At 66.3% G+C, this 56640-nt stretch carries 47 protein-coding genes and 5 tRNA genes (1 of these 52 only partly in view); 26 read left to right on the forward strand and 26 right to left on the reverse strand.

What is annotated here, in order from left to right; translation table 11 throughout:
- Nucleotides 1-282: 282 nt before the first annotated feature.
- Both ACYZGB_RS04810 and hemH read right to left on the reverse strand, forming a co-directional pair.
- A complete protein-coding gene (locus ACYZGB_RS04810) occupies nucleotides 283-2775 on the reverse strand; it encodes a Lon protease family protein (RefSeq protein ID WP_462387084.1) in 2493 nt (830 codons plus the stop codon).
- 162 nt (nucleotides 2776-2937) lie between these two features.
- A complete protein-coding gene (gene hemH / locus ACYZGB_RS04815) occupies nucleotides 2938-4053 on the reverse strand; it encodes a ferrochelatase (protein WP_462387085.1) in 1116 nt (371 codons plus the stop codon).
- A 90-nt stretch (nucleotides 4054-4143) separates the two neighbouring features.
- Here hemH and ACYZGB_RS04820 point away from each other — a divergent pair, with 90 nt between their 5' ends.
- The 4 genes from ACYZGB_RS04820 to ACYZGB_RS04835 all read left to right on the forward strand — a co-directional run bounded on the left by ACYZGB_RS04820 (nucleotide 4144) and on the right by ACYZGB_RS04835 (nucleotide 6740).
- The gene (locus ACYZGB_RS04820; RefSeq protein ID WP_462387086.1) at nucleotides 4144-4890 is read left to right on the forward strand and encodes an HAD-IA family hydrolase; all 747 of its coding nucleotides are present in this window, start codon (nucleotides 4144-4146) and stop codon (nucleotides 4888-4890) included.
- 110 nt (nucleotides 4891-5000) lie between these two features.
- Entirely contained in the window at nucleotides 5001-5855 is an 855-nt protein-coding gene (locus tag ACYZGB_RS04825; RefSeq protein WP_462387087.1) for a DUF2189 domain-containing protein, read from the forward strand.
- Nucleotides 5852-6064 (forward strand): DUF2788 domain-containing protein, encoded by a 213-nt coding sequence (locus tag ACYZGB_RS04830; protein ID WP_015014900.1) that lies wholly within the window; start codon nucleotides 5852-5854, stop codon nucleotides 6062-6064. The genes ACYZGB_RS04825 and ACYZGB_RS04830 overlap by 4 nt, the downstream gene beginning before the upstream one ends.
- A gap of 133 nt (nucleotides 6065-6197) precedes the next feature.
- Complete coding sequence (locus ACYZGB_RS04835; protein ID WP_462387322.1) at nucleotides 6198-6740, forward strand: nucleotidyltransferase family protein; 543 nt, start codon at nucleotides 6198-6200, stop codon at nucleotides 6738-6740.
- Between the two features lie 32 nt (nucleotides 6741-6772).
- Here ACYZGB_RS04835 and ACYZGB_RS04840 read toward each other — a convergent pair whose 3' ends face one another.
- The 10 genes from ACYZGB_RS04840 to hpnC form a co-directional block, all read right to left on the reverse strand.
- On the reverse strand, nucleotides 6773-7810 hold the full coding sequence (locus ACYZGB_RS04840) for a tripartite tricarboxylate transporter substrate binding protein (RefSeq protein ID WP_462387088.1): 1038 nt from the start codon (nucleotides 7808-7810) through the stop codon (nucleotides 6773-6775).
- 47 nt (nucleotides 7811-7857) lie between these two features.
- A complete protein-coding gene (locus ACYZGB_RS04845) occupies nucleotides 7858-9255 on the reverse strand; it encodes a sensor histidine kinase N-terminal domain-containing protein (RefSeq protein WP_462387089.1) in 1398 nt (465 codons plus the stop codon).
- 3 nt (nucleotides 9256-9258) lie between these two features.
- Nucleotides 9259-9927, reverse strand: a complete 669-nt coding sequence (locus ACYZGB_RS04850; protein ID WP_121506955.1) for a response regulator — start codon at nucleotides 9925-9927, stop codon at nucleotides 9259-9261.
- 158 nt (nucleotides 9928-10085) lie between these two features.
- Complete coding sequence (locus ACYZGB_RS04855; protein WP_462387091.1) at nucleotides 10086-11099, reverse strand: Bug family tripartite tricarboxylate transporter substrate binding protein; 1014 nt, start codon at nucleotides 11097-11099, stop codon at nucleotides 10086-10088.
- Nucleotides 11100-11219: 120 nt separating this feature from the next.
- Nucleotides 11220-12524, reverse strand: coding sequence for a hydroxysqualene dehydroxylase HpnE (gene hpnE, locus ACYZGB_RS04860; protein WP_462387093.1), 1305 nt, complete (start codon nucleotides 12522-12524; stop codon nucleotides 11220-11222).
- Nucleotides 12525-12540: 16 nt separating this feature from the next.
- Nucleotides 12541-13383: a presqualene diphosphate synthase HpnD gene (gene hpnD, locus ACYZGB_RS04865; RefSeq protein ID WP_462387094.1), complete on the reverse strand. Its 843-nt coding sequence runs from the start codon at nucleotides 13381-13383 to the stop codon at nucleotides 12541-12543.
- Between the two features lie 232 nt (nucleotides 13384-13615).
- On the reverse strand, nucleotides 13616-14512 hold the full coding sequence (locus ACYZGB_RS04870; RefSeq protein WP_462387096.1) for an amino acid ABC transporter substrate-binding protein: 897 nt from the start codon (nucleotides 14510-14512) through the stop codon (nucleotides 13616-13618).
- A gap of 151 nt (nucleotides 14513-14663) precedes the next feature.
- Nucleotides 14664-16073: an L-serine ammonia-lyase gene (locus tag ACYZGB_RS04875; protein WP_462387098.1), complete on the reverse strand. Its 1410-nt coding sequence runs from the start codon at nucleotides 16071-16073 to the stop codon at nucleotides 14664-14666.
- A 283-nt stretch (nucleotides 16074-16356) separates the two neighbouring features.
- Entirely contained in the window at nucleotides 16357-17109 is a 753-nt protein-coding gene (locus tag ACYZGB_RS04880) for a hypothetical protein (RefSeq protein WP_462387100.1), read from the reverse strand.
- A 321-nt stretch (nucleotides 17110-17430) separates the two neighbouring features.
- The gene (gene hpnC / locus ACYZGB_RS04885; RefSeq protein ID WP_462387323.1) at nucleotides 17431-18315 is read right to left on the reverse strand and encodes a squalene synthase HpnC; all 885 of its coding nucleotides are present in this window, start codon (nucleotides 18313-18315) and stop codon (nucleotides 17431-17433) included.
- 255 nt (nucleotides 18316-18570) lie between these two features.
- On the opposite strand from hpnC, the gene ACYZGB_RS04890 reads away from it, so the two are divergent.
- The 13 genes from ACYZGB_RS04890 to ACYZGB_RS04950 all read left to right on the forward strand — a co-directional run bounded on the left by ACYZGB_RS04890 (nucleotide 18571) and on the right by ACYZGB_RS04950 (nucleotide 31253).
- A complete protein-coding gene (locus ACYZGB_RS04890; protein WP_462387102.1) occupies nucleotides 18571-19746 on the forward strand; it encodes an efflux RND transporter periplasmic adaptor subunit in 1176 nt (391 codons plus the stop codon).
- A gap of 9 nt (nucleotides 19747-19755) precedes the next feature.
- Entirely contained in the window at nucleotides 19756-22938 is a 3183-nt protein-coding gene (locus tag ACYZGB_RS04895; RefSeq protein ID WP_462387103.1) for an efflux RND transporter permease subunit, read from the forward strand.
- 94 nt (nucleotides 22939-23032) lie between these two features.
- A tRNA-Leu gene (locus ACYZGB_RS04900) sits at nucleotides 23033-23119 on the forward strand.
- 75 nt (nucleotides 23120-23194) lie between these two features.
- A complete protein-coding gene (tig, locus tag ACYZGB_RS04905; RefSeq protein ID WP_063461791.1) occupies nucleotides 23195-24508 on the forward strand; it encodes a trigger factor in 1314 nt (437 codons plus the stop codon).
- 122 nt (nucleotides 24509-24630) lie between these two features.
- The gene (gene clpP / locus ACYZGB_RS04910; protein WP_063461792.1) at nucleotides 24631-25239 is read left to right on the forward strand and encodes an ATP-dependent Clp endopeptidase proteolytic subunit ClpP; all 609 of its coding nucleotides are present in this window, start codon (nucleotides 24631-24633) and stop codon (nucleotides 25237-25239) included.
- A gap of 102 nt (nucleotides 25240-25341) precedes the next feature.
- Nucleotides 25342-26607, forward strand: a complete 1266-nt coding sequence (gene clpX, locus ACYZGB_RS04915) for an ATP-dependent Clp protease ATP-binding subunit ClpX (protein ID WP_462387104.1) — start codon at nucleotides 25342-25344, stop codon at nucleotides 26605-26607.
- Nucleotides 26608-26733: 126 nt separating this feature from the next.
- A complete protein-coding gene (gene lon / locus ACYZGB_RS04920) occupies nucleotides 26734-29166 on the forward strand; it encodes an endopeptidase La (protein WP_462387105.1) in 2433 nt (810 codons plus the stop codon).
- An 86-nt stretch (nucleotides 29167-29252) separates the two neighbouring features.
- A tRNA-Gly gene (locus tag ACYZGB_RS04925) sits at nucleotides 29253-29328 on the forward strand.
- A 58-nt stretch (nucleotides 29329-29386) separates the two neighbouring features.
- A tRNA-Cys gene (locus tag ACYZGB_RS04930) sits at nucleotides 29387-29460 on the forward strand.
- A gap of 179 nt (nucleotides 29461-29639) precedes the next feature.
- Nucleotides 29640-29715 (forward strand) — tRNA-Gly (locus ACYZGB_RS04935).
- Between the two features lie 152 nt (nucleotides 29716-29867).
- Nucleotides 29868-29960: transfer RNA gene (locus tag ACYZGB_RS04940), tRNA-Leu, on the forward strand.
- 13 nt (nucleotides 29961-29973) lie between these two features.
- Entirely contained in the window at nucleotides 29974-30606 is a 633-nt protein-coding gene (locus ACYZGB_RS04945) for a DUF6806 family protein (RefSeq protein WP_462387106.1), read from the forward strand.
- Nucleotides 30607-30728: 122 nt separating this feature from the next.
- Nucleotides 30729-31253: a M48 metallopeptidase family protein gene (locus tag ACYZGB_RS04950; RefSeq protein WP_462387107.1), complete on the forward strand. Its 525-nt coding sequence runs from the start codon at nucleotides 30729-30731 to the stop codon at nucleotides 31251-31253.
- Nucleotides 31254-31341: 88 nt separating this feature from the next.
- Here the strand turns inward: ACYZGB_RS04950 and ACYZGB_RS04955 are convergent, their stop codons facing one another.
- Together ACYZGB_RS04955 and ACYZGB_RS04960 are read right to left on the reverse strand one after the other, a co-directional pair.
- Nucleotides 31342-32244 (reverse strand): glutamate racemase, encoded by a 903-nt coding sequence (locus ACYZGB_RS04955; RefSeq protein ID WP_462387109.1) that lies wholly within the window; start codon nucleotides 32242-32244, stop codon nucleotides 31342-31344.
- A gap of 162 nt (nucleotides 32245-32406) precedes the next feature.
- Entirely contained in the window at nucleotides 32407-33963 is a 1557-nt protein-coding gene (locus tag ACYZGB_RS04960; RefSeq protein ID WP_462387110.1) for a fumarate hydratase, read from the reverse strand.
- A 170-nt stretch (nucleotides 33964-34133) separates the two neighbouring features.
- Here ACYZGB_RS04960 and fumC point away from each other — a divergent pair, with 170 nt between their 5' ends.
- Entirely contained in the window at nucleotides 34134-35543 is a 1410-nt protein-coding gene (gene fumC / locus ACYZGB_RS04965) for a class II fumarate hydratase (protein ID WP_462387111.1), read from the forward strand.
- A 168-nt stretch (nucleotides 35544-35711) separates the two neighbouring features.
- Here the strand turns inward: fumC and ACYZGB_RS04970 are convergent, their stop codons facing one another.
- The 7 genes from ACYZGB_RS04970 to ACYZGB_RS05000 form a co-directional block, all read right to left on the reverse strand.
- On the reverse strand, nucleotides 35712-36530 hold the full coding sequence (locus tag ACYZGB_RS04970) for a Crp/Fnr family transcriptional regulator (RefSeq protein WP_462387112.1): 819 nt from the start codon (nucleotides 36528-36530) through the stop codon (nucleotides 35712-35714).
- 139 nt (nucleotides 36531-36669) lie between these two features.
- Nucleotides 36670-37368, reverse strand: coding sequence for a response regulator (locus tag ACYZGB_RS04975; protein WP_462387113.1), 699 nt, complete (start codon nucleotides 37366-37368; stop codon nucleotides 36670-36672).
- Nucleotides 37365-38921, reverse strand: coding sequence for an ATP-binding protein (locus ACYZGB_RS04980; protein WP_462387114.1), 1557 nt, complete (start codon nucleotides 38919-38921; stop codon nucleotides 37365-37367). Before ACYZGB_RS04980 ends, ACYZGB_RS04975 begins: the two co-directional genes overlap by 4 nt.
- A 23-nt stretch (nucleotides 38922-38944) precedes the next feature.
- Complete coding sequence (locus ACYZGB_RS04985; protein ID WP_462387115.1) at nucleotides 38945-39223, reverse strand: hypothetical protein; 279 nt, start codon at nucleotides 39221-39223, stop codon at nucleotides 38945-38947.
- Between the two features lie 56 nt (nucleotides 39224-39279).
- Nucleotides 39280-40164, reverse strand: coding sequence for a dioxygenase family protein (locus ACYZGB_RS04990; RefSeq protein ID WP_462387117.1), 885 nt, complete (start codon nucleotides 40162-40164; stop codon nucleotides 39280-39282).
- Nucleotides 40165-40377: 213 nt separating this feature from the next.
- On the reverse strand, nucleotides 40378-41526 hold the full coding sequence (locus ACYZGB_RS04995) for an RDD family protein (RefSeq protein WP_462387118.1): 1149 nt from the start codon (nucleotides 41524-41526) through the stop codon (nucleotides 40378-40380).
- A gap of 22 nt (nucleotides 41527-41548) precedes the next feature.
- Nucleotides 41549-42124, reverse strand: coding sequence for a TIGR00645 family protein (locus tag ACYZGB_RS05000; protein WP_462387325.1), 576 nt, complete (start codon nucleotides 42122-42124; stop codon nucleotides 41549-41551).
- Nucleotides 42125-42361: 237 nt separating this feature from the next.
- On the opposite strand from ACYZGB_RS05000, the gene acs reads away from it, so the two are divergent.
- On the forward strand, nucleotides 42362-44356 hold the full coding sequence (gene acs / locus ACYZGB_RS05005; protein ID WP_462387120.1) for an acetate--CoA ligase: 1995 nt from the start codon (nucleotides 42362-42364) through the stop codon (nucleotides 44354-44356).
- Nucleotides 44357-44499: 143 nt separating this feature from the next.
- Here acs and ACYZGB_RS05010 read toward each other — a convergent pair whose 3' ends face one another.
- Nucleotides 44500-44805 (reverse strand): c-type cytochrome, encoded by a 306-nt coding sequence (locus ACYZGB_RS05010; RefSeq protein ID WP_462387121.1) that lies wholly within the window; start codon nucleotides 44803-44805, stop codon nucleotides 44500-44502.
- 115 nt (nucleotides 44806-44920) lie between these two features.
- On the opposite strand from ACYZGB_RS05010, the gene ACYZGB_RS05015 reads away from it, so the two are divergent.
- Nucleotides 44921-45163, forward strand: coding sequence for a TIGR04438 family Trp-rich protein (locus tag ACYZGB_RS05015; RefSeq protein WP_063461808.1), 243 nt, complete (start codon nucleotides 44921-44923; stop codon nucleotides 45161-45163).
- A 156-nt stretch (nucleotides 45164-45319) separates the two neighbouring features.
- Here ACYZGB_RS05015 and ilvD (ACYZGB_RS05020) read toward each other — a convergent pair whose 3' ends face one another.
- Entirely contained in the window at nucleotides 45320-47023 is a 1704-nt protein-coding gene (gene ilvD / locus ACYZGB_RS05020) for a dihydroxy-acid dehydratase (RefSeq protein WP_462387122.1), read from the reverse strand.
- Between the two features lie 246 nt (nucleotides 47024-47269).
- On the opposite strand from ilvD (ACYZGB_RS05020), the gene ilvD (ACYZGB_RS05025) reads away from it, so the two are divergent.
- Complete coding sequence (ilvD, locus tag ACYZGB_RS05025; RefSeq protein WP_462387123.1) at nucleotides 47270-49129, forward strand: dihydroxy-acid dehydratase; 1860 nt, start codon at nucleotides 47270-47272, stop codon at nucleotides 49127-49129.
- A 156-nt stretch (nucleotides 49130-49285) separates the two neighbouring features.
- Here the strand turns inward: ilvD (ACYZGB_RS05025) and bfr are convergent, their stop codons facing one another.
- A complete protein-coding gene (bfr, locus tag ACYZGB_RS05030) occupies nucleotides 49286-49765 on the reverse strand; it encodes a bacterioferritin (RefSeq protein WP_094287520.1) in 480 nt (159 codons plus the stop codon).
- 183 nt (nucleotides 49766-49948) lie between these two features.
- On the opposite strand from bfr, the gene lgt reads away from it, so the two are divergent.
- Both lgt and ACYZGB_RS05040 read left to right on the forward strand, forming a co-directional pair.
- On the forward strand, nucleotides 49949-50788 hold the full coding sequence (gene lgt, locus ACYZGB_RS05035; protein ID WP_462387125.1) for a prolipoprotein diacylglyceryl transferase: 840 nt from the start codon (nucleotides 49949-49951) through the stop codon (nucleotides 50786-50788).
- A gap of 15 nt (nucleotides 50789-50803) precedes the next feature.
- Nucleotides 50804-51856 carry a serine hydrolase domain-containing protein gene (locus ACYZGB_RS05040; RefSeq protein ID WP_462387126.1) on the forward strand — a complete coding sequence of 351 codons (1053 nt, stop codon included), beginning with the start codon at nucleotides 50804-50806 and terminating at the stop codon, nucleotides 51854-51856.
- 11 nt (nucleotides 51857-51867) lie between these two features.
- On the opposite strand, the gene ACYZGB_RS05045 is transcribed toward ACYZGB_RS05040, so the two are convergent.
- Nucleotides 51868-52788, reverse strand: a complete 921-nt coding sequence (locus tag ACYZGB_RS05045) for a LysR family transcriptional regulator (RefSeq protein WP_462387127.1) — start codon at nucleotides 52786-52788, stop codon at nucleotides 51868-51870.
- A gap of 129 nt (nucleotides 52789-52917) precedes the next feature.
- Here ACYZGB_RS05045 and ACYZGB_RS05050 point away from each other — a divergent pair, with 129 nt between their 5' ends.
- Nucleotides 52918-54414: a M20 family peptidase gene (locus tag ACYZGB_RS05050; RefSeq protein WP_462387128.1), complete on the forward strand. Its 1497-nt coding sequence runs from the start codon at nucleotides 52918-52920 to the stop codon at nucleotides 54412-54414.
- Between the two features lie 15 nt (nucleotides 54415-54429).
- Here ACYZGB_RS05050 and ACYZGB_RS05055 read toward each other — a convergent pair whose 3' ends face one another.
- Nucleotides 54430-55347 (reverse strand): DMT family transporter, encoded by a 918-nt coding sequence (locus ACYZGB_RS05055; RefSeq protein WP_462387129.1) that lies wholly within the window; start codon nucleotides 55345-55347, stop codon nucleotides 54430-54432.
- Nucleotides 55348-55471: 124 nt separating this feature from the next.
- Between ACYZGB_RS05055 and ACYZGB_RS05060 the strand changes: the two genes are divergently transcribed.
- Together ACYZGB_RS05060 and ACYZGB_RS05065 are read left to right on the forward strand one after the other, a co-directional pair.
- Entirely contained in the window at nucleotides 55472-56389 is a 918-nt protein-coding gene (locus ACYZGB_RS05060; RefSeq protein WP_462387130.1) for a LysR family transcriptional regulator, read from the forward strand.
- 65 nt (nucleotides 56390-56454) lie between these two features.
- Nucleotides 56455-56640: the 5' end (the start) of an alpha/beta hydrolase family protein gene (locus tag ACYZGB_RS05065; RefSeq protein WP_462387131.1), read on the forward strand. 861 nt of this gene lie beyond the right edge of the window; 186 of the gene's 1047 nt are visible here — the first part of the coding sequence; the start codon lies at nucleotides 56455-56457; its stop codon lies beyond the right edge, outside the window.

Genomic DNA, 56640 nt, shown 5'->3' on the forward strand with positions numbered 1-56640 from the left:
GGCGCTGCTCGATTGCGGGCTTTGGTCGTCAAGCTGCTGCCCAAATCCCCATAGCGTTTGCGCCCTGAACACCAACGTTGGCGTTCTTCGCGGTTTCCTCCCCCGAGGCTTGTGCGACACCTGCCCTTAGGTCGGGGGCGATCGTCGCTCGGGGGTGTTCCGGGCAGGTATCTCACAACCCTAAACAATAGTACGTGTTCGATGGCAATCGTCGGATGATGGCAACCACTGCCAAGCAGCCAGAACCCCGAGCATTCAATTTCGTCGGCCACTGAGCTATATCTACCGACCCCGCGCCCCACGCCCCCTCCGCGCACCCCCCGCCACCTGACAAGCCCTCCGATACGCCCGCAGCGTCAACTCCGCCCGCTGCATCACCGTGTCTTCCACCGTGGTCGCCCCCCCGGCCAGCTCATCCGCTTGCGCCTGCAGCAGCTCCGCCGGGCTCATGCCCGATGCCTCGCCCGTCAGCAGCGCAATCCCCTCGCTCACGTGCCCCATGGTGTAGACATGGAACAGCCCGCGCTCCACCGCGTCCAGCACGCTGCGGTCCAGCATCAAGTGGCGCTGGTTGCGGGCGGGGATGAGCACGCCGTGGGTGCCGTCCAGCCCTGCCGTTGCGCAGGCGCGGAACCAGCCTTCGATCTTTTCGTTGATGCCGCCCACGGGCAGCACCTCGCCGTGCTGGTTGAGCGCGCCGGTCACGGCAATGCCCTGGCGCAGGGGCAGGCCTGACAGGCTGGACAGCAGCGCGTACAGCTCGGCACACGAGGCCGAATCGCCTTCCACGCCGCTGTATTCCTGCTCGAACACGATGGACGCATTCAGCGCCAGCGGCGCCACGTGGCTGAACAACGCGGTGAGGTAGCTGTGCAGGATGAGCACGCCCTTGTCGTGGATGGGGCCGGACATATCGACCTCACGCTCGATGTTGAGCAGGCCCTCTTGCCCGGCAAAGGTGCGCGCGGTGATGCGCACCGGAAAGCCGAAGCGGTAGTCGCCCAGGTCGATCTGCGTCATGGCGTTGATCTGGCCGGTGATGGAGCCTGCCAGCGTGATCAGGCGCTCGCCCTCGGTGATGGAGTCGTGCAGCTCTTCTTCGGGCTGGTTGTGGCGCTGGGTGCGGGCGGCCAGGGCGGCCTGCACATCGGCGGCTTGCACCAGGGTACCGCCGCGCGCCTTGCACAGGGCGGCGCTTTCAATGGCCAGCGCTTCGGTGTGGGCAAAGCGTGCGCTCTGGCGGCGCTGGTCGTCGGCCTCGCGGTGGGTTTGCTCCAGCAGCAGGGCCACGGCGTCGGGGCCGAAGTGGGGCAGGCCGCGCTTTTTGCAGACTTGCGCCACCAGGATGGCGGTGGCGTGGTGGGTGGCGGGGGTGGCGGCAAAGTGGTCTGAAAAATCGACCTTCACGCGGAAGCGGCGCGCGGCGTCGGGGTCGGCGTCCTGCAGGGCGTAGTACTCGTCCACCGATCCGATCAGCACGATCTTCACATCTACATCCACCGGCTCGGGCTGCAGCGCCACGGCGCCGCCGGGGCCATGGCCTGGGCCGCCGCCGCCTTCCTCGATCTGCAGGCGGCCGCAGCGCAAGAAGCGGCGCAGGCGCTGCCACAGGCCTTCTTCGGCGGCCAGGTCGTGCAGGTGCAGCAGGATGAAGCCGCCGTGCGCCTTGAGCAGGCTGCCTGCGTGGATGCCGGTGTGGTCGGCCTGCACGGTGTCGGCGTCCGATCCATGCTCGATGCTGCCAAACAGCGTGCGCTGGGTGGGGTTGTCTTCCACCACCACAGGGGCGGCGGTGCGGCCGTGGTTGTCCACCACCAGGTTCACCTGGCAGCGGGCCAGCAGGTCGTCGAGCGCGTCCTTGCGGTCGTCTTCGGCGTCAGTGCCCTGGTCGCTACCTCGTTCGGCATCGAGGGGCTCGAACAGGTCGATGTCGGCCAGCACCGCATGCTCCACCTGGTCAAGCCAGTGCGTGAGCTTGACGGTGTCCTTGATCTGCTTGCGCAGGCCCTGGCGGATGTCGTGCAGGGCGTGTTCCACCAAGGGCTTGATGGTCTGGCGGCGCAGGGCGGCCAGGGCGTCGTCGCGGGTGCGCTCCAGCGGGCGGACGGCTTCCAGAAAGCGGGAGATCTCGGTCCGCAGTTCTTGTTCGGCGGCGTCGATCTCTGCGCGGCGCTCGCGCGGCAGGGCGCGGGCCTCGGCTTCGGTCAGCGCCTGGCCCTTGGGGCCGGTGAGGGTGAATACCATTTGCCCGCCCTCGCGGGTCAGGCGGAACTGGCGGGCCTCGGCAAACGCGTCGAGCACGGCAAAGGCCTCGCCTTCTTGCGCCTGCCAAGTTTTCTCGATGCGCTCGGCCTCGGCCTTGAAGTCGGCGGCGGCCAGGCGTTTGGGGATGTCGGCCTGCAGGTTCTTGGCCATGTCGGCCAGGCCCTGGCGCAGCTGGCGGCCCTGGCCCGCTGGCAGGCGCAGGGCGCGGGGGCGGTCGGGCGTGTCGAAGTTGTGCAGGTAGCACAGGTCGGGCGGCACGGCGCGTTCTGCCGCAGCAGTCTGCATGGCCTGGCGCAGCAGCGATGCGCGCCCGCTGCCCACTTCGCCCAGCACGAACAGGTGGTAGTCAGGCTGGTGCAGGCCCAGGCCAAACTGCGCGGCGGCCTGCGCGCGCTCCTGGCCGATCCAGGGCAGGGGCAGGTCTTGCAGTTCGGCCGTGCTGGCAAAGCCCAGCGTTGCGGGGTCAATCGTCAGCCGCAGCTGGTGGGGGGCGAGGGCAAAGGCGGGCATCGGTGCGGAATGTGGTTGGGGGCAGGCCGCAGCGCCGGGCGGTGCACATGGCGCTGTGGTTGGGCGCGGTGGCGTGGCGCTGCAGCCTTCAAAATATGAATAAAAAAGGCCGTCTGCGCGCGGTGGGTATGCCTTTTAAGCTATCAAAATAATAGTAATCAATCAATGAGCCACGGGGCAGGCCCCGGCGGGGGCGCCCCCGGCTTGCGCGTGGCTGCGCGCATCGGCCAGTGCGGCGGCGGTGGGGGCCTCGGTGGGCCAGCCCGCCAGGTGCTGCTGGGCCACGCGGCTCAGGGCGGTGATCCAGTGGTTGTTGTCGTTCAGGCAGGGGATGTAGTGAAACTCCTGCCCGCCCGCGTGCAAAAAGGCCTCGCGCACTTCCATGTTGATTTCTTCCAGTGTCTCCAGGCAGTCGCTGGTGAAGCCGGGGCACACCACGTCCACCCGCCGCGTGCCCGCCTTGCCCAGTGCCTCGATGGTGGGCTGGGTATAGGGCTCCAGCCACTTGGCCTTGCCAAAGCGCGACTGGAAGGTGATGCGGTAGCGCTCCTCGCGCAGGCCCAGGCGCTCGGCCAGCAGGCGGCCGGTCTTGCGCGCCTCGCAGTGGTAGGGGTCGCCCAGGTGCAGGGTGCGCTCGGGCACGCCATGAAAGCTCATCACCAGCTGGTCGGGCTGGCCGTGGTGCTTCCAGTGGGTTTCGATGGTGCGGGCCAGGGCGTCGATGTAGCCGGGGGCATCGTGGTAGTGGTTGACGAAGCGCAGCTCAGGCACGTTGCGCGTGCGTGCGGCCCAGGTGTAGACGGCGTCAAACACACTGGCCGTGGTGGTGGCCGAGTATTGCGGGTACAGCGGCAGGATGAGGATGCGCGTGGCGCCCTCGGCCTTCAGCGCATCGAGCTGGCTGGCGATGGACGGGTTGCCGTAGCGCATGGCGTGGCGCACCAGCACCGCGTGGCCTGCCTCGCCCAGCCAGCCGCGCAGCAGCGTGGCCTGCTTGGCTGTCCAGTGCGCCAGGGGCGAGCCCTCGGGCGTCCAGATGCTCGCGTATTTGGCGGCAGATTTGGCGGGGCGCGTGCGCAGGATGATGCCGTGCAGGATGGGCATCCACAGCAGCCTGGGGATCTCCACCACGCGGTGGTCGCCCAAAAACTGCGCCAGATAGCGGCGCACGGCCGGGGCCGTGGGTTCGTCGGGCGTGCCCAGGTTGCACAGCAGCACGGCGGTGCGCTCGGCCTGGCCGTGGGTGTATGGGGGTTCGGGGGCAAAGGTGGAGGGCATGGCCCGATTGTGGCAAATGGGCCGGGCCTTGGCGGGCACGCGGGATCTGCGGCACATCCACTGGTTACCGTCGGGTATTCTTGCCGCACCATGACCGCCCCCCAGCCTCAACCCACCGCGCCTGCGCTGGCATCCGCCCCGCAGCTGGACATCGCCCGCATCCGCGCCATCTCCATCGACCTGGATGACACGCTCTGGCCCATCTGGCCCACCATCACCCGGGCTGAAAACGTGCTGCTGGACTGGCTCACGCACCATGCGCCCGCCACGGCGGCCCTGTTCTCCAGCACCGAATCGCTGCGTGCCATCCGCAACCAGATGGTGGCGCTGCGGCCCGACCTGCTGCACGACCTGAGCGCGCTGCGGCGCGAGTCCATCCGCCTGGCGCTGACCCAGGCGGGCGACGAGCCCGCGCTGGCCGAACCGGCGTTTGACCTGTTCTTTGCCGAGCGCATGCGGGTGGAGCTGTTTGACGACGCACACGACACGCTGGCCTTCTTGTCGGCACGCTACCCGGTGGTGGCGGTGTCCAACGGCAATGCCGACGTGCACCGCATCGGCATCGGCCACTACTTTCGCCACAGCATCAGCGCGTCGGAGTTTGGCGTGGCCAAGCCCGATGCGCGCATCTTCCACGCCGCCGCCACGGCCGTCGATGTGCTGCCCCACGAGGTTCTGCACGTGGGCGACGACGCCACGCTGGATGCGCAGGGCGCGCTGAACGCGGGCATGCAGGCTGTGTGGATCAACAGCGCCAACCACCCCTGGCCGCACGACGACACACCGCCCCATGCCACGGTGGACAGCCTCACTGCGCTGTGCAGGCTGCTCGCCTGACCGGCTGCGCTGGCTCGGTTTCTTGCCTCAGGTCAAGGTTTGGGCGTGCGGTGGTTGAAGCCGTTGCCCGATAAGGTCACACTCACCCGTCGCTCAGCGACCCCCTCACCATGCCCCGTAATCCCCCGCCATTGCCCGCCATCCGCACCATCGGCCTCATGCAACCCATGGCCTGGCTGGTGCTGGCCTGGCGCGACATGGCCCGGGCGGGCTGGATCAGCTTTGCACATGGCCTGGCGCTTACGTTGTTCGGTGCCGCGATCTTTGCGGTGGGGCACCACCGGTTCTGGCTGCTGGCGGGGGCGCTGTCGGGCTTTCTGGTGGTGGCGCCGGTGCTGGCCACCAGCCTGTATGCGTTGAGCCGCGCGCTGGAGCGCCGCGAAAGCGCCAACCTGGGCGTGGTGCTCAAGACATGGTTCAACTGGCAGAACAGCCACGTGAACAAATGGGGCAACGACTACTGGTGCATGGTGCAGTTTGGCGCGCTGCTGGCGCTGGCGGCCTCGGGCTGGGTCATGACATCGGCGGCGCTCATCACGTTGCTGGCGCCGGTGCCCATCGAGACGCCGCTCGACTTTCTGCGCCACGTGGTCATGGCCCGCGACGGCTGGCTGTTCGAGATCTGGCTGGCCCTGGGCAGCCTGATGGCCGCGCCGATTTTTGCGTCGAGCGTGGTGGCCATGCCGCTGCTGCTGGACCGCCGCGCCACGCTGCTGCAGGCGGTGCTGACCAGCTGGCAGGCCGTGGTGGTCAACCCGCTGCCCATGGCGTTCTGGGCGGCGATCATCCTGGGCTTTACCTTGCTGGGCCTGGGCTCGCTGTTGCTGGGCCTGATCGCCGTGATGCCCATGCTGGGCCACGCCAGCTGGCACGCCTACCGCGACCTGGTGGACGCCTCCAGCCTGCCCGAGCGCGACCTGGCTGCACCCGCTGCGCCAGCGCGCACGCCTGGAGGGGCATCGTGATTTTTGGCTTCACCGAGGCGCAGATCTCGGGCTTCTTCCTCACCTATGGCGTGGGGGCGTTCATTGCCTACATGCTGTTCATCATCGGCCAGCTGGCATGGGAGTCCAAGGCCGGGCGCTTTGGCACTTTTGTGCTCTTCCTGGGCCTGGGCGTGGGGTTTCTGGGGTTCCTGGCCAAGGTGGTGATCCAGTGGTGGCTGGAGAAGTGAGCGGGCCTGCCGGTGAAAAGGGCGAAGTCGCCCCGATCCCTGGTTCTGTGCCAGGCCACCGGATTGCAGGGCTTGCCTTGTGAGTCAGCCTCACAGCCCTTCCTGGTCGGAGTACCACCACCGGTTGGCCGGTCTGGTGCTCGCATCGCCGGTGTTGATGGAGGCGCTTCGTGCCGTGCGGGCACTGGGGCTGGGTTCGTGGTGCATCGGTGCCGGAGCCGTGCGATCGCTGGTGTGGGATGACTTGCACGGGTTTGCAGAACCCACGCCGCTGGACGACGTGGATGTTGTTTACTTCGACTCCACGGTGGAAGGTGTTGAGCACGACACCGCGCTGGAGACCTGGTTGCGCCACGCCATGCCTTCCATCGCGTGGGAGGTGACCAACCAGGCCACCGTGCACCAATGGTTTGCCCGTCACCTGGGGCTGCAGGTGCCGCCGTTAGCGTCGCTGGAAGACGGGGTAGGCACGTGGCCAGAGATTGCCACTTGTGTGGGGGTGTTTTTGCGCGCTGACGACTCCATCGGCGTGGTGGCACCCCATGGGCTGGACGACTTGTTTAACCTGGTCGTGCGCCACAACCCGGTGCGCGCCGATGCTCAAACCTACCGCGAGCGCGTCGCGTCCAAGCGATTTGCCGAGCGCTGGCCATTGCTGTCCATCTGCCCTGCTTGAGGGCGGCCTGTGGGCCTGAGCCGGTTGCAGCCTCAGCGCGGCCAGGACCGCAGGCCTAGCTCCTGCGCCAGTTGCCGGTAGTCGGCCAGACTGCGTTGCACGAACTCCTCCAGCGCCGCGCCGGTGCGCGCAAACGGGTACAGGCCGTACTGGCTGCACAGCGCTGCGTAACCGGGGGCGGCCAGCGCATCGGCAAAAGCCGTGACCCAGGCACGCACGGCGGCATCGGGGGCGCTGGCGGCCATGTACAGGCCGCGCACCGTGGGCCAGACCAGGTCCACGCCCTGTTCGCGTGCTGTGGGCAGGTCGGCCAGTGCGCCAGGCAGGCGGGCCTGCGCCAGCACGGCCAGAAAGCGCAGGGGCGCGCCTTTTTCCAGGGCCTGTCGGGCCTCGGCCGCATCGCCGGTAAAGACGCCGATATGGCCGCCGCGCAGGGCCTTGAGTGCCTCGCCGCCGCCTTCAAACGAGACAAACCGCATGCGCTTGGGGTCCTGCCCGGCGGCACGGGTCAGCAGCGCGGCCTTCATCCAGTCTTGGCTGCCCAGGGTGCCACCGGCGCCAAACACCACGCGGGCCGGGTCCTTGCGCAGCGCGGTCACCACGTCTTGCAGGCGCTGGTGGGGCGAATCGCGGTGCACGGCCACCACGCCGTAGTCGGTGCCCAGGGTGGCGATCCAGCGCACGGCGCTCACCGGGTGCGGGCCAAAGCGGCCCTGTGCGATGTTGAGCAGCGAGCCGCTGGAGAACGCCACCAGCGTGCCCGGCCCGCCCAGCCGCCCGGTAGCGATCTGGTCAAACGCCATGGCACCGATGCCCCCGGGTAGATAGCGTGTGTGCAGCGGTGGGCGTGCGGGGCGCACGGCTTGCACGGCCTGCGTGGCCAGGCCGCAGGTCAGGTCGAACCCGCCGCCGGGGCGGGAGGGGGCGATGCATTCGGCGGGCTCCAGCGATGCGTCGGCCGCCCACGCAGCTGGCGTGTGCGCAGCGCCTGCGGTGCCCGCCAGTGCTGCCAGCCACTGCAGGGCGCGGCGGCGGGGCAGGGTGGGGAGAGGGTGTGGTGCGGACGGCATGCGGGGCGAATTCTGGCGGAATCTGGGGTGCTGCGGGATGGGGGTTTTCAGCCCCGGGGCCACCACAGGATGGCCAGCAGGCCGGGCCCACCCGCGCGTTCTTCGAGCCGCAGGCCGCCCCGATGCCGCTCGGCGATGGAGCGCGCGATTGCCAGCCCCAGGCCTGAGCCGCCTGCCGCCGCCTGCGAGCCACGCCGGTAGCGCTGGCCAAGTGCATCGCGTTCGCTGGCGGGCAGGCCGGGGCCGTTGTCTTCCACGCTAAGGCTCCAGCCGAGGTCATCGCCTGCGGCTGACACGGTGACCGTGCCGTGTTCAGGTGTGTAGGCAATCGCGTTGGCCGCCAGGTTGGCAAGCGCCTCGCGCAGCAAGCCGCTGTCGCCCACGGCCATGAACTCGGGCGTGGGGGTGTGGATGCCAAAGTCGATCTGCCGAGCGCGGGCGCGGGGCAGCAGCTCCAGCGCCACGGCGCGCAGCAGCGCGGCCAGGTCGAATGGGGCCAGCTCCACCGCAGCCGTATCGCTGCGGCCCAGGGCCAGCAGCTGCTGGGTGCTGCGCGTGGCGCGTGCGACTTCGCCGCCGATGGCTTCCAGGGTGTGCTGCACCTGGGTGGCGTCGGCCTCGCGCCGGGCGTAGTCGATCTGCATCTGCAGCGTGGTGAGGTGGGTGCGCAGCTGGTGCGAGGCATCGTCCAGAAACTGCCGCTGCTGGGCCACCAGGTCTTGCGTGCGCGCCATCTGCTGGTTGGCGGCGGCCACCAGGGGGCGGATGTCGGCGGGCAGGTCGGTGTCGGCCATGGGGGTCATGTCGTCGGGGCTGCGCGCCTGCACCTCGCGCGCCAGGCGCGCCAGCGGCCGCAGCGCCACGGCCAGCGTGGCGGCTGTGCCCAGCACCATGAGCGCCAGCACCAGCGTGTCGCGCAGCGCTGCCCGGCGCACAAAGCGGCGCGTGAACTCCTGCCGCGAGCGGGTGCTTTCTGCCACCTGCACCAGCACGCTGCTGGCATCGGCTCCGGGCGCGGCGCCGTCTACCGCCCGGCGGTAGGCGGCCAGCCGCACGGATTCGCCGAAGTAGGTGGCGTCATAAAAAAGTGGCACGCCGGGCGTGAGTGGGCCGGGCGGCAGGGGCAGGTCGGCGTTGCCCAGCTCCACCAGCCCGTCGGACGACGCCACGCGGAAGTACACATTGCCGCTGGCCGTGAGTTCAAAAAATTCGAGCATGCTGTACGGCAGCTCGGCCGACAGGCCGCCCGACGCCGTGGAGATATTGGCGTCAATGGATTTGAGCGCCCCGAGCAGCGAGCGGTCGTAGGCCGCGTTGGCCGCCTCCAGCGCGTCGTGTCGCGTCATCCACAGCTCCACGCCCGTCACCACGGCCAGCAGCGGCAGCAGCAGCAGGGCCAGCAGCCGCCACAGGCTGGCGCGGCGCAGGCGCGCGATCAGTCTCATGGTTCAGCCTGTTTCGAGCGCATAGCCCAGGCCGCGCAGGGTGGTGATGCGCACACCGCTGCCATCGAGCCGCTTGCGCAGGCGGTGCACAAACACCTCCACGGCTTCGGGGTGCACGTCCTCGTCGTCAGAGAACACGCGGTCCAGGATCTGCTGCTTGGAAAACGGCTCGCCGCTGCGCTGCACCAGCACGCGCAGCACGGCATGCTCGCGCGGCGACAGGGCCAGGGGCTCTCCATGCAGCGTGAACTGCTTGCGCGGGTTGTCGTACACCAGCGCGCCACAGGCCAGCCGCGGGTGCTCGTTGCCGCGTGCGCGGCGCACCAGGGCATGCAGGCGGGCCTCCAGCTCGGCCAGCTCGAAAGGCTTGGCCAGAAAGTCGTCAGCCCCTGCGTTGAGCGAGCGCACGCGTTCATCGAGCGAATCGCGGGCCGTGAGGATCAGCGCGGGCAGCCGCTGGTCGCGGTCGCGCAGGCGCTGCAGCACGGCCTGGCCGTCCAGCCCGGGCAGGCCCAGGTCCAGCACCAGCGCATCGTAGTTGTCGTGCTGCTGCAGCGCACGGTCGGCCAAGCGCCCGTCGTTCACCCATTCCACCTGAATGCCCGCATGCTCCAGCGCGCGGCTGAGCCAGGTGCCCAGGTTGTGGTCGTCTTCGGCCAGGAGGATGCGCATGGGGGGAATGCTAATGCCGTTGTACCGTGGCCCGGTTCGCCAGCAGGCTGTTGAAACTGGCGCGCCCCCAAAGCCAGTGCCACCGTGGAGCGGGCTTTGCCCGGCCACGGGTGGCGTCCCCCTCGGGGGAAGACGCGAAGCGGCTCAGGGGGGCTTCTCTAGTCCGGCTTGATCTGCGCGCGCTTGATTACTTTCTGCCAGCGCGCCTGCTCCGCCGCAATGAACTGCGCAAACTGCGCGGGCGTGCCGCCGATGGCTTCGGCGGCGTCGCCGTTCAGGCGCTTGAGGGCTTCGGGTGCCTTCACGGCCTTCATGGTTTCGGCGGCCAGCTTGTCCAGGTGGTCCTTGGGCAGGCCCGCGGGGGCCAGCATGCCGTACCACTGCGTCATCTCGAAGCCGGGGAAGCCCTGTTCGGCCACGGTGGGCACGTCGGGCAGCTGCGGCAGGCGCTGGGTGGAGCCGGTGGCGATGCAGCGCACCTTGCCGGACTTGATGAACGGGAGCAGGGCCGCAGCGCCCACCGATGCGGCATCAAGGCGGCCCGAGAGCAGGTCGGTCATCATGGGGCCGGTGCCCCGGTAGGGCACGTGCAGCATGAAGATCTCGGCGGTCATCTTGAGGTATTCAAACGCGAGGTGGCCCGCGCTGCCATTGCCTGCCGAGCCGTAGCTGAGCTTGCCCGGGTTCTTCTTGGCGTAGGCGATGAACTCCTTGAGGTTCTTGGCGGGCACGTCGGGGTGCACCACGTACAGGCTGGGCACCTTGGCCAGCAGGCTCACGGGCTTGAAGTCCTTGTTGGCGACGTAGGGCAGCTTGTCGAAGATGTAGGGGTTGACGGCCAGCGTGCCGATGTGGCCCAGGATGAGGGTGTGCTGGTCTTCGGCACGGGCCACTTCCTGCATGGCGATGTTGCCTGCGGCGCCGGGCTTGTTGTCCACAAACACGCTCTGGCCCAGGGTCTTGCTCAACTCGGCCGCTGTGGAGCGTGCAACGATCTCGGAGCTGCCGCCCGGTGCAAAGGGCACCACAAAACGCACAGACTTGGCGGGCCATGCGGCCTGAGCCGACGCAGCGGCGGGCAGCAGGCCGCCCAGTGCCAGGGCGCTGCCTGCGCCCAGCAGGTGGCGGCGGGTGGGGTGGAAGGCGGGGGTGGTGTCGTTATCGAACAGCATGGGTGTCTCCGTGAAAGCCGTAGTGGCGTTGCCGGGCGTATGGTGTGCGCAGCGTGCTTTCGGAATGCTGTCAGTCGGCCTGGGGTTTACCCGAGGCACCCCGGGCCGTCAAAGCGGGGATCAGGCCTGTGACGCTACTGCCGTGCCGCTGAGCACGGCCCCTTCCAGCGTGGCCGGGTAGGGGCCTGCCACATAGTCGCCGCAGGCCGTCAGCCCCGGCAGCACCTGCATGCCGGGCCGCTGCAGGCCAGGGGTGCAGGCAAAGGTGGCGCGTTTTTCCACCACAGTCTGCACGGGCTGCAGGCCGGTCAGGCCCAGCTGGGCGGCGGCCTGCTGCAGCACCTGCTGCTCGATCAAGGCGCGGTCCCCATCACTGGCACTCACCACAAAGGCCAGCAGCCCGTGCTGGCCGTCGAGCTGGCCCCGGTCGAACACAAACTGCGCCGGGTGGGCAGCGGTGTTGCGCAGCGCCAGCATGGGCAGGGGCAGGTGGGCGCCTGGGGCGTGGGCATAGACGGTGGTGATGGCCTCAAACCGCAGGGCGCTGGTGGTGGCGCTCCAGCGGGCTGCACTGGCCAGGCCCGCCGTGCCTGCCAGGCCTTCGACCATGCGGCTGGCCTCCCAGGACGGGCAGGCCAGGGTGACGTGGTCGAACGCTCCGGGTTCTTCGGTGCCGTTGGCGGCCACTACCGGTTGCCAGCGCCCGCCAGGCAACGGCTGCAGGCGCTGAATGCGCTGGCCGGTGAGGACTTCCACGCCCCGCTGCCCCAGCCAGCGCCTGGCGGCCTCGGGGAAAAGGGTGCCCAGGTCCGCGCGCGGCAGCAGCAGGTTGGAGCCGCCGCGCCCGCTGAACAGGCTGTCCTGCAGCACGCGCAGAAACACCTGGCCGCTGGCCTGGTTGGCAGGGGTGTTGAGGGCCGACACACACAGCGGGTCGATGAACTCAGCCATGAGCCGGGGCGTGAGCGGCGCGCACAGCGCGGCCACCGATGTGGCGGGCGCGCAGCGAAAGCCGCGCAGCTGCCAGGCCGTGGCTGTGCGCAGCAGTGCCAGCTTGTCGCGCCAGCCCCAGCCCTTGGCGCGGGCAATGCCCAGCAGCGCATCGAGGGGTGGGGGCAGGTCGGGCAGTTGCAGGCCCTGGCCATCAGGGAATTGCAGCGTGAGTGGCAGGCGCAGCAGGGCGGTATCGATGTCCACGCCCACCAGCCGCATCAGGCGCAGGCTTTCGGCATAGGCGCCGATCAGGATGTGCTGGCCATTGTCGAGCGTGGCGGGTGTGCCATCACGCAGCGCTCCCGGCACGGCGCGCGCCCGGCCGCCCACGGTGCGCGCGGCCTCGAACACGGTGACCTGGCGCCCTGCCTGCACATGGGCAATGGCGGCGGCCATGCCCGCCCAGCCTGCGCCAATGACGGCGACCTTCATGGACGCGGGCCCACGGCTACGACATCCGGCCGAGCGCCTGCACCTTCCACGCCAGCCAGAACTTGCGCAAGGGCGTGAGGCGGATGCGCTGGTGCAGCACCTGGAAGTTCTCGTGCTCGATCTCACGCAGCAGGGTGCGGTAGATGTTGGCCATCATCAGGCCGGGCTTCTGGGCGCGGCGGTCGGCATCGGGCAGCAGGGCGAAGGCCTCGTCGTACAGCCGGTGCGCGCGCTCGGCCTGAAAGCGCATCAGTGCCGTGAAGCGGTCGGAGTAGGTGCGCTTCAAGATCTCGTGCGCCTTCACATCAAACTGCTGCAGCTCGTTCACCGGCAGGTAAATGCGGCCCAGCATCGCGTCTTCGCCCACGTCGCGGATGATGTTGGTGAGCTGGAAGGCCAGGCCCAGCTTGTGGGCGTATTCGGTGGTGCGCGGGTCGGTCTGGCCGAAGATGCGCGCCGCCACTTCGCCCACGATGCCCGCCACCAGGTGGCAGTAGCCCTTGAGGCCGGCAAAGTCGAGGTAGCGGGTCTGCTCCAGGTCCATCTGGCAGCCGTCGATCACGGCCTGCAGGTGTCGTTGTTCAATGCCATAGTCGGCGGCCAGCGGCATCAGTGCCTGCATCACGGGGTGGGTGGGCTGGCCCGCATAGGCCTTGGCCACCTCGGCCTGCCACCAGGCGAGCTTGGTGCGCGCCACGCCGGGGTCGGAGACTTCGTCCACCACATCATCCACTTCGCGGCAGAAGGCGTAAAACGCCGTGATCGCGGCGCGGCGCGGGGCCGGCAGGAACAGGAAGGCGTAGTAGAAGCTGCTGCCCGAGGCCACGGCTTTTTGCTGTACGTATTGCTGTGGGGTCATGGGGCGAGATTGTCCCATGGGCCAGCGCGGCAGCTGGCGAGCGATATTGCCGAAAGCCAGTGTCCCTGGGGGAAGGACCATGCCCAGTGAGCGGATGGGCACCGCTCCATGACTCAAGCGCGCGGCCCATGAAACCGCCACGGCCCGAGCCAGCGCACCCGTGGAACTGGCTTTGCCAGGCCACCGGGTGCGTCCCCCACAGGGGGAAGGCGCGTAGCGACTCAGGGGGAGTCTAGAACGCGATCTGCTCCACGCCAATGTCGCTCGGGCGGCGCAGGGCTTCCTTCATGAACACGCTCATGGGCAGCGTGCCCTGGTCGGAGCTGAACCATTTCTTGTAGAGAGTCGCCATCTCGCCGTTCTGGATCATGCGGCGCGTCACGCGGTCCACCAGTTCCTTGAACTTGGGGTCGTCCTTGCGCAGGCCAATGCTGTAAGGCTCCACCGAGAGGCGCTTTTCGAGGAACTGGTATTCGTCCATGGCCTTGCCCATGCGGGTCAGGGGGATCCAGATGCCGGCATCGTCGGCAAATGCTGCATCGGCCTCGCCCTTGGCCAGGGCGTTCACGGCGTCCAGCGTGCTGTCCACCGGCACGTAATTGAACTTGCGCACAAAGGTGCGTTCGTTGGCCTTGAGCAGGTTTTCATTGGTGGTCTTGGCCTGCACGGCGATTTTTTTGCCCTGCAGGTCGTCCAGCGTCTTGATGCCGGAGCTTTTGCGCACCAGGAAGGCGGACGACGCCACAAAGATGTGGTGGCTGAACGCAATTTCCTTTTGCCGCGCGGCGGTGTTGGCCGTGCCGCCGCATTCCAGGTCCACAACATTGCCCTTCACGTCGGAGATGCGGTTCTTGCCATCAACCAGCAGGTACTTCAGGCGCAGATCGGGGCGCTTGAGTTCCTTTTTGATTTCTTCATAGATCTGCAGGCAGATATCGACCGTGTAGCCCTGCACCTTGCCGCTGCTTGCGTCCTTGTATGAAAACGGCAGGGACTTTTCGCGGTGGCCCAGGCGCAGCTCGCCTGCGCTGGCGATGTGGGCCAGGGTGTCTTCTGCCCACGCAGGGGCGTTGGCCAGAACGAGGGCCGCCATCAGCGCCCAGGGGCGCAGCATCGAAGAGATTTTCATGAAAGAGAAAAGAGGGAAAAGAACAACAGGGCGCCTCACGGCGCGGGGGAGATCGATGGGCAGGCATGCCCGGCAAGGAGGCCGGGAGCCGGGCTGAGCGCGGATTGTGTACCCGTGCTGCGCGGTTGCCACGCCCGCGCTGCGGTGCGCGTCAGCATTCCACAACATTCACAGCCAGGCCGCCGCGCGAGGTCTCCTTGTATTTGATCTTCATGTCCGCGCCGGTCTGCATCATGGTCTTGATGACCTTGTCGAGCGAGACCACATGCTGGCCGTCGCCACGCAGCGCCATGCGGGCGGCATTGATGGCCTTGATGGCGCCCATCGCGTTGCGTTCGATGCAGGGGATCTGCACCAGCCCGCCCACCGGGTCGCAGGTCATGCCCAGGTTGTGTTCCATGCCGATCTCGGCGGCGTTCTCGATCTGCTCTGGGCTGCCGCCCATCACCGCAGCCAGCGCGCCTGCCGCCATGGAGCAGGCCACACCCACCTCACCCTGGCAGCCCACCTCGGCGCCCGAGAGCGAGGCGTTTTCCTTGTAGATGATGCCGATGGCGCCTGCCGTGAGCAAAAAGGTGGCGATGCCGTCGTCGTTGGCCGGGATAGGGCCTTGCAGGAAGTTGACGTAGTAATGCAGCACGGCCGGGATCACGCCCGCCGCGCCGTTCGTGGGCGCGGTCACCACGCGGCCGCCAGCGGCATTCTCCTCGTTGACGGCCATGGCGTAGAGGTTCACCCAGTCCAGCATCGAGAGCGGGTCGCGCAGCGCGGCCTCGGGGGCGCTGCTGAGCTTGTGGTGCAGCTCGGCCGCGCGGCGGCGCACATGCATGGGGCCGGGCAGGGTGCCGGTGCTGGCGCAGCCGCGCTGCACGGCACCGGCCATGGTTTTCCAGATGGCCATGAGCTGGCGGCGCACCTCGGCGCTGCTGCGCCAGTGTTGCTCGTTGGCGGCCATGAGCTGGGCGGGGGTGAGCCCGGTGCTCTGGCACTGGGCCAGCAGCTCGGCCCCGGTGCGGAAGGGGTGGGGCAGGCCCTGGGCATGGCCGGCCGCATCAGGCCCTGCAGTGGCAGCACTGTTTAGCACACGCTCGCCCGCCGCGTCGATCACAAAACCACCGCCCACCGAGTAGTACTCACGCGCCGCAATCTCGTTGCCCTGCGCGTCGAACGCGTGAAACGCCATGCCGTTGGGGTGCAGCGGCAGGCTTTTGCGACGAAACAGCAGGTGTTCTTTTTCAACAAACGGCACCACATGCTCGCCCAGCAGGGCCAGCGTTTGCCGGGTGCGGATGTCGGCAATGGCAGGCTGGATCTGGTCGGGGTCGATGTGGTCGGGCTCGTGCCCGGCCAGGCCTAGCAGCACGGCCTTGTCGGTGCCGTGGCCCACGCCGGTGGCTGATAGCGACCCGAACAGCTCCACGGTGACGTGGTGCACGGCGGCCAGGCCCAGGGTGGCCTGCACATGGCAGGCAAACTGCCGCGCCGCAATCATGGGCCCCACAGTGTGGGAGCTGGAGGGGCCGATGCCGATTTTGAAGAGGTCGAAAACGCTGACGGACATGGTGAAAGTTCTTAGAACGTGTTTAGGATCTTTTCGGGGCCGCGTTGGGGCGCAATCGGGATGAGTAGATGCTTCGGATGCGCCGCATGGGCTCGTGCCCATGCAAGCAGCCGGGGCGGCCTTGTCGCCCGATTTCGCCCCAACCCTTCGGGCAAGTGCCTTGCCGGGCGGTCTGCGGCGTTGCGGCGCTTGCCAATAGCACGGGCTATTGGCTGCGCACCGCGCCTTGCATCCCATCCCGGCAAGGTACTTGCGCGGCCCCGAAAAGATCGTAAACACGTTCTTAGGAGCGGCGCAGTGGTTTGGCCGATGGGTGGGGGCGGACTGGCGGCCGGGTAGGCTGCGACAGGTGCGATTTCAGGGCATAGGTGGCCACGATCAGTGCCAGCCAGCCCAGCAGGACATCCCAGAACCCCATGACCAGCCACACGGGCGCCAGCAAGGGGCCTGCGAGGGGAAGGACGTATAGGGAGAGGCGGGGCGTCCAGAAGCCGGGGACTCTCATGCAGGGGGATGAGAAGGGGTCGAAGGTGCCGGGCGAGCAGCCCAGGCTTTCGAGGATGGTGCGCGCGGTCTGGTTGCCCACGATGGGCAGGCCCAGCGCAAAAATGAACACGATGAAGCCCGCCAGCAACAGCCAGAACAGGCCGACCACACTCCAGCGCAGCACGTCTGCTGGGGTGGCGTTGCTGCGGCGCGGCAGCCAGTTCTGCAGCAGGTCCGCTGCGGCGGCCGGGTGGCGGTCAGCCCAGCGTGCGGCATACAGCGCCAGCCCCCACGCCAGCAGCAGCGCCCAGAAGTTGCGCAGCAGCACAAAGGGGTAGTCCACGATGCTGCCTGCCGACAGAAAAGGCATCAGCCGCAGCCCGATGGCATTGGTCAGCCACGTGCAGGTGCCCAGCGTGGGGTTGGTGTGGGGTTGGCAGTGCAGCACATCCAGCACCCGCTCTGCCGCCACGCCCCCGACGATGGAAAACACCAGGCAAAAAAGAATGAGCCCCCACTGCAGGGTCTTGAAGAGATGTCTGGCGGTCAACGGTGGGCCCTCCTCGCAAGCCACGGGTAGTGGCTTGCGGACATTGTTGTCTTTGTTGTTGTGTTCCGGAACGGGTAAGTCCCGGGCGGCTGGCCGCAGTGGGCGCAAGACTAGCGCGCTGTAAAGGCGGCGCCATGCGCGCTATCCCTGCCCCACCCAGGGTCCGCCCCCCGCTGTCCCTCCGGCGCAGGCGGCTGGTTACTCATAAATTAATAGCTAATAAGGCAATATGGATGCGCGGTGAAGGCCATTTTTGCCTCAGATTCATGGGCAGTGCACGCGCCGATGTCAGCGCGCCTTGTGGCCCATTAATCTTTCTTCTTACATCACCAGCGCGCGGCCCAGCATCACCACCCAGTCCCAGGCATGCAGGCGCGGGCGGGTGTGCAGGCTGCCGCCTTTGAGGGCCTCGACCTTGTCGAGGATGCGCAGGCCGCCCTGCACCACCAGGCGCAGCTCCCAGCCCGCGCGGCCGGGCAGGCGGTGCACCAGGGGGGCGCCGCTGTACATGGTGGTGCGGGCCCAGTCGGCGCAGTCGGCGATGAGGCGCGCGTTTTCGCGCGTGCTTTGCAGGGCCAGCAGCTCGGCCTGGCACGCGCCATGAACGGCGCAGTCGGCGCGCGGCAGGTAGTGGCGGTGGCGGGGGATGTCCACCGACAGGTCCTGCCAGAAGTTGATGAGCTGCAACGCGGTGCAGATCGCGTCGCTTTGCCGCAGCGCCTGCGCGTCGCCCACGCCATACAGGTGCAGCAGCAGGCGCCCCACGGGGTTGGCCGAGCGGCGGCAGTAGTCCAGCAGCTCGGCGCGGTCGGCGTAGCCTTCGGCATCGCGGGTTTTTTCCACATCCTGGGCAAAGGCGCTGAGCAGGTCTTCGAGCAGTGGCACGGGCAGCTGGTGGCTGCGCAGCACGCCTTGCAGCGGCAGGAACACGCTGGCCCAGCGGGGCGAGGGCGGCTGGCCCTGGGCAATCGCGCGCAGGTCGGCCAGGTAGGCCGCCAGGTCGGCCAGGCGGGCGGCGGGTGTAGCGTCGCCTTCATCGGCAATGTCGTCGGCCGTGCGGGCAAAGGCATAGATGGCGGCGATGGGCTGGCGCAGGTGGGGCGGGCACAGCAGCGAGGCGACGGGGAAGTTCTCGTAGTGCGTCACGGGTGCGGCCAGGACCGTGGCGGGCGCAGGCGCGGTGGACGCACTGGCCGAAGCGGCAATGGGTGCGGCTGCCGGGGAAGAGGGGTTGGAGGGCTGTGGGGGGCTGTAGCGGTCGTTCACACCCCGGATTGTCGCTTGACAAGGTGGGGGCGCTTCTCATAGATTACTAACCGGTCAGTCAGTAATCAAAAAGCATTCCATTCAGGGACAAGGAGGCTGGCCCCTAACCCGTTGCAGCGCAGGTCGTAAGGCCTGTGCTGTGCGTGCTGTTCCGTCGCTTCTTCCTTGTGGCCCTTTTTAATCACCGGATTTCCCATGCGCACACCCTCCGCTTTGCGGCCCCTCCAACGGCACTCCCGGTTCCTGCTGGTGCTGGCCACCGCCTCTTTGCTGGCCGCCTGTTCGCGCCCCGCGCCGCCCGAGGAGCCGGTGCGCTCCGTCAAGCTGCTCACGGTGGGCGTGGGTGCGCTGCAATCCAGCCTGGAGTATTCGGGCGAGGTGCGGGCGCGGGTCGAGTCGCGCCTGGGCTTTCGGGTGGCGGGCAAGATCGTCAAGCGCCAGGCTGAGCTGGGCCAGCATGTGAAGGCCGGGCAGGTGCTGGCGCAGCTGGACCCGAAGGACTACCAGCTGGCAACCGATGCAGCGCGTGCGCAGCTGGCATCGGCCACCACGCAGCGTGACCTGGCTGCGGCAGACCTCAAGCGCTACCAGACCCTGAAAGACCAGAGCTTCATCAGCGGTGCCGAGCTGGAGCGCCGTGAAGCCACGCTGAAAGCCGCACAGGCCACGCTGGACCAGGCGCGCGCGCAGCTGTCGTCGCAGGGCAACCAGGCGGCCTACACTACGCTGGTGGCCGATGTGTCGGGCGTGGTCACGGGCATTGACGCCGAGCCAGGCCAGGTGGTGGCTGCGGGCACGCCCGTGGTGCGCATTGCCCAGGACGGCCCGCGCGATGTGGTGTTTGTGGTGCCCGAGGACAAGGTGGCGCAGATTGCCGTGGGCTCGGACGTGGCCGTGCGTGGCTGGTCCGGCGGCGCCACGCTGGCGGGCGCAGTGCGCGAGGTGGCGGCGAGCGCCGATGCGGCCACGCGCACCTACCAGGTCAAGGTGGCCATCGACAGCGCAGAGGCCCCCGCGCTGGGCGCCACCGTGTACGTCACGCCCAAGGCGCTGAGCCACGCGGGCATCCCGGCCATCAAGCTGCCCACCAGCGCGCTGCGCCAGGAGGGGCAGGCCACGGCTGTGTGGGTGTACGACGCGGCCAGCAGCACCGTGAAGTCGCAGCCCGTGCAGATCGCCACGGCCGACGGCAACGAAGCCGTGGTGGCCGCGGGCCTTACGCCTGGCATGCAGGTGGTGGCGACGGGCGTGCATGTGCTCTCGCCCGGGCAGAAGGTGATGGTTTCTCAGCCAAAAACGGCTTCTCCGCCCGCTGGTAAAGCAAAAGCAGCTCCTGAATTGGTAGCAAACCCGGCCTCGGCTGCCAACTGAGGGCCACGCATGTCACAACAACAACCCAAAGAGGGGTTCAACCTCTCCAAATGGGCGCTCGACCACCCGGCGCTGACCCGCTACCTGATGGTGGTGCTGATGCTGCTGGGTTTTGCCGCCTACTTCCAGCTGGGGCAGGACGAAGACCCGCCCTTTACCTTCCGCGCCATGGTGGTGCGCACCTACTGGCCCGGCGCCACGGCGCAGCAGGTGGCGGAGCAGGTCACCGACAAGATCGAGCGCACGTTGCAGGAGGTGCCGTACGCGGACAAGATCCGCAGCTACTCCAAGCCGGGCGAGTCTCAGATCATTTTCCAGATCAAGGACTCGTCCAAGCCCGGCGATGTGGCCAACGTCTGGTACACCGTGCGCAAGAAGGTGGGCGACATGCGCTACACCCTGCCGCAGGGCATCCAGGGGCCGTTCTTCAATGACGACTTCGGTGATGTGTATGGCGTGATCTACGCGCTGGAGTCCGAGGGCTTCAGCTATGCCGAACTCAAGCAGTTTGCCGACGACGCACGCCAGCAGCTGCTGCGCGTGCCCGATGTCGCCAAGGTCGAACTGTTTGGCGTGCAGGACGAAAAGCTGTTCATCGAGATCTCGCAAAAGCGCCTGTCGCAACTGGGCCTGGACATGAACCAGGTGCTGGCCCAGCTGGGCCAGCAGAACGCCGTGGAGAGCGCCGGAGCTATTCAGACCCCGCAGGACCAGGTGCAGGTGCGCGTGCAGGGTCAGTTCAATGCCGTGGAAGACCTGGCGGCCATGCCGATCCGGGGCCCGTCGGGCGCGCAACTGCGCCTGGGGGACATTGCCGAGGTCAAGCGCGGCTATGTGGACCCGGCCGCCGTGAAGGTGCGCCACCAGGGGCGCGAGGTGATTGCGCTGGGTGTCTCCATGGCCAAGGGCGGCGACATCATTGCGCTGGGCAAGGCGCTGCACACCGCCACCGACCGTATCGGCGCCTCGCTGCCCGCGGGCGTCAAGCTTGTGAACGTGCAGGACCAGCCCAAGGCCGTGTCCACCTCGGTGAACGAGTTCGTCCGGGTGCTGATCGAGGCCGTGGTCATCGTGCTGGCCGTGAGCTTCATCAGCCTGGGCTTGCACAAGCGGCCCGGCAAGAACCCGCTGTGGAAGCGCTGGTACATCGACCCGCGCCCCGGCCTGGTGGTGGGCATCACCATCCCCATGGTGCTGGCGGTGACCTTTCTGGCCATGTGGTACTGGGGCATTGGCCTGCACAAGATTTCGCTGGGCTCGCTCATCATCGCCCTGGGCCTGCTGGTGGACGATGCCATCATTGCCGTGGAGATGATGGTGCTCAAGCTTGAAGAGGGCTATGACAAGGTGCGCGCCGCCACCTTTGCCTACGAACTCACGGCCATGCCCATGCTCACGGGCACGCTGATCACGGCGGCCGGGTTCTTGCCCATCGGTTTGGCCAAGTCCACCACGGGTGAATACACGTTTGCGATTTTTGCTGTCACGGTGATCGCGCTGGTGCTCAGCTGGATCGTGTCGGTGTACTTTGTGCCGTACCTGGGCACGCTGCTGCTCAAGGTGCCGCCGCATGTGCTGGCGGCGCAGGCGAACAAGGGCGTGACGGACGACCCGCACGAGGTGTTTGACAGCCCGTTCTACCGCACATTCCGCCGCTTGGTGGACTGGTGCGTGCAGCACCGCTGGCTCACCATCAGCGCAACCATCCTCACCTTTGCGCTGGGCATTGTGGGCATGGGCAAGGTGCAGCAGCAGTTCTTCCCGGATTCGAGCCGGCCGGAGATCCTGGTGGACATCTGGTTCCCCGAGGGCACGTCGTTTGCGGGCAACGAAGAAGTCACCAAGCGCGTGGAGCAGCGCCTGCTGGCCGAGCCCGGCGTGACGGCCGTGAGCACCTGGGTGGGCTCGGGTGTGCCGCGCTTCTACCTGCCGCTGGACCAGGTGTTCCCGCAAAGCAACGTCTCGCAGTTCATCGTGCTGCCGCAGGATCTGAAGCTGCGCGAATCGTTGCGTGTGAAGCTGCCCAGCTTGCTGGCTGAGGAGTTCCCCGAGGTGCGCGGCCGCGTCAAGCTGCTGCCCAACGGGCCGCCGGTGCCGTACCCGGTGCAGTTCCGTGTGGTGGGGCCGGACCCGCTGGTGCTGCGCGAACGCGCCGACGAGGTGAAGGCCCAACTGCGCCAGAACCCCGATATGCGTGGCGTGAACGACAACTGGAATGAGTCCGTGAAGGTGCTGCGCCTCGAAGTGGACCAGGCCAAGGCGCGCGCGCTGGGCGTCACCAGTCAGTCCATCGCCCAGGCGTCCAAGACCATCCTCTCGGGCACGCAGGTGGGCCAGTACCGCGAGGGTGACAAGCTCATCGACATTCTGCTGCGCCAGCCGCTGGACGAGCGCAACGCCATCACCGACATTGCCAACGCGTACTTGCCCACGGCCTCGGGCAAGTCGATCCCGCTCACGCAGATCGCCAAGCCGGTCTTTACCTGGGAGCCCGGTGTGATGTGGCGTGAAAATCGCGACTACGCCATCACGGTGCAGGGCGATGTGACCGAAGGCTTGCAGGGCGCTACTGTCACCGCGCAACTGCTGCCGGGCTTGCGCGCCATCGAAGCAAAGTGGCGCGAGGCAGGGATGGGCGGGTACCGCATCGAGGTGGCGGGGGCCGTGGAGGAAAGTTCAAAGGGCACCAATTCCATCATTGCGGGTGTTCCTATCATGCTGTTCCTCGTGTTCACCCTGCTCATGCTGCAGTTGCAGAGCTTCAGTCGCGCGTTCCTCGTTTACATCACGGGCTTCCTCGGGATCGCTGGTGTCTCGGGTGCGCTGATCCTGCTCAACCGCCCCTTTGGCTTTGTGGCGCTGCTGGGCGTGATTGCACTCATGGGCATGATCCAGCGCAACTCGGTGATCCTGATCGACCAGATCGAACAGGACCGCGCTCGGGGCGTGCCTGCGTGGGATGCGATTGTTGAATCGGCAGTGCGCCGCCTGCGTCCTATCGTGCTGACGGCTGCGGCTGCGGTGCTGGCCATGATCCCGTTGTCACGCAGCGTGTTCTGGGGCCCGATGGCCGTGGCCATCATGGGCGGGCTTATTGTGGCCACTGTGCTCACGCTGCTCGCCCTGCCTGCGATGTACGCCGCCTGGTTCCGGGTCAAACGGCCCGCGCCAGAGGTTCTTGGAGGGGTTTGATTCCCACCCAGCCCGCATCAGGGTAAAATAGAAGGTTGACCGATTTCACGCAGGCGGCAGCTGAGGTTGCCGCCTGTTTGTTTGTTGTAGAACCGCGCGGGTGGCGAAATTGGTAGACGCACCAGGTTTAGGTCCTGACGCCAGCAATGGTGTGGGGGTTCGAGTCCCCCCCCGCGCACCACCCATGTGAGACTTTGCGGAACACGGCGCTGCTGCGCTGCAGCCAGCACGATCCACATTCATAAGAGGAATAGCCATGGCCGTTACTGTTGAAACCCTTGAGAAGCTCGAGCGCAAGATCACGCTGAGCGTGCCCGTCACCCTGATCCAGTCCGAAGTGGACACGCGCCTCAAGCGCCTGGCTCGCACCGTGAAGATGGACGGCTTCCGTCCCGGCAAGGTCCCCATGAACGTGGTGGCCCAGCGTTACGGCTACTCGGTGCAGTACGAAGTGCTCAACGACAAGGTCGGTGAAGCCTTTGCCGTGGCTGCCAACGAAGCCAATCTGCGTGTGGCTGGCCAGCCCCGCATCACTGAAAAGGAAGGCGCTCCCGAAGGCCAGGTGACTTTTGACGCCATCTTCGAAGTGTTCCCCGAAGTCAAGATTGCCGACCTGTCGGACGCCGAAGTCGAGAAGCTGTCGTCCGAAGTGACCGACTCCGCCATCGACAAGACCATCGACATCCTGCGCAAGCAGCGCCGCAGCTTCGCTCAGCGCGCCATCGACGCCGCTGCCCAAGACGGCGACCGCGTGACCGTGGACTTCGAAGGCAAGATCGACGGCGAACCCTTTGACGGCGGCAAGGCCGAAGACTTCCAGTTTCTGGTCGGCGAAGGCCAGATGCTCAAGGAATTCGAAGACGCAGTGCGTGGCATGAAGTCCGGCGAAAGCAAGACTTTCCCCCTGGCTTTCCCTGCCGAGTACCACGGCAAGGATGTGGCTGGCAAGACCGCTGACTTCCTCGTGACCGTGAAGAAGATCGAAGCTGCCCACCTGCCCGAAGTGAACGACGCCCTGGCCAAGTCGCTGGGCATTGCTGACGGCTCTGTGGACGGCCTGCGCGCCGACATCAAGAAGAACCTGGAGCGCGAAGTCAAGTTCCGCCTGCTGGCCCGCAACAAGCAAGCCGTGATGGACGCCCTGGTGGCCAAGGCTGAACTGGACCTGCCCAATGCCAGCATCCAGGCGGAAATCGCTCGCCTGCTGGAAGGCGCCCGCGCCGAGCTGAAGCAACGCGGCATCAAGGACGCTGACAAGGCCGAGATCCCTGAAGACGTGTTCCGCCCCCAAGCCGAGCGCCGCGTGCGCCTGGGCCTGGTGCTGGCCGAGCTGGTGCGCGCCAACGAACTGCAGGCCAAGCCCGAGCAGCTCAAGGCACACATCGACGAGCTGGCGGCCAGCTACGAGAAGCCCGAAGACGTGGTGCGCTGGTACTTCGGCGACCGCCAGCGTCTGGCCGAAGTCGAAGCCGTTGTGATCGAAAACAACGTGACCGAATTCGTGCTGGGCAAGGCCAAGGTGGTCGAGAAGGCCGTGTCGTTTGACGAACTGATGGCCCAGCAGGGCTGATGGGTCTGGCCGGGCGGTTTGTTGCCGAATTGCCCGGTTGTTGCCGTCACACAGGGGCTTGTGCTTTCGTGCACAAGCCCCAATTCATTTCTGGGTACAGTACCTGCTTGACTGGAGAAAACATGAGCGCATTGGAAACACAAGGCCTGGGCATGGTCCCCATGGTCATCGAGCAGTCGGGCCGTGGTGAGCGGTCCTATGACATCTACTCGCGCCTGCTCAAGGAGCGCGTGATTTTCCTGGTGGGTCCGGTCAATGACCAGACCGCCAACCTGGTGGTGGCGCAGCTGCTGTTCCTGGAGAGCGAAAACCCCGACAAGGACATTTCGTTCTACATCAACTCGCCCGGCGGCTCGGTGAGCGCCGGCATGGCGATTTTTGACACCATGAACTTCATCAAGCCCGATGTCTCGACCCTGTGCACGGGCATGGCAGCCAGCATGGGTGCCTTCCTGCTGGCGGCGGGGGCCAAGGGCAAGCGTTTTGCGCTGCCCAACTCCAAGGTCATGATCCACCAGCCTCTGGGCGGCATGCAGGGCCAGGCCACCGAGATCGAGATCCACGCCCGCGAGATCCTCAAGACCCGCGAGCAGCTCAACAACATCCTGGCCGAGCGTACAGGCCAGTCGCTGGAGAAGATCCAGCGCGACACCGAACGCGACTATTTCCTGTCGGCGGACGAGGCCAAGGAATACGGCCTGGTGGACCAGGTGATCAGCAAGCGCTCCTGATCGCCACAGGCTCGCACGGCGGCGTTTTCCCCGGGGGAAGACGCCGTTTTTTATTTGGTTATCATCCCGACAACTTTCCGTACGTAACAAGGCATTGCCCCCATGGCCGAGAAAAAAGGCTCTTCCAGCGAAAAAACCCTTTACTGCTCTTTCTGCGGCAAAAGCCAGCATGAAGTGAAGAAGCTGATCGCCGGTCCGTCGGTCTTTATCTGCGACGAGTGCATTGACCTGTGCAACGAGATCATTCGCGACGAACTTCCGGCCGGTGACCTGGCCCGCGAAGGCCGCAGCGACCTGCCCACGCCGGTGGAGATCAAGACCAACCTCGACAACTACGTGATTGGCCAGGAAGTGGCCAAGCGCACGCTGGCGGTGGCGGTCTACAACCACTACAAACGGCTGCGGCACAAGGACAAGGCCCACAAGGACGACGTGGAGCTGTCCAAGAGCAACATCCTGTTGATCGGGCCCACTGGCTCGGGCAAGACGCTGCTGGCCCAGACACTGGCGCGTATGCTGGACGTGCCCTTCGTGATGGCCGACGCCACCACGCTGACCGAGGCGGGCTATGTGGGCGAGGACGTGGAGAACATCGTCCAGAAGCTGCTGCAAAGCTGCAACTACGAGGTCGAACGCGCCCAGCGCGGCATTGTCTACATCGACGAGATCGACAAGATCTCGCGCAAGTCGGACAACCCCAGCATCACGCGTGACGTGTCGGGCGAAGGCGTGCAGCAGGCGCTGCTGAAGCTGATCGAAGGCACCATGGCCAGCGTGCCACCCCAAGGCGGGCGCAAGCACCCGAACCAGGACTTTCTGCAGATCGACACGACCAACATCCTGTTCATCTGCGGCGGTGCGTTCGCGGGCCTGGAGAAGGTCATCGAGAACCGCACCGAAGCGTCGGGCATCGGCTTCGGTGCATCGGTCAAGAGCAAGAAGCAGCGTTCGCTGACCGAGGTGTTCTCCGAGATCGAGCCTGAAGACCTGATCAAGTTCGGCCTCATCCCCGAACTAGTGGGCCGCATGCCCGTTGTGACCGCGCTGGCCGAGCTCAGTGAGGACGCACTCGTGCAGATCCTGACCGAGCCCAAGAATGCGCTGGTCAAGCAATACAGCAAGCTCCTGGCTATGGAAGGCGTGGACCTGGAAATACGCCCTGCTGCCTTGAAGGCCATTGCCCGCAAGGCACTGGCCCGCAAGACGGGAGCCCGAGGCCTGCGCTCCATCCTGGAGCAATCGCTGATTGGCACGATGTTCGACCTGCCCAATACCAGCAATGTCGAAAAGGTGGTGGTGGACGAGTCCACCATCGAAGAGAACAAGCCGCCGCTGCTCGTTTATCGCGAGGCGGCCAAGAAGGCCTGAAATGACCGGAGCGGGCGCCCTGTTGCCGCCCCTTGCACCATCAACCCTTGCGCCAGTACGGCTGCGCGCAAGGGTTGAAAATCCCCACATGTGGAACCACTTCCATAGAGCACTTTGAGGATTTCCATGTCCGGACATACCCCCCTGCCAGCCACCCCCATTGACCTGCCACTGTTGCCATTGCGCGATGTGGTGGTGTTCCCCCACATGGTGATCCCGCTCTTCGTGGGCCGACCCAAGAGCATCAAGGCGCTTGAGATGGCCATGGAGGCCGATCGCCGCATCATGCTGGTTGCCCAGAAGGCCGCCGCCAAGGATGAGCCCTCGGTGTCGGACATGTTCGACGTCGGCTGCGTCTCCACCATCCTGCAGATGCTCAAGCTGCCCGATGGCACGGTGAAAGTGCTGGTCGAAGGGCAGCAGCGCGCGCTGGTGACCTCCATCGACGACACCGAAACGCATTTCATGGCCACCGTCACGCCGGTCGAAGCCACGCCCGAGGCGAACAAGCCCAGTGAGATTGAGGCCCTGCGCCGTGCGGTGATGCAGCAGTTTGACCAATACGTCAAACTCAACAAGAAGATTCCGCCCGAGATCCTCACATCCATCTCCAGCATCGACGATCCCGGCCGTCTGGCCGACACCATTGCCGCGCACCTGCCACTCAAGCTGGAGAACAAACAGGTGGTGCTGGATCTGTCGGACGTGAAGGCGCGCCTCGAAAACCTGTTCGAGCAGCTCGACCGCGAGGTGGACATCCTCAATGTGGACAAGAAGATCCGTGGCCGTGTGAAGCGCCAGATGGAGAAGAACCAGCGCGACTTCTACCTCAACGAACAGGTCAAGGCCATCCAGAAGGAACTGGGCGAGGGCGACGAAGGCGCCGACATCGAGGAGATCGAGAAAAAGATCAAGCTCGCCAAGATGCCCGCCGAAGCGCGCAAGAAAGCCGAGGCCGAGCTCAAGAAGCTCAAGCTCATGTCGCCCATGTCGGCCGAGGCCACTGTGGTGCGCAACTACATCGACGTGCTCACAGCGCTGCCGTGGAGCAAGAAGACCAAGATCAAGCACGACCTGGTCAATGCCGAAGGCGTGCTCAACGAAGACCACTTTGGCCTGGACAAAGTCAAGGACCGCATCCTTGAATACCTTGCGGTGCAGCAGCGCGTGGACAAGGTCAAGGCGCCCATCCTGTGCCTGGTGGGCCCTCCTGGCGTGGGCAAGACCTCGCTGGGGCAGTCCATTGCCAAGGCCACGGGCCGCAAGTACGTGCGCATGGCCCTGGGTGGCATGCGCGACGAAGCTGAAATCCGTGGGCACCGTCGCACGTACATCGGCGCGCTGCCTGGCAAGGTGCTACAGAGCCTGTCGAAGGTGGGCACGCGCAATCCGCTGTTCCTGCTGGACGAGATCGACAAGCTGGGCACCGATTTCCGTGGCGACCCGTCGAGCGCGCTGCTGGAGGTCCTGGACCCTGAGCAGAACCACACCTTCGGCGACCACTATGTCGAGGTGGACTTCGACCTCTCTGACGTGATGTTCGTGGCTACGTCCAACTCGATGAACATCCCGCCCGCTTTGCTGGACCGGATGGAGGTGATCCGCCTGTCGGGTTACACCGAGGACGAGAAGACCAGCATCGCCATGAAGTACCTGCTGCCCAAGCAGCTCAAGAACAACGGTGTGAAGGACGAGGAGCTGCTGATCACCGAGCCTGCCGTGCGTGACATGGTGCGCTACTACACGCGTGAAGCCGGAGTGCGCTCGCTGGAGCGCGAACTCTCCAAGATCTGCCGCAAGGTGGTCAAGGGCCTGCAACTCAAGAAGCTCACGCCCCAGGTGGTAGTGACGGCCGACAACCTGCCCGACTTTCTGGGCGTGCGCAAGTACACCTATGGCCGCGCCGAGTTGCAAAACCAGGTGGGGCAGGTGGTAGGCCTGGCCTGGACCGAAGTGGGTGGCGATCTGCTGACCATCGAGGCGGCCATCATGCCCGGCAAGGGCGTGATCACGCGCACCGGCTCGCTGGGCGATGTGATGAAGGAATCGGTGGAGGCCGCACGCACCGTGGTGCGCAGCCGTGCGCGCATCCTGGGCATCAAGGACGAAGCCTTTGAGAAGCGAGACATCCACATCCATGTGCCAGACGGCGCCACGCCCAAGGACGGCCCGAGTGCGGGCGCTGCGATGACCACCGCGTTTGTGTCGGCGCTCACGGGCATCCCCGTGCGCGGCGATGTGGCCATGACCGGCGAAATCACGCTGCGCGGTGAGGTCACTGCCATTGGGGGTCTCAAGGAGAAGCTTCTGGCCGCGCTGCGTGGCGGCATCAAGACCGTGCTGATCCCCGAAGAAAACGTGAAGGACCTGCAGGAGATTCCCGACAACGTGAAGAGCGGTCTGGAAATCGTGCCCGTGCGCTGGATCGACAAGGTGCTGGAAGTCGCGCTGGAGAGCAAGCCTGTGCCGCTGACGGATGAAGAAGTGGCGGTGGTCGCAGCGGCCCCGGCCGAAAAATCAGCTGTTTCGTCGGCCGCCGCCGATGGTTTGAAACATTGAAGCAAATTTTTTTGAGGAGCCCCAAAAAATGCGCTACAATTCACTCCATCGCAGCAAACGTTGTACAATGTAAGGCTTCGGTAAATGCGGGAATAGCTCAGTTGGTAGAGCGCAACCTTGCCAAGGTTGAGGTCGAGAGTTCGAGACTCTTTTCCCGCTCCAATTTCCAGAAAAAGGGAAGCGAATGCTTCCCTTTTTTGTCAGAGGAATGTGAATTCCTGGCGCGGTAGCAAAGCGGTTATGCCCCGGATTGCAAATCCGGTTAGTCCGGTTCGACTCCGGACCGCGCCTCCAGATATGGTTTGTACCGTCGATGGCTCAGTAACCTCAGGGTTCTGCGCTGTGATGAAGATGGGCAAGGCTGTTAGGTGATTGGAAATTTTTTGGTCAGCAATCGAATGAGGCCAAAAATAGCGATATAATTTGAGGCTTGCTGATAAGCACTGATGGAAACGTTGGGGTAGCAGGCAAATGCGGGAATAGCTCAGTTGGTAGAGCGCAACCTTGCCAAGGTTGAGGTCGAGAGTTCGAGACTCTTTTCCCGCTCCATATTCGTAAAGGGAAGCTTAGGCTTCCCTTTTTTCTTGGTGGTCCGGGCTGCATCGTTTTCAAGCAAGCCTGTGGCCTGAGATGCGACAGGGCATTGCGTGCATGCGCTGCCCGGGTTACGCTGCAACGCAGGTGTGCGCCCAGCAGCCGGCGCCCCGATGGTGAAATTGGTAGACACTGCGGACTTAAAATCCGCCGCTTTCCTGAAAAGGGGCGTGCCGGTTCGACCCCGGCTCGGGGCACCACTACGAATAAATCATGTCAAGTTACAACGCTCCCTTTGAAATCCACGTCCACGGACAGGTCCCTTTGCGCGCCGACGCGAGTTTTGACCAGCTCCAGGAGGCCCTCAAACCCTTGTGGAAGTACGCTGGAGCCCGTTCGCTGGCCGATGGTGCTGCCAGTGCCTACGAGGAAGAGCCTGGCATCAAGTTCGACGCGCAAGAGCATCTGCTGCAGATGTGCTGGACCGTGCGGGGCGATGAGGACTTTCGCCAGTCACTGGACGAGATGTGCATGAGCCTCAACGAGCTGGCCGAGCAGGGGGCTGCCATTGAGGTGACGTTCTACGATGCCGACTTTGACGAAGAAGAGGAAGAGCAGGGCGCCGAGTCGCGCGACGACTTTGTGATGCTGTTCGTCGGTCCCACCCCGGCCGCCATCATGCAGGTACAGCGTGACTTGCTGGTGCAGGACGTGGTGAACATGATGGAGCGCCACTTTGATGGTGCCGAGCTGGGCGGCGTGGTGGCCGAGATCGACAAGCTGTTCAGCCAGCGCTTTGATGCGCTGGTGAACTCGCTGGAGATTGGCAAGCCCCCACGCGGCCCGGGTGGCCCTGGTGGTGGCCACGGTGGCGGCGGCGGTCGCCGCCCTCGCCACCTGCACTGACCTCTTTTTTGCGCAAGGTGCTCAACGGGGCAGGGCGGCTGCCCCGTCTTGCTGAGACCCACGTACTCGGCATGCCTGCGGCCGCAGGCTAGTCCCCTTTGGCTGCCATGCCGCGTCCTGCGATGACCTCCGACCTTCCCTATCTGCGCTCCTACCCTGTGGCCTTGCAGGAGCAGGCGCGCGATCTGCTGGCACAGGGAAAGCTTGGGGTGGTTCTGCAACGCAAGTACCCCGCAGCCCACGCCGTGCGCAGCGACAAGGCGCTGTACGACTACGCGCAGGAGCTGAAGGCGCGCTACCTGCGCAACGCGGGCACGGTCAACAAGGTGCTGTTCGACAACAAGATCCACGTGGTGCGCCATGCGCTGGGTTTGCATACTGCGGTGTCGCGTGTGCAGGGCAACCGATTGACAGCCAAGCACGAGATCCGCATTGCCGCGATGTTCAAGCAGGCGCCGGACGAGTTCTTGCGCATGATCGTGGTCCACGAACTGGCGCACCTGCGCGAGAAGGACCATGGCAAAGCCTTCTACCAGCTGTGCACCCACATGGAGCCGCAGTACCACCAGTACGAGTTCGACCTGCGCCTGTACCTCACGCATGTGGAACATGCGGGCACCCGGCTGTGGGGGGCGGAGCAGCCCTGAGGGCTACGCAGTCAAAACTATAGAAGCTATTATTTTAATAGCTATTTGGGCTTGATGGACGCGCGCAGAAGCCAGTTTTGGCTTTGAATCAAGGCACCTGCACAGAGTGGCAGCAACTCGCGGGCAGGTCCAGCCAGCGCTGCGCAGCGGCCTCCAGCATGGCGACGGGGCCGGTGGTCAACAGTTGCACCGGGGGCATGGCACCAGGCGGTTGCGCGGGGGGCTGGCCCGGCGGTGTTTGCGAAGGCACCTGCAGCAGGTTGGCTGCTTCCAGCAGGCGCCGCGTCTGGCGGGCCACAGGTTCGCCGGTCTCGATGAACTGCACGTCGGGGCCCACCAGTGCGCGCAGCTCATGGGCCACAAAGATGTAGTGCGTGCAGCCCAGCACCAGGGTGTCCATCTGCCCGGGGGCGGTGCCAAACGGGCCCATGGCCTCGATGTAGCGCTGGCACAGGGCGCCGGTTTCGGTGGCGCTGGCGGCAGCACCGTTGTGTTCAAGAGGCGGCACCGGCTGCGCCACGCTGCGCTCAATGGCATGGGCCAGGCCATCGCAGGGCTGCACCACAAAATGGGCCTGATCGGCCAGCGAGGCCATCAGCTTGCCGAACTTCGCACTGGTCAGCGTGCCCCGGGTGCCGATCACGCCCACGTGGCCTGTTTTTGTCACCGCGAGGGCGGGCTTGATGGCGGGCTCCAGGCCCACGAGGGGTAATTCCGGGTGGCTACTGCGCACTTCGTGAATGGCCGCCGCCGTGGCGGTATTGCAGGCCACCACCAGCGCCTTGATGTGGTGCTGCGCGCGCAGGTACTCGGTGATGGCATGGGTGCGCGCCCCCACATAGGCGTCGCCGCGTTCGCCATAGGGTGCGTTGGCACTGTCGGCCAGGTACACGAAGCGTTCGTGGGGCATCGCGGCCAGCAGCGCGCGCAACACGCTCAGCCCACCGACGCCACTGTCAAAAACACCGATGGGAGAGGAGGCCTGTGGCATCAGAAACCAAGCGCTGGCAGTTGGAGGAAAGCGTGGATTGTAGGAAAGACGTGGCCACCGTGCAGGAAGGCGCGAGCACGCAAGAAAAAACCGCCCGAAGGCGGTTGGGAGGGCTGTCACAGGCGCTGGTACGTGGCGCCTGGGTCATGGCATGGGTCGGGCTCAGGCCGTCGCGACTTCAATGCCCTTGAACTCGCCCGAGGCGATGCGCTTTTGCCACTCGGCCGGGCCGGTGATGTGGGCGCTGGTGCCACCCGCGTCCACGGCCACTGTCACGGGCATGTCCACCACGTCGAATTCGTAGATGGCTTCCATGCCCAGGTCGGCAAAGCCCACGACCTTGGCCGTCTTGATGGCCTTGGAGACCAGGTAGGCGGCGCCGCCCACCGCCATGAGGTAGGCGCTCTGGTGCTTCTTGATGGCCTCGATGGCGACGGGGCCGCGCTCGGCCTTGCCCACCATGGCGATCAGGCCGGTCTGGGCCAGCATCATCTCGGTGAAGCCGTCCATGCGCGTGGCGGTGGTGGGGCCTGCGGGGCCCACGGCCTCGCCCTTGACGGGGTCCACGGGGCCCACGTAGTAAATGATGCGGTTGGTGAAGTCCACGGGCAGCTTCTCGCCCTTGGCCAGCATGTCCTGGATACGCTTGTGTGCGGCATCGCGGCCGGTGAGCATCTTGCCGTTGAGCAGCAGCGTGTCGCCCGGCTTCCAGCTGGCCACTTCTTCCTTGGTCAGTGTGTCCAGGTTGACCTTCTTGCTCTTGTTGTAGTCGGGTGCCCAGTCCACGTTGGGCCACAGGTCCAGGCTGGGGGGCGTGAGGTACACGGGGCCCGAGCCATCCATCACGAAGTGCGCGTGGCGCGTGGCGGCGCAGTTGGGGATCATTGCGATGGGCTTGCTGGCCGCGTGCGTGGGGTACATCTTGATCTTGACGTCCAGCACTGTGGTCAGGCCGCCCAGGCCTTGGGCGCCGATGCCCAGGGCGTTGACCTTTTCAAACAGCTCCAGGCGCAGCTTTTCGACATTGTCGAGTTCGGCCCCGCTGGCTTGCTTGGCCTGCAGCTCGTACATGTCCAGGTCGTCCATCAGGCTTTCCTTGGCCATGAGCACCGCCTTTTCTGCCGTGCCGCCGATGCCGATGCCCAGCATGCCGGGCGGGCACCAGCCAGCGCCCATGGTGGGCACGGTCTTGAGCACCCAGTCCACCACGTTGTCGCCGGGGTTGAGCATGTACATCTTGGACTTGTTCTCCGAGCCGCCGCCCTTGGCCGCCACGGTGATGTCCACGGTGTTGCCGGGCACGATCTCGGTGAAGATCACGGCGGGGGTGTTGTCCTTGGTGTTCTTGCGGGCGAACTGCGGGTCGGCCACGACCGAGGCGCGCAGGGTGTTGTCGGGGTGGTTGTAGCCACGGCGCACGCCTTCGTTGATGGCGTCGTCCAGGCTGCCGCTGAAGCCCTCCCAGCGCACGTCCATGCCCACTTTCAGGAAGACGTTGACAATGCCGGTGTCCTGGCAGATGGGGCGCTGGCCGGTGGCGCTCATCTTGCTGTTGGTGAGGATCTGGGCGATCGCATCCTTGGCCGCCGGGCTCTTCTCGCGCTCGTAGGCACGGGCCAGATGGGCGATGTAGTCGGTGGGGTGGTAGTAGCTGATGTACTGCAGCGCGCCGGCAATGGATTCGATCAGGTCTTCTTGGCGAATGGTCGTCGTGGTCATGGCGGTGGGGGTTTTAGGGAAAACGCGAACCCTTAATTATCCCCTGCTGGGCTTGCGCGGGCCTGTCGGGGGAGAAGAGGGGTGGTGGCGCGCCGTGGCCTGGGGTGGGTATGCTGCGGTCTGGTGTTTCGTTCCACTCCCATTCGCTCGCTGAGCGGCAAGGCCCACCCGTGAAAACCTCCACCCCCGCCCCGACCGCAGTCCGCACCGAAAAAGACACCTTCGGCCCCATCGATGTGCCTGCCGACCGGCTGTGGGGCGCGCAGACGCAGCGCTCGCTGCACCACTTTGCGATCTCGGGCGAGAGGATGGCGCCCGAGCTGATCCGCGCGCTTGCCCAGGTCAAGCGGGCCAGCGCCTATGTGAACAACGCGCTGGGCCTGCTCGACGCCGCCAAGACCACGGCCATCGTGGCGGCGGCGGACGAGGTGATTGGCGGCGGCCACCTGCAGGAGTTTCCGCTGGTGGTGTGGCAGACCGGCTCGGGCACACAGACCAACATGAACATGAACGAGGTGCTGGCCAACCGCGCCAGCGAGCTGCTGGGTGGCCCGCGCGGCGAAGCGCGCCTGGTGCACCCCAACGACGAGGTGAACAAGAGCCAGTCGAGCAACGACGTGTTCCCCACCGCCATGCACCTGGCGGCGGTGGACGCGCTGATGCACCGCCTGCTGCCCGCGCTTCACGGCCTGCGCACCACGCTGGCGGCCAAGGCGAAGGCGTTTGACGGCATCGTGAAGATCGGCCGCACCCACCTGCAGGACGCCACCCCCCTCACGCTGGGCCAGGAGATCTCGGGCTGGGTGGCGCAGCTGCAGCATGGCGAGCAGCATGTGCGCGCCGCGCTGCCCCACCTGGGCGAGCTGGCCCTGGGCGGCACGGCCGTGGGCACCGGGCTCAATGCGCCTGCCGGTTATGCGCACGCGGTGGCGAAGGAGCTGGCTGACCTGACCGGTCTGCCGCTGGTGACCGCCCCCAACAAGTTCGAGGCCCTGGCCAGCTGCGATGCGCTGGTGCATGCCCATGGCGCGCTCAAGACCCTGGCGGCCAGCCTGATGAAGATTGCCAACGACGTGCGCTGGCTGGCCAGCGGCCCACGCAGCGGGCTGGGCGAGATCACCATCCCTGAGAACGAGCCCGGCTCGTCCATCATGCCCGGCAAGGTCAACCCCACGCAGTGCGAGGCGCTGACCATGCTGTGCGCGCAGGTGATGGGCAACGATGTGGCCATCAACATCGGCGGGGCCTCGGGCAACTTCGAGCTGAACGTGTTCCGCCCGATGGTGATCCACAACTTCTTGCAGAGCGTGCGCCTGCTGGCCGATGGCATGGCCAGCTTCAACGAACACTGCGCGGTGGGCATAGCGCCGAACCAGGCGCGCATCAACGGCCTGGTGGAGCAGTCGCTGATGCTGGTGACGGCGCTGAACCCCCACATCGGCTACGACAAGGCGGCGTTCATCGCCAAGAAGGCGCACAAGGAAGGCACCAGCCTGCGCGCGGCGGCCGTGGCCTCGGGCCATGTGACGGGCGAGCAGTTTGACCAGTGGGTGGTGCCCGCGCAGATGGTGGGGCGTTGACGCCAGCGTGGGGTGCTGCGCCCCCAATGTGCCCTGTATGCCACTGGATTTATGAAGAAAACAGGCGTTTGCGCGTGTCCATCAAGCGCTGTTCGCTATCAAACTTGATGGTTTGAGGGGTGCCAGGAGAGTGGGGGCTGACGGGGCGGCCTGCCTCTTCACCGGTTCTCAGCGCGGCGAATTGCCCTGGCTGCCGCCCATTGTTTCGGCCCGGGCGTCCGACACCTCCTGCTGCGCCAGTGCTTCGAGCTGGTCCTGCTGGTAGACCACGATGCTGCGCTGGTGGATGCCGATGATGCCCTCGCGCTCCATCCATTTCAGTTCCACATTGATACGCTGGCGCGAGCCGCCCAGCAGCTGCGCCAGCTCATCCTGCACCAGCGACAGCCCGATGGCGCCGCGCTGGCCCGGCATGGCGGCGCGCTCGCCAAAGCGGCGCAGCACATGCAGCAGCTGCTTGGCCAGCCGTGCGCGCAGGGGCAGGGTGGCCATGTCTTCCATCATCCAGTACAGGTAGCGCATGCGCCGTGCCTGCAGCGTGAGCAGCGCTTCGCCAAACTCGGGGTGCGCGCGCAGCAGCTGGCGGAACACGCCCTCGGCCAGGCTGAGCACCGTGGTGGGCCCGTGGGCATGTCCGTCATAGGTGTTCGGCCCGCCGTGCAGCACCTCGGCCTCGCCCACCCAGATGCCGGGCTCTACATAGGCCAGCGTCACCTGCTTGCCTGCGGGTGTGGTGCGCCGAAAGCGGATGGCGCCGCTGGCGCAGGCAAACCAATCCTGGGCGGGTTCGCCCTGCAGGACGATCGCCTGGCCATGTGCATAGCGTGTGACGCGGCCGAGCCGGAAGATGTCGTGCCGCAGCGAAGGCGTGAGCGCGGCAAACCAGCGGCCCCGATTGATGGCCTCGCGCTCCTCCGGGCTCAAGAAGGGCCGCTGCAGGGGGTGTTCAAGGCTGGCTGCGGGCTCGGGCAGGGTGGTGGCATACATGGGCGGGCTCTCTGGGCACAGGGCCGGGGCGGCCACTGCGCCGTGCAGGGTCGGCAGGGGGCGAAAGCGCGAGTTTAGCGGCGGGCCCCGGCCTGCCGCCCTGCGTCGCTGCACCTGCGCGACACTGCGGCACGCTGGCTCAGTTCGTTGCGCCCGGGTCGAGCGCGAACCCCACGCCGTACACTGAATGGATCCAGTCGGTGTCATCGCCACTGGCGGCCTTGAGCTTTTTGCGCAGGTTCTTGATGTGGCTGTCGATGGCGCGCTCGTTCACGTCCAGCGTGTCGTCATAGGCCTGGTCCAGCAGCTGGGCGCGCGAGAAGATGCGGCCCCGCTGGCGCGCCAGCACCTGCAGCAGCTTGAATTCGCGGCGCGTGAGGTTGAGCGGCGTGCCATGCAGCGTGGCTTGCCAGTGCGATTCGTCCAGCACCAGCGCTGCCACCGTGGTGGTGGCCGTCGCTGGCTCCTGCGCTGCAGCGCTGCGGCGCAGCACGGCCTTGACGCGGGCCACCACCTCGCGCGGCGAAAACGGCTTGCAGATGTAGTCGTCCGCGCCCAGCTCCAGGCCAATCAGGCGGTCCACCTCTTCCACGCGGGCGGTGAGCATGATGATGGGGTGCTGCGTGTGGCGCCGCGCCTGGCGCAGGATGTCGAGGCCGTCCATGCCGGGCAGCATGATGTCGAGCAGCGTGAGGTCGGGCGGCGCGGCAACGATGCTGGCGAGGGCTGCGCGGCCATCGGCCTGGTGCTCCACCGTGTAGCCCGCGTGGCGCAGGTAATCGACCACGATGGTGGCGATGTCGGGTTCGTCTTCGACGACGAGGATGCGTGGGCTCATGGGGCGGTGTTGTCCAGAAGGGGCAAGGCCAGCGTGATGCGCAGCCCGCCCAGGGGAGATGCCTCGGCCGCCAGCGTGCCGCCATGTGCGAGCACGATGGCACGGCAGATCGCCAGGCCCAGGCCCGAGCCGCCGTGGTCGCGGTTGCGCGAGGTCTCGGCGCGGTACAGGCGCTCAAAGATGCGGGGCAGCTCGTGCGCAGGCACGCCGGGGGCGCTGTCGTCCAGTTGCATCTGCAGCATCTGCAGGTGGGCCGCGCTGCCGGGGGCTGCCACTTCGCGCGCCGTGATCTGCAGCAGGCCGCCCGCATCGGTGTAGCGCAGGCTGCTCTCGAGCAGGTTCAAAAACACCTGGTGCAATTGCTGCGCGTCGCCTAGCACCAGTGGCGCGGGCACCTGTGCGGCCAGAGCGTCCAGGCCCGTGGTGTCCACATCGATGCCGGCCTGCGCCAGGCGCGGGCGCATCGACGCCAGTGCTTCGCCCAGCAGCGACAGCGGGTGCACGGGCACCTGGGCCGAGGGCGCGCTGGTGCCCGCCGCGTCCAGGCTGGCGCGCAGGTCGCCCACCAGCTGGATCAGGCGCATCACCTGCCGGTGCAGACGCAGTGCGGTCTTGTCGTCAAAGGGGCGGATGCCGTCCTGCACGGCCTCGATCTCGGCGCGCATGGCGGCCAGGGGGGTGCGCAGCTCGTGGGCCACGTCGCCCAGCCACTGGCGGCGGCTGGCCTCGATACTGCTCAGTTGTTCGGCCATGGTGTTGAAGGTGCGGGCCAGCTGGGCCAGTTCGTCATTGCCGTGCACGGGCACACGGGTGTGCAGGGCGCCTTGCGCAATGCCGCGTGCGCCTGTGGCCAGGGCCTCGACCGGGCCCAGCCAGCGCCGGGCCAGCCAGCCGGACAGCAGCAGCGCCAGCGCCAGCCCGGCCAGGCCCGTCCAGGCCACAAAGCCCAGGTGCTGGGCCAGGAAGGCCTGGTCGGCCTCGCTGCGCACGCCCTGGGGCGGCGCCAGCACCAGGTGGCCGATGGTCTGGCCACCCTCGCCGCGCAGCACCAGGCGTGCGCCGCCGGGCTGAGGTGTGGTGCCCACCACCAGGCGCTCCTGTGCGTCGAGCAGGCCCAGGCGGGGGTAGATGTCATCGCGGTGGCGCGGTGGGGGCGGGAAGCTGCCCGGGCCCTGGCTGCGCAGGTCATCGGGTGGTGGGGGCGGAGGGGCCGACTCTGCCTGGCCCGGGGGCGGGCCGGGGCGTGTGTTGGGTACACCGCCGGGGTCGCCGGAGGGTGGTGGGCCGGGGCGGCGTGGGCCACTGCCGGGGTGGGTCAGGCGGCCCCACAGGGTGGACTGGTTGCGCAGGCTGTCCCATCCGCCCGCCTGGGTGTGGTGGGTCTGCAGGCGCTCGGCCAGCCAGTCCATGCGGGCCAGCTCGATCTCTGCCACATAGGGGCCCAACCCACGCTGCAGGCCCAGGCGCGAGAAGCCCGCAAAGATCAGCAGCAGGGCCACCAGCAGGGCGGCCAGGGCGAGGAAGGCTTTGCGGTGCAGCGTCAGATGGGGCATGGGGCTGGGGTGGCGTTCAGCGTTCAGCGGGCAGGTGGTGGGCCGCCCGCGCCGCCGGGGCCACCGGGCCCGCCTGCGGGCATGGCCACCAGGGTGCCGTTCACTGTGCGGCATGTGCCGGTCAGTGATTTCCCGTCGGGCATGGTCAGCGTAACGCTGGCGCCTTCGGTCTTGCCCTTGCAGGCGGCGTACGCCTCGGGCGGTGGGGCTGGGGGCGTGCCACGAGCTGGCTGGGCGTGGCTGGGGGTTGCGGCGAGGAACGCCAGAGTCAGGCCGGAAAGGAAGGACAGGATCTTTTGCATGGTGCGTAGCTGCAGAGAGCGTGGAAAAGCAGAAGTGAGGGCTGTTGTGCCAGGGTTTACGCCGCGATCGAGATCGTGATGCTGGCGGCGTAGCCGCCGCCGGTGTTGGCCTGCATGGTGGTCATCTCCAGCGTGGTGCCGTCGCTGAACACGTTGTCGGTGGCAAAGGTGATGGAGGCCAGGTTGCGCACGCTGGCGCTGTAACCAGAATTGCTGCTGTAGATGCTGCTGAGCAGCGCGGTGGGGAAGGCCAGCTGCGTGGTCTTGACCTTGTTGCGTGCGTTGCTGGCGGCGGCGAGGCTGGGGTACACCTCCAGGTGCATGTGGGGCATGCGGCCCGCGTAGCAGCCAGGCACGATGGTGGTGAAGGTGACGGTGCCGCTGGCATCGGTGGCCTGCACGCCGCGCAGGTAGTTGTCGGCGATGTTGTTGGAGGTGTAGACCGAGTAGTTGCCGTCCTGCGTGCAGTGCCACAGGTAGATGGCGTAGCCCGCCAGCGGGGCGCAGCTGGCCTGGGTGTTGGTCAGCGTGATGGTGATGGTGAGCGGCACGCCCCCCACCAGGGTGGACGAACCGATGGAGCTGCGGATGTCCGAGCGCACGATGCCGCTGAGCGCCAGCACGTTGTAGGTGTTGTTGCTGGCCGTGGAGCCATCGGCGGGATACGGGCCGGCGGTTTCCTCGGGCACGACCGAGCAGGTGGTGGTGGTGGTGCCTGTACCCGTCCCGGTGCCTGTACCAGTGCCCGTTCCGGTTCCTGTGCCCGTTCCTGTGCCCGAGGTATCGGTGCTGTCCGTGGCGGCTGTGTCGCTGCCCCCGCCCCCGCAGCCCCACAGGGTGGCCACGCCCAGCGAGCCCAGGGCGCTCAGGGCAAAACGGCGGTTGGCAGAGGCCTGCGCGGCACGTGTGAGGGGAGCAGAGGGGAGGGGGCTGTGGTCCATGGATTTCTCCTGCAAGTGGGAACAGTGGGGGGATGGCCTGCACTGTGCCGCCCGATTGGGGAGAAATCTGGGAGCGGGAAGGTTTGGGTTACTATTATTTTGATAGCTGTCAGGGCATGACTGTTGCGCGGTGGGCCCTGTTTTTATTCAAATTTTGGTCCCTGCACCGTTCAACTGCGCCATGCACCGGGCCCAGGCCGGGCCATGGCCGCCCTACGGCGCTGCACGGGTGGACGCGTGGCGGCACTGGAACGGGCGGTCGCTGCGCGCAATGTCGTCGCTGCCACATTGCCATTGGCGGATGTCGGTCTGCTGTTTGCGGGTGCGCAGCAGTGGGGTGTAGACCAGGTGCTTGCCCGCCAGAGCTGCGCCCTCTGTGCCACCCACGCCCTCGGCAATCGTCAGCCGCACCACGCCGCTGGCGGGGTCGATGCTCAGGGCCTGGAAGCCCGCAGGCAGGCGTTCGGTCGGGCCGGACTGACCCAGGCCGATGGCGGCCGCACTGGGCGGAAACTTGCCTGTGCTGCGGTAGTGGTTCTCCACCAGCTGCAGCACCACCCGCGCCGCGCCGTCAAGCTGGCGCACGGTGTCGCGCAACGGGTTGGCGGGCTCGCTGCGGGGGCTCCACAGCACCAGCGCCACCACAACGGCAAGGCCCAGTACCGCCATGCCCCCTAACACCACCAGCCCTTTGAGGAACCAGCCGGGCCCCGGGGCTTTGGCAATCGCCTCTTGGATCGTCGCATCGTCGGCATCGCGCGCGACCACAAAGGTGCCCGTCATGGAGCTGTGCAGGCCGCGCTCGCCAAACAGCGCTGTGAGCACGCGGTGCAGCAGAAACGGCACGGCCAGCGTGAGGCCGAGGGTGAGCGAGTATTTCAGGAAGTGCCGCAGCGCCGAGCGCGCCACGCCCGGGCGCTCGCCCGCGCGGGTGACCACCCGCAGGCCCAGTGCCCGCTTGCCGAAAGAGCCCGCGCCCAGCGCATCCATCAGCCCCGGCAGGAGCAGTCCCAAGGCGCCCAGCGCCAGCGCGGCGGCCAGCAGGGGGCCGGGTGGTGCGCCGTCGAGGGCGCTGCTGGCCAGCGCCCAGGCAGTCAGCAGGGCCACCGGCACGGCAGCCATGGCCAGGCCATCGATCAGTGTGGCCCCCAGGCGCGCCAGCATGCTGGGGAAAATGGCCGCCTGTGCGTGCTGCGCGGGGGATGGGGTGGGGGACGGCTTTGAACGGGGGCGTGCCTCGCCGGAGGCCGCCCCTGCAGCGCGAGGGCCGGGCCCCTCACCCGCTGCGGCCAGCGGCGCGTTGCAGCTGAAACAGTGGGTGTACGAGGCCGGGTTCTGCCAGTTGCACTGCGTGCATTGCATGGCGCTGCGGCGGCCGGGGGACTCAGTGGTGGTTTGCGGCGGGGGCCGTGTGCGACATCAGGCGGTCGGTCAGTGCAATGGCCAGCGCGCTGAGCAGGAACACGGTGTGGATGATGGTCTGCCACATCAGCACCTTGACGTCGTAGTTGGCCGCGTTGATGAAGGTCTTGAGCAGGTGGATGGAGCTGATGCCGATGATGGCGGTGGCCAGCTTGACCTTGAGCACCGAGGCGTTCACGTGGCTCAGCCATTCGGGCTGGTCGGGGTGGTCTTCGAGGTGCAGGCGCGAAACAAAGGTTTCGTAGCCGCCCACAATCACCATGATCAGCAGGTTGGAGATCATGACCACGTCGATCAATGCCAGAACGACCAGCATGATGATGGTCTCGTTGAGCGCGGTGACCTCGAAATCGCTCTTGTAGCCAATGCTGGAGACCAGGCTCTTGAGCGCCGCAGTGTTGCCAAAGGCGGCTTCGATCAGGTGCACCAGCTCCACCCAGAAATGGAACACATACACCGCCTGCGCCAGGATCAAGCCCAGGTACAGGGGCAGCTGCAGCCAGCGGCTGGAAAAAATCAATGAGGGCAGGGGGCGCATGCGTGCGGGGGGCGCGGAGTTTTTGGGCTGGGTCATGGTGAAATGGAAAGGTTGAGGGTTCTAAGGTCGCGCGATTTTAGGGGGGTGGCGTGACAGCCCCTTCACCAAGGTGCCATCTCGGCCTGGTGCAGCGTCTAGACGTAGATTCTGTAAGCTTCGCGCCAGTCAGTGGCTTGTAAGTGCTGCGCCCGACAGTACCGCCCAATTTCAATTCCATCAAAACCAGGAGACAACACCATGAGTGCGCCCACATCCGCGATCGAATCCGTTTTGGTTGAGAACCGCGTGTTCCCGCCGTCCGATGCGGTCGTCAAGGCCGCCCGCGTGTCGGGCATGGCGGGCTACGATGCACTTTGTGCCGAGGCCGACAAGGACTTCGAAGGCTTCTGGGCCCGCCTGGCGCGCGAGAACGTGAACTGGACCCGGCCCTTCACCCGCACGCTCGACACCTCCAACGCCCCCTTCTTCAAGTGGTTTGACGATGGCGAGCTGAATGCATCGGCCAACTGCCTGGACCGCCACATCGGTACTCCCACCGAGAACAAGACCGCCATCGTCTTCGAAGCCGACGATGGCGCGGTCACCAAGATCACCTACAAGGAATTGCTGGCCCGTGTAAGCCAGTTTGCCAACGCGCTCAAGGCCCACGGCGTGGCCAAGGGCGACCGCGTGTTGATCTACATGCCCATGACCATCGAGGGCGTGATCGCCATGCAGGCCTGCGCGCGCATCGGCGCTACGCACAGCGTGGTGTTCGGCGGCTTCAGCGCCAAGGCCGTGCAGGAGCGCATCATCGACGCAGGCGCCGTGGCGGTGATCACTGCCAACTACCAGATGCGCGGCGGCAAGGAGCTGCCGCTCAAGGCCATCATCGACGAAGCCCTGGCCATGGGCGGCTGCGACACCATCCGCAACGTCTTCGTCTACCAGCGCACGGCCACGGCCTGCAACATGGTGGCCGGGCGTGACAAGACCTTTGGCGAGATGCTGGCCGGGCAGAGCACCGAATGTGCCCCCGTGGCCGTGGGCGCTGAGCACCCGCTGTTCATCCTCTACACCAGCGGCTCCACCGGCAAGCCCAAGGGCGTGCAGCACGCCACCGGCGGCTACCTGCTGTGGGCCAAGCTCACCATGGACTGGACGTTCGACCTGCGTGCAGACGACGTGTTCTGGTGCACGGCCGACATCGGCTGGATCACCGGCCACACCTACGTGGCCTACGGTCCGCTGGCAGCGGGCGCCACGCAGATCATCTTTGAAGGCGTTCCCACCTTCCCGAACGCTGGCCGCTTCTGGCAGATGATCGAAAAGCACAAGTGCACGATCTTCTACACCGCGCCCACCGCCATCCGCTCGCTCATCAAGGCCGCCGAGGGCGATGCTGCCGTGCACCCTGCACGTTCGGACCTGTCGAGCCTGCGCATCCTGGGCAGCGTGGGCGAGCCCATCAACCCCGAAGCCTGGATGTGGTACCACAAGAACGTGGGCGGCGAGCGCTGCCCCATCGTGGACACCTTCTGGCAGACCGAAACCGGCGGCCATGTCATCACCCCGCTGCCCGGCGCCACGCCGCTGGTTCCTGGCAGCTGCACACTGCCGCTGCCCGGCATCGCGGCCGCCATCGTGGATGAAACCGGCAACGACGTGGCCAACGGCGCGGGCGGCATCCTGGTCATCAAGAAGCCCTGGCCCAGCATGATCCGCACCATCTGGAACGACCCCGAGCGCTTCAAGAAGGCCTACTTCCCCGAAGAACTCAAGGGCTACTACCTGGCCGGTGACGGCGCAGTGCGCAGCGCCGACCGGGGCTACTTCCGCATCACGGGCCGCATCGACGACGTGCTGAACGTTTCGGGCCACCGCATGGGCACGATGGAGATCGAATCGGCGTTGGTGTCCAAGATCGACCTGGTTGCCGAAGCCGCCGTGGTGGGCCGCCCCGACGACGTGACCGGCGAGGCCATCTGCGCGTTTGTTGTGCTCAAGCGCTCGCGCCCCACCGGCGAAGAGGCCAAGCAGATCGCCAACGAACTGCGCAACTGGGTCGCCAAGGAAATCGGCCCTATCGCCAAGCCCAAGGACATCCGCTTCGGCGACAACCTGCCCAAGACCCGCAGCGGCAAGATCATGCGCCGCCTGCTGCGCAGCATCGCGAAGGGCGAGGCCATCACCCAGGACACCAGCACGCTGGAAAACCCGGCAATTCTTGATCAATTGGCGAAGGCCAATTGATCAAGAAGGGCGCCGCAAGCGCCCGTGCGCAGCGCTTGCGCTGCCACCAAAAATAAAAGCCGCGTCACATACCCTGTGGCGCGGCTTTTTTGTCGCTGCTCCGGGGCGCTACACCCCAGACCAGCAGTTGTGTCATTAACTTCTTACTTCTGCGTCAGCACCCAGGCGGCCAGCTTCTTGGCGTCTGCGTCGTTGACCTGTGCGTTGGCAGGCATGGGCACGGGGCCCCACACGCCAGAGCCACCCTTGACGATCTTGGCGGCCAGCTTGTCCACGGCGTCTTTCTGGCCCGCGTACTTGGCAGCCACATCCTTGTACGAGGGCCCCACCAGTTTCTTGTCTACCGCATGGCAGGCCATGCAGTTCTTCGATGTCGCCAGGGCCATGTCGGCCGTTGCGGGTGCCGCAACCGACAGCGTCATGGCAAGAGTGATCAGGGTACGCTTCATGGTGGGATTTCCTGTGGTTGAGTTACAGTGCTTTTAATGCGATTGTAGTGACTTGGGTTGACATGCCCTTGTCCCTCGTCAATCAGGCCTGTGATGGCATTTTCTGGAGATTGCGATGTATCTGCTGGGTCTTTCCCTTCTCATACTGGCACTGAAATATTTCGAAATCGGCCCCGTGGCGGCCTGGTCCTGGTGGTGGGTGTTGGCGCCTTTCGGGGCCACAGCGCTGTGGTGGGCCTGGGCCGATTCCACGGGTTACACCAAGCGCAAGGCCATGGAAAAAATGGACCAGCGCAAGCAGGACCGCATCAACAAGCACAAGGAAGCCCTGGGCATTCAGCCGCGCAAGCCGCGCTGAACTGCTGGCGCGCTGGATGCAGCGCTGGTGTGGTTTGCCTACCAACAAAAAAACGCCCGGAGCTTTGCTTGCGGGCGTTTTTGTTGCCTGGAGCGGGGCGTGGTCAGCTGAGCTCGTCCCCGAACTCACCTGGCCTCCAGGCCCTCCGATGACTCTTCAATAGGCGTCCAGCACCGCGCCCTTGCTGGCGCTCGATGCATTGAACGCAAACTTGGCCTGCACGCCCCGCGTGTAGCGCGGCGCGGGGGCTGTCCAGCCAGCGCGGCGCTGGGCGATTTCTTCTTCGGGCACGTTCAGTTCCAGCAACAACTGGCGCGCGTCGATGGTGATGCTGTCGCCCTCGTTGACAAAAGCGATGGTGCCGCCTGCGGCGGCCTCAGGCGCCACGTGGCCCACCACCATGCCCCAGGTGCCACCGGAGAAGCGGCCGTCCGTGATCAGGCCCACGGTCTCGCCCAGGCCCGCGCCGATCAGTGCGCCGGTGGGCGCCAGCATCTCGGGCATGCCGGGGCCGCCCTTGGGGCCCAGGTAGCGCAGCACCATCACGTCACCGGCCTTGATCTTGCCGGCCAGGATGGCTTCCAGGGCGGACTGCTCGTCGTCGAACACGCGGGCGGGGCCGGTGATGACGGGGTTCTTCAGGCCGGTGATCTTGGCAACGGCGCCTTCGGGGCTGAGGTTGCCCTTCAGGATGGCCAGGTGACCCTGGGCGTACATGGGGTTGTCTATGTTGCGGATCACATCCTGGTCGGCGCGGGGCACGTCGGGTACGTCCTTGAGCACCTCGGCAATGGTCTTGCCGCTGATGGTGATGCAGTCGCCGTGCAGCAGGCCCGCGTTGAGCAGCACCTTCATCACCTGCGGAATGCCGCCCGCGCGGTGCAGGTCCACGGCCAGGTACTTGCCGCTGGGCTTCAGGTCGCACAACACGGGGGTCTTCACGCGCACGCGCTCGAAGTCGTCGATGCTCCACTCCACGCCTGCCGCGTGGGCAATGGCCAGGAAGTGCAGCACCGCGTTGGTCGAGCCGCCGGTGGCCATGATGACGGCCACGGCATTCTCGATGGACTTCTTGGTCACGATGTCGCGCGGCTTCAGGTCCATCTTGATGGCCTCAATCAGCACCTTGGCCGATTCCTTGGCCGAGTTCATCTTCTCGTCGTGCGGGTTGGCCATGGTGGACGAATAGGGCAGGCTGATGCCCAGGGCCTCGAAGGCGCTGCTCATGGTGTTGGCGGTGTACATGCCGCCGCACGAGCCGGTGCCGGGGATGGCGCGCTTTTCGATTTCCTTGAGGTCGAAGTCGCTCAGCTTGCCCGCCGCGTTCTCGCCCACGGCCTCGAACACGCTCACGATGTTCAGGTCCTTGCCCTGGTAGTGGCCGGGCAGGATGGTGCCGCCGTACACGTAGATGGCAGGCACATTGGCGCGCAGCATGCCCATCAGGCCGCCGGGCATGTTCTTGTCGCAGCCGCCGACCACCAGCACGCCGTCCATCCACTGGCCGCCCACGCAGGTCTCGATGCAGTCGCTGATGACCTCGCGGCTCACCAGGCTGTACTTCATACCTTCGGTGCCCATGGCCATGCCATCGCTGATGGTGGGCGTGCCGAACACCTGGGCGTTGCCGCCCGCTTCCTCAATGCCAGCGATGGCCGCGTCGGCCAGTTTCTGCAGGCCGCTGTTGCAGGGCGTGATGGTGCTGTGGCCGTTGGCCACGCCCACCATGGGTTTCACGAAGTCGCCCTCCTCGTAGCCCATGGCGTAGTACATGGAGCGGTTGGGTGCGCGCGACTTGCCCTGGGTGATGTTGGCGCTGCGGCGGTTGATGGGCGCGGAGGGCTTGCTGGAGTCGGTCATCGTGGGGCGTCCTGGTCTCGGGGTTGGGGGCTGGAGCGGAATGGATCATTCTGCCAGCGCCGTCGCAGCGCGTGGGGGCTGCCCCCGCAATCCCCAACGCCACCGCTCCGGGCGGGCCTACGGGGCTGGGCGATAATTGATAGGTTTGCCCCCGGCACGGCTCAAGAGGTTGGTTGCACGGGCGCGCGAGGGGCCTTTATTCCTGCGGCCCGCTTCCTTTTCAGCGATTTTTCAGAAGCCAGCACGATGCCCATCTACCGTTCCAAAACCTCCACCGCCGGTCGCAACATGGCAGGCGCGCGTTCCCTGTGGCGCGCCACCGGCATGAAAGACGATGACTTCAGCAAGCCTATCATCGCAGTGGTCAATTCGTTCACCCAGTTCGTGCCCGGCCATGTGCACCTGAAGGACCTGGGCCAGCTGGTGGCCCGCGAGATCGAAGCCGCCGGCGGTGTGGCCAAAGAGTTCAACACCATTGCCGTGGACGACGGCATTGCGATGGGCCACGACGGCATGCTGTATTCGCTGCCCAGCCGCGACATCATTGCCGACTCGGTCGAGTACATGGTCAACGCGCACTGCGCCGACGCCATGGTCTGCATCTCCAACTGCGACAAGATCACGCCCGGCATGCTGATGGCCGCCATGCGCCTGAACATCCCGGTGATCTTCGTCTCGGGTGGCCCCATGGAAGCGGGCAAGACCCGCCTGGCCAACCCGGTCACCAAGGTCATGGAGTTCAAGAAGCTCGACCTGGTGGACGCCATGGTGATTGCCGCCGACAGCAACTACTCCGACGCCGATGTGGCCGAGGTCGAGCGCTCGGCCTGCCCCACCTGCGGTTCGTGCTCGGGCATGTTCACCGCCAACTCGATGAACTGCCTGACCGAGGCGCTGGGCCTGTCGCTGCCCGGCAATGGCACGGTGGTTGCCACGCACGCCGACCGCGAGCAGCTCTTCAAGCGCGCCGGCCGCCGCATCGTCGAGATCGCCAAACAGTATTACGAGCAGGACGACGAACGCGTGCTGCCCCGCTCGGTGGGCTTCAAGGCGTTTGAAAACGCCATGACGCTGGACATCGCCATGGGCGGCTCCACCAACACCATCCTGCACCTGCTGGCGATTGCGAGCGAGGCAGAGATCCCGTTCACCATGGCCGACATCGACCGCCTCTCGCGCGTGGTGCCGCAGCTGTGCAAGGTGGCGCCCAACACCAACAAGTACCACATCGAAGACGTGCACCGCGCAGGCGGCATCATGGCCATCCTGGGCGAGCTGGACCGTGCGGGCAAGCTGCACACCGAGGTGCCCACCGTCCACACCCCCACGCTGAAAGACGCGCTGGACCAGTGGGACATCGTGCGCACACAAGACGAGGCCGTGCGCACCTTCTACATGGCTGGCCCCGCCGGTATCCCCACCCAGGTGGCATTCAGCCAGTCCACCCGCTGGCCCAGCCTGGACCTGGACCGCGCCGAGGGCTGTATCCGCTCGTACGACCACGCCTTCAGCAAGGAAGGCGGCCTGGCCGTGCTGACCGGCAACATCGCCGTGGACGGCTGCGTGGTCAAGTCGGCCGGTGTGGACGAAAGCATTCTGGTGTTCGAGGGCACGGCCCATGTCACCGAGTCGCAGGACGAGGCCGTGGCCAACATCCTGGCCGACAAGGTCAAGGCCGGTGACGTGGTCATCGTGCGCTATGAAGGCCCCAAGGGCGGCCCCGGCATGCAGGAAATGCTCTACCCCACCAGTTACATCAAGTCCAAGGGCCTGGGCAAGGCCTGCGCGCTGCTGACGGACGGGCGCTTCTCGGGCGGTACGTCCGGCCTGTCGATTGGCCACTGCTCGCCCGAGGCCGCTGCAGGCGGTGCGATCGGCCTGGTGCAGAACGGCGACCGCATCCGCATCGACATCCCCAACCGCACGATCAATGTGCTGGTGAGCGATGAAGAACTCGCCAAGCGCCGCGAAGCGCAGAACGCCAGGGGCTGGAAGCCCGCCCAGCCGCGCCCACGCAAGGTGTCGGCCGCGCTCAAGGCCTATGCCAAGCTGGTGATGTCCGCCGACAAGGGCGCCGTGCGCGACCTGTCGCTGCTGGAAGACTGACCGGCCGCAGGGGAGGGGCGATGCCCCTTCGCCATCAAAAAAGCCGCATCCAGAGGAGGCGGCTTTTTTTATGAGAATGCTTCTATTTTGATAGCATACTTGGTATGCTGGTAGAGCGCAGAAGCCGATTTTTCTCTGAAATTTTAGGTGAATGGCCTACGCCGCCGCGCTGCCCATCTGCGACTGCAGGTAGTTGGGCAGGCCGATCTTGTCGATCAGGCCCAGCTGCTTTTCTAGCCAGTAGGCGTGGTCTTCCTCGGTGTCGCGCAGCTGGGCCAGCAGCAGGTCACGGCTCACGTAGTCGCCCACGCTCTCGCACAGGGCCATGCCCTTTTGCAGGGCGGCGCGCACCTCGTATTCGGTGGCCAGGTCTTTTTGCAGCATCTCGGGCACGGTCTCGCCCGGGGTGAAGGGGTTGGGGCGCATGTCGGGGCGGCCGCCCAGGAAAAGGATGCGGCGCAGCAGCGCGTCGGCGTGCTGGGTTTCTTCCTGCATCTCATGGTCGAGGCGCGTGTAGAGCTTGATGAAGCCCAGATCCTCATAGGTGCGCGAGTGCACGAAATACTGGTCGCGCGCGGCCAGCTCGCCGCGCAGCAGTTCCTTGAAATATTCGATGACTTGTGGGTTTCCCTGCATGTTCTTGTCCTTTGCTTCTGGGCGGCGAGTATCGCGCGGACGTGGACGGGCTGGAGGCAATGCCCCCGCATTCGCGCTCTGTATGCGTACGGTGATCAGACGCGTTCGCATTGAGTGGGTGGATGGCGCGGATTGGGCGCGCGGCGCCCGGGCCATTCGCGCAAAGGCACAATACCGCCCACCATGCTGACCTACCCCCACATCGACCCCGTTGCCCTGCAGATCGGCCCCTTGGCCATTCACTGGTACGGCCTCACCTATCTGGTGGCCTTTGGCCTGTTCATGTTGCTGGGCATCCGGCGGCTGCGGCACGAGCCCTTTGCCTCCATCACCGGCCCGGCCGCCTGGACGCGCAAGGACGTGGAGGACATCCTCTTCCTGGGCGTGGCCGGTGTGGTCATCGGCGGGCGGCTGGGTTACTGCCTGTTCTACAAACCCGGCTACTACCTCAGCCACCCGCTGGAGATTTTTGCAGTGTGGCAAGGCGGCATGGCCTTTCATGGCGGCTTGTTGGGCGTGGTGGTGGCCATGTTGTGGTTTGCACATTCGCGCCAGCGCCCCTGGCTGCAGGTGGCCGACTTTGTGGCGCCCTGTGTGCCCACGGGCCTGGCGGCGGGGCGGGTGGGCAACTTCATCAACGGTGAGCTGTGGGGCCGTTTTGCCAGCCCCGATCTGCCCTGGGGCATGGTGTTTGCGCACAGTGGCTCGATGCAACCGCGCCACCCCTCGCAGGTCTACCAGTTCCTGATGGAAGGGCTGCTGCTGTTCATCCTGCTGTGGTTGTATGCGCGCAAGGAGCGTCGCCAGGGGCAGGTTGCTGCCGCCTTCCTGTTCGGCTACGGCGTGTTCCGCTTCATCGCCGAATACTTCCGCGAGCCCGATGCCTTCCTGGGCATCCTGTCGCTGGGCATGAGCATGGGGCAGTGGCTGTGTGTGCCGATGATCGTGGGCGGCATTGCGCTGTGGCTCTGGGCTGGCAAGCGCGAAGGCGGCACGGGCGCGCTCACCACATCCAAGTCCTGACCTGCTGACCTGGTTGTGCCAGCCCTGACACGCCGCCAGCTCCTGCTGGCCAGTGCTGCGGCCTCGCCGCTGCTGGCCTCGTGCGCCGCAGACCTGACGCGCTACCAGGGCTGGCCAGTGGCCGATGTGGCGTCGGAACTGGGCGTATGCGCAGCCACCTTCGCCACATTGCGTGTCGGCAGGGCGCAGCCAACCGAGGTGGTCGGCCACTGCGGAGTGGCCCCGGACGCCGTGTTCCAGGCGGCCTCGCTGACCAAGCCCGCCGTTGCCTACGGGGCGCTGCGCCTGGTGCTGGCAGGGCAGCTGGATCTGCAGGCGCCCGTCTCGCAATACCTGCCGCAGGGGTATGTGCACTACCAGCATGCGCTGCGGCGCGCGCCGGGCGATGCCAGCGACACCGTCCCCGCCAGCACGCTGGCCCGCATACCGGTGGCCAGCTTGCTCAACCACACCTCGGGCCTGCCCAACTGGACAGGTGGTGCGCTGGCTCCGGGCTTCGAGCCCGGCCAGCGCTGGCGCTATTCCGGCGAAGGCTATGTGCTGCTGCAGGCGGTGATGGAGGCAGTCACCGGCACCCCCATTGCGCAGTGGATGGATGCTCAGGTCTTCGCGCCCCTGGGCATGCGCGACTCCTGCCTGGTGTGGAAAAGCGCCTACGAAGGCCGGGCCATGCATGCCTATGGCGGCGCCAGTGGGTTGACATGGCGCCAGCCCGTGGCTGCTGCATCCTTGTACACCACGGCGGGTGACTTTGCGCGCCTGATGGCGGCCTTCGTGTCGGACGAGAAACTGTGTGCGCTGGCTCTGTCGGCCCCCGTTGTGGCAGACAAGGATTTGTCACTGGAATGGGGCTATGGCTGGGGCATCGAGCGCACGCAGGCGGGCCCGGTGCTCTGGCAGTGGGGCAACAACCCGGGCTTTCGCAGTTTCGCCATGGTCTCGCCCAGCACCCGCGATGGCTTCGTGTTGTTGACGAACAGCGACCGGGGCATGGCCCTGGCTGCGCCGCTGGCGCAGCAGGCGCTGCCTGGCGAGCACCCGGTGTTCAGATCGCCCATGGTGGGCTGACTGCTGCCAGCTCAGCCCGCAGGTCCTGCTTTGTCCAGCCAGCCTTGCACCTGCTGGCGGATGCCGTCGAGCACAGGGTTGGGGGCGCGCGCCACGCGCTGCACCCACGCGATGTGTGACTCCAGGCCCTGCGTCGGGATGTCCAGTGCCACCAGCTGGCCCTGTGCGAGCAGGGTTGCGGCCGGGGCCATGATGCCCAGGTAGACCGTATCGGTGCGACAGGCCACATCCAGCAGGTCGGCCACCGATTCGCTGCCCAGGGTGATGAGCGTCTCCGGGTGGGCCTGCGGGCCCAGGCGCTGCACCAGCAGCCGCCCCATCGCCACGCTCATTCCTGTGCAGGCCACGGGAAACCCCGTGAGGTCGGCAAAAACGATCGGACTGCGCTGTGTCAGCGGATGGCCGGGGCGCACCATGACGCCGGTGGGCAGCTGTGCCAGCCGATGCACTTCCAGGTCGGCATGGGCGCCCGGGATGGAACGCTGATCCATCACCAGCGCGTCCAGCGTGCGGTCCCGCAGGGCCTGTATCTGCTGGGCTTGGGCACCACCGCTCAACTGCAGGCGCATGTGGCCGGTATGCGTGGCGGCCATGTGCAGCAGGCGGCGGCCGAGCAGTGCGTGGGGCGTGGCCGTCATCCCCAGGCGCACGGCACCCGCTTCGCCACTGACATGGTGGCGCACCACCTGGTGCAATTCGTCGGCCTGGGCCACCACCTGGCGCGCATGGTCCAGCACTGTGCGGCCAATGGGCGTGAGCGCGTTGCGGTGGCCGCTGCGCTCGACCAGCGCCGCGCCCAGGTGCGCCTCCAGCATGGCGATGCTGCGGCTGAAGGCGGCCTGCGAGCGCTGGGTGCTGTCGGCCGCGCGTGTGAAGCTGCCGCTGTCGGCCAGGGCGATGAAGTGGCGCAATTGGGCAATGGTGGTGGTCATGCAGAAAATCGAACAACTTGGCCAAAATTATGCATTGGACCAACATTTGGTTACCGCATTAGCATCCGCTTTCTCTTTCGGTGCGCTGCTTGCCAGCGCCCATCCATTTCTGAGAAAGCTGCTACATCGATGATCAAAAAAATCCTGCTGGGACTGCTTGCCCTGGTGCTGCTGCTGGCCGCCGCCCTGGGCATCAATACTGCGCGCAAGGGATCGCGCCAGCTGGAGGTGCCACCCATTGCCCGCCTGCCGGTGGATGACGCCGCCGTGGCCCTGCGCCTGGCCGAGGCCGTGCGCCTGCGCACCGAGTCCTCGCGCGACGATGCCCAGGCCAATGCGGGCCAGTTTTTGCAGTTCCACGCGCTGCTGCAGCAGCGCTTTCCGCTGGTGCACGCGAAACTGAAGCGCGAAGTGGTGGGCGACCTGAGCCTGCTCTACACCTGGCCCGGCAGCGACGCCAGCGCCGCGCCGGTGATGCTGATGGCGCACCAGGATGTGGTGCCCGTGGCGCCTGGCACTGAGGGCGACTGGGCGCAGCCCCCGTACTCCGGCGCCATCCAGGGCGGCTACGTCTGGGGCCGGGGCTCGTGGGACGACAAGGGCAACCTCATGAGCCAGCTCGAAGCCGTGGAGATGCTGCTGGCCAGCGGCTTCACGCCACAGCGCACCATCTACCTGGCTTTCGGTGCCGACGAAGAGGTGGGCGGCCTGCGCGGTGCCGCCCAGATCGCCGCGCTGCTGCAGGAGCGCAAGGTGCGCCTGGACTTTGTGATCGACGAGGGCCTGCTGATTCTGGACGGTGTGATGCCCGGCCTGTCCAAGCCGGCCGCTGTGATCGGCGTGGCCGAGAAGGGCTATATGTCGGTGGTGATGAAAATGTCTGGCACCCCCGGCCATTCGTCCATGCCGCCGCACAAGGGCAGCAGCGCCATCGCCATGATGAGCGACGCTCTCAAGCGCCTGGACGAGGAGCAGATGCCCGGCGGCATCCGGGGTGTGGCGGGCGAGCTGTTTGACACCCTGGCGCCCGAGATGGGCGGCGTGAACCGGGTGGTACTGTCCAACCTGTGGCTGTTCCGCCCCGTGGTGCAAAAGCAGCTCGAAGGCGCGGCCAGCACCAACGCCATGCTGCGCACCACCACGGCGCTGACCATCGTTCAGGCTGGCAACCGCGACAACGTGGTGCCTGGCCGTGCCGAGGCCACGGTCAACTTCCGCCTGCTGCCTGGCGACACCCAGGAGCATGTGATGGACCATGTGCGCAGCAAGATCAGCGCCCCCGCCGCACAGGTGGAGCTGAGCACCTTGCCCGGCGCGGTCGAGGCGTCCAAGGTGGCGCCTACCGACTCCACCCAGTACCGCATGCTCAACCAGACCATCCGCGAGGTTTTCCCCGACGTGCTGGTGGCCCCGGGCCTGATGGTCGCGGGCACGGATTCGCAGCACTACGGCGCCATCAGCGACCACATCTTCAAGTTCTCGCCCGTGCGTGCCAATTCAGAAGACCTGAAGCGTTTTCATGGCACCGACGAGCGGCTGGAGATTGCCAACTATGCGGATGCGATCCGGTTCTATCACCGGCTCATCGGGCAGGTCAGCCAGACGGCAGCGCCCAGCAAGCCCTGATGCGACCAATAAGGATCAGGCGGGCGATGGGCTCCGCCGTGCCATGGTCCACAGCGCTGCCCCCACGATGAGCGCGCCGCCCAGCCAGGCGGTGGGGCTGAGCTGCTCGCCCAGCCAGAACACCGCAAACAGCGCGCCAAATGCGGGCTCGCTGCCCATGAGCAGGCCCACGCGGGTGGGCGGGCTGTGGCGCAGGGCCCAGTTCTGCACCACAAATGCAAACACCGTGCAGCCCAGCACCAGGTAGATGCAGGCCAGCCAGAAGGCGCTGCCATCGGTGAGCGAGGGCAGCGGTGGCAGCGTGCCCGGCAGGGCCAGCGCCAGCAGCAGGCTGCCCAGGCCGATCACCCCCGCCTGCATGGCGGTGAGGGCCAGCACAGGCGCGTTGCGGCGGCGGGTGAGCCGCGTGGTCTGGCACACGGTGATGGCGCGCAGCACGGCGGCGGCCAGCATCAGCGCGTCGCCCCAGCCCCACTGGCCTGAATAGCCGCCGCTGAGCAGCGCAGCCCCCAGCAGCGAGACCGCTGCAAAGACGAACATCGCGCGGCCGGGCCGCTGGCGCAGCAGCCACCACTCTGCAAACGGAGTGAACACCACACACAGGCTGATCAAAAAGGCCGCGTTGCTGGCCTGCGTGAGCGCCAGCCCGAAGGTTTCGCACAGAAAAATGCCCAACATCAGCGCGCCCAAGGGCAGGCCCGCTGCCAGGGCATCGCGCCGCTCTGGCGCCGGGGCGCGCAGCAGCGCGGGCAGCAGCAGCGCAAAGGTCAGCAAAAAACGCACGGCCAGAAAACCCAGCACCGGGTAGAACACCAGCGCCCCCTTGGCCACGCCATAGCTCGTGCCCCACACCACGGCCACCAGCAGCAACGCCAGGTCAGACAGGCGCGGGGCCAGGGGGGAGGCGGGGGTGAGGGGCAGGGTCGGGTGCATGGGGGGCGAGCGGGTCAGGTCGGCGTGTGGAGGAGGGGCTCTGCGTGGGGCTGGCTGGGCACTCAAATTATCGATTTGCTCATGCTTGGTGATAATCGCCATCAAAGAACAGGACTTGTGCCCGATGAGCATTAATCAACCCCTCGACAGCCTGCCCGACATGGCGGTGTTTGCGCGCGTGGTGGACGCGGGCAGCTTCTCTGAGGCCGCCCGGCAACTGGGCATCACCCCGTCGGCCGTGAGTCGCCAGGTGGCGCGGCTGGAAGGCACGCTGCGTGTGCGCCTGCTGGAGCGCACCACCCGCAAGCTCAAGCTCACCGACGCCGGGGCCGCCGCCTACAGCCGCTGCCAGGCCATGGTGGCCGCTGCGCGCGAGGTGTGGGCGCTGAGCGACACCCACTCTGCCGCGCCCTCGGGCCTGGTGCGCATGAGCATGCCCAAGGCCGTGGGCCGCCAGCTGGTGCACCCGCTGGTGCTACCGTTTTTGCAAAAGTACCCCGAGGTGGATGTGCAGCTGCTCATCACCGACCGCACGGTGGATTTGTTCGAGGAGTCCATCGACCTGGCCCTGCGCGTGACCGACACCCCGCCCCCCGGCCTGGCAGGGCGGCCGCTCGCCACCTTGCACCACTGCATCTGCGCCAGCCCACGCTACCTGGCCGAGCGCGGCCATCCCCAGCACCCGCGCGATCTGGAGCAGCACGCCTGCATCACCCTGGGTGAGGACGAGCGCGACCGGCACTGGCGCTTTGAGCGTACGGGCGAATCTGCCACCGTGGCCGTGCGTGGCCGCTACGTGGCCAACCACAGCGAGGTGCGGCTGGAGGCGGCTTTGAGCCATCTGGGCATCGCCAGCCTGCCGGGCTTTGCCGCGCGCGCGGCGCTGGAGCGGGGTGATCTGGTGGCTGTGCTGCCGGACTGGCAGCACAAAACCTCGTATGCGGGCACGGCTTGGCTGCTGTACCCGCCCAATCGGTTTCTGCCCGCCAAGCTGCGGGTGTGGATTGACCACCTGGTGCTGGGGTTTGCGGGGGTGGAGTAGGTAGACTCAATTCGCCGGGCAGCCAGCTAGGCCCGAGCCAGCAACAAGGTCACATAGGAGTAGCGATGTACAAGGTTGGGCAGCAAATCAAAAGATGGAAAGATGTTTCGCGACAGAACTGGTCCAAGTCCGACGCTCGGCCTCTCACTACGGTGATCTGGTATCCGGCAGATGGTGAGGCCGAGGAAGAAGACTTCCTCATTGGGGCGCCGGAGCCATTGTTTCTGTTGCGCGATGTCGCACGCGACGCG

The organism is Acidovorax sp. Q11, assembly GCF_054950075.1.

What these genes read in the sequence shown, in the direction of transcription:
- ACYZGB_RS04810 (WP_462387084.1), bottom strand. Translation starts at nt 2,775, where the DNA reads ATGCCCGCCTTTGCCCTCGCCCCCCACCAGCTGCGGCTGACGATTGAC.
- hemH (WP_462387085.1), bottom strand. Translation starts at nt 4,053, where the DNA reads ATGCCCTCCACCTTTGCCCCCGAACCCCCATACACCCACGGCCAGGCC.
- ACYZGB_RS04820 (WP_462387086.1), top strand. Translation starts at nt 4,144, where the DNA reads ATGACCGCCCCCCAGCCTCAACCCACCGCGCCTGCGCTGGCATCCGCC.
- ACYZGB_RS04825 (WP_462387087.1), top strand. Translation starts at nt 5,001, where the DNA reads ATGCCCCGTAATCCCCCGCCATTGCCCGCCATCCGCACCATCGGCCTC.
- ACYZGB_RS04840 (WP_462387088.1), bottom strand. Translation starts at nt 7,810, where the DNA reads ATGCCGTCCGCACCACACCCTCTCCCCACCCTGCCCCGCCGCCGCGCC.
- ACYZGB_RS04845 (WP_462387089.1), bottom strand. Translation starts at nt 9,255, where the DNA reads ATGAGACTGATCGCGCGCCTGCGCCGCGCCAGCCTGTGGCGGCTGCTG.
- ACYZGB_RS04850 (WP_121506955.1), bottom strand. Translation starts at nt 9,927, where the DNA reads ATGCGCATCCTCCTGGCCGAAGACGACCACAACCTGGGCACCTGGCTC.
- ACYZGB_RS04855 (WP_462387091.1), bottom strand. Translation starts at nt 11,099, where the DNA reads ATGCTGTTCGATAACGACACCACCCCCGCCTTCCACCCCACCCGCCGC.
- hpnE (WP_462387093.1), bottom strand. Translation starts at nt 12,524, where the DNA reads ATGAAGGTCGCCGTCATTGGCGCAGGCTGGGCGGGCATGGCCGCCGCC.
- hpnD (WP_462387094.1), bottom strand. Translation starts at nt 13,383, where the DNA reads ATGACCCCACAGCAATACGTACAGCAAAAAGCCGTGGCCTCGGGCAGC.
- ACYZGB_RS04870 (WP_462387096.1), bottom strand. Translation starts at nt 14,512, where the DNA reads ATGAAAATCTCTTCGATGCTGCGCCCCTGGGCGCTGATGGCGGCCCTC.
- ACYZGB_RS04875 (WP_462387098.1), bottom strand. Translation starts at nt 16,073, where the DNA reads ATGTCCGTCAGCGTTTTCGACCTCTTCAAAATCGGCATCGGCCCCTCC.
- ACYZGB_RS04890 (WP_462387102.1), top strand. Translation starts at nt 18,571, where the DNA reads ATGCGCACACCCTCCGCTTTGCGGCCCCTCCAACGGCACTCCCGGTTC.
- ACYZGB_RS04895 (WP_462387103.1), top strand. Translation starts at nt 19,756, where the DNA reads ATGTCACAACAACAACCCAAAGAGGGGTTCAACCTCTCCAAATGGGCG.
- tig (WP_063461791.1), top strand. Translation starts at nt 23,195, where the DNA reads ATGGCCGTTACTGTTGAAACCCTTGAGAAGCTCGAGCGCAAGATCACG.
- clpP (WP_063461792.1), top strand. Translation starts at nt 24,631, where the DNA reads ATGAGCGCATTGGAAACACAAGGCCTGGGCATGGTCCCCATGGTCATC.
- clpX (WP_462387104.1), top strand. Translation starts at nt 25,342, where the DNA reads ATGGCCGAGAAAAAAGGCTCTTCCAGCGAAAAAACCCTTTACTGCTCT.
- lon (WP_462387105.1), top strand. Translation starts at nt 26,734, where the DNA reads ATGTCCGGACATACCCCCCTGCCAGCCACCCCCATTGACCTGCCACTG.
- ACYZGB_RS04945 (WP_462387106.1), top strand. Translation starts at nt 29,974, where the DNA reads ATGTCAAGTTACAACGCTCCCTTTGAAATCCACGTCCACGGACAGGTC.
- ACYZGB_RS04950 (WP_462387107.1), top strand. Translation starts at nt 30,729, where the DNA reads ATGACCTCCGACCTTCCCTATCTGCGCTCCTACCCTGTGGCCTTGCAG.
- ACYZGB_RS04955 (WP_462387109.1), bottom strand. Translation starts at nt 32,244, where the DNA reads ATGCCACAGGCCTCCTCTCCCATCGGTGTTTTTGACAGTGGCGTCGGT.
- ACYZGB_RS04960 (WP_462387110.1), bottom strand. Translation starts at nt 33,963, where the DNA reads ATGACCACGACGACCATTCGCCAAGAAGACCTGATCGAATCCATTGCC.
- ACYZGB_RS04970 (WP_462387112.1), bottom strand. Translation starts at nt 36,530, where the DNA reads ATGTATGCCACCACCCTGCCCGAGCCCGCAGCCAGCCTTGAACACCCC.
- ACYZGB_RS04975 (WP_462387113.1), bottom strand. Translation starts at nt 37,368, where the DNA reads ATGAGCCCACGCATCCTCGTCGTCGAAGACGAACCCGACATCGCCACC.
- ACYZGB_RS04980 (WP_462387114.1), bottom strand. Translation starts at nt 38,921, where the DNA reads ATGCCCCATCTGACGCTGCACCGCAAAGCCTTCCTCGCCCTGGCCGCC.
- ACYZGB_RS04985 (WP_462387115.1), bottom strand. Translation starts at nt 39,223, where the DNA reads ATGCAAAAGATCCTGTCCTTCCTTTCCGGCCTGACTCTGGCGTTCCTC.
- ACYZGB_RS04990 (WP_462387117.1), bottom strand. Translation starts at nt 40,164, where the DNA reads ATGGACCACAGCCCCCTCCCCTCTGCTCCCCTCACACGTGCCGCGCAG.
- ACYZGB_RS04995 (WP_462387118.1), bottom strand. Translation starts at nt 41,526, where the DNA reads ATGCAATGCACGCAGTGCAACTGGCAGAACCCGGCCTCGTACACCCAC.
- ACYZGB_RS05000 (WP_462387325.1), bottom strand. Translation starts at nt 42,124, where the DNA reads ATGCGCCCCCTGCCCTCATTGATTTTTTCCAGCCGCTGGCTGCAGCTG.
- acs (WP_462387120.1), top strand. Translation starts at nt 42,362, where the DNA reads ATGAGTGCGCCCACATCCGCGATCGAATCCGTTTTGGTTGAGAACCGC.
- ACYZGB_RS05010 (WP_462387121.1), bottom strand. Translation starts at nt 44,805, where the DNA reads ATGAAGCGTACCCTGATCACTCTTGCCATGACGCTGTCGGTTGCGGCA.
- ACYZGB_RS05015 (WP_063461808.1), top strand. Translation starts at nt 44,921, where the DNA reads ATGTATCTGCTGGGTCTTTCCCTTCTCATACTGGCACTGAAATATTTC.
- ilvD (WP_462387122.1), bottom strand. Translation starts at nt 47,023, where the DNA reads ATGACCGACTCCAGCAAGCCCTCCGCGCCCATCAACCGCCGCAGCGCC.
- ilvD (WP_462387123.1), top strand. Translation starts at nt 47,270, where the DNA reads ATGCCCATCTACCGTTCCAAAACCTCCACCGCCGGTCGCAACATGGCA.
- bfr (WP_094287520.1), bottom strand. Translation starts at nt 49,765, where the DNA reads ATGCAGGGAAACCCACAAGTCATCGAATATTTCAAGGAACTGCTGCGC.
- lgt (WP_462387125.1), top strand. Translation starts at nt 49,949, where the DNA reads ATGCTGACCTACCCCCACATCGACCCCGTTGCCCTGCAGATCGGCCCC.
- ACYZGB_RS05045 (WP_462387127.1), bottom strand. Translation starts at nt 52,788, where the DNA reads ATGACCACCACCATTGCCCAATTGCGCCACTTCATCGCCCTGGCCGAC.
- ACYZGB_RS05050 (WP_462387128.1), top strand. Translation starts at nt 52,918, where the DNA reads ATGATCAAAAAAATCCTGCTGGGACTGCTTGCCCTGGTGCTGCTGCTG.
- ACYZGB_RS05055 (WP_462387129.1), bottom strand. Translation starts at nt 55,347, where the DNA reads ATGCACCCGACCCTGCCCCTCACCCCCGCCTCCCCCCTGGCCCCGCGC.
- ACYZGB_RS05060 (WP_462387130.1), top strand. Translation starts at nt 55,472, where the DNA reads ATGAGCATTAATCAACCCCTCGACAGCCTGCCCGACATGGCGGTGTTT.